At 72.3% G+C, this 56,370-nt stretch carries 50 protein-coding genes and 2 pseudogenes; 28 read left to right on the top strand and 24 right to left on the bottom strand.

Going from position 1 to position 56,370, the window contains the following annotated elements; genetic code table 11:
• The first annotated feature begins 400 nt into the window (after positions 1-400).
• Entirely contained in the window at positions 401-862 is a 462-nt protein-coding gene (locus tag Dsi01nite_RS01445; protein ID WP_203844139.1) for a hypothetical protein, read from the top strand.
• A 299-nt stretch (positions 863-1,161) separates the two neighbouring features.
• Here Dsi01nite_RS01445 and Dsi01nite_RS01450 read toward each other — a convergent pair whose 3' ends face one another.
• The 3 genes from Dsi01nite_RS01450 to Dsi01nite_RS01460 all read right to left on the bottom strand — a co-directional run bounded on the left by Dsi01nite_RS01450 (position 1,162) and on the right by Dsi01nite_RS01460 (position 4,135).
• Entirely contained in the window at positions 1,162-1,464 is a 303-nt protein-coding gene (locus Dsi01nite_RS01450; protein WP_203844140.1) for a hypothetical protein, read from the bottom strand.
• A gap of 260 nt (positions 1,465-1,724) precedes the next feature.
• Entirely contained in the window at positions 1,725-2,345 is a 621-nt protein-coding gene (locus tag Dsi01nite_RS01455) for a hypothetical protein (protein WP_203844141.1), read from the bottom strand.
• Positions 2,346-2,416: 71 nt separating this feature from the next.
• On the bottom strand, positions 2,417-4,135 hold the full coding sequence (locus Dsi01nite_RS01460) for a dihydroxy-acid dehydratase (RefSeq protein WP_203844142.1): 1,719 nt from the start codon (positions 4,133-4,135) through the stop codon (positions 2,417-2,419).
• Between the two features lie 28 nt (positions 4,136-4,163).
• Between Dsi01nite_RS01460 and Dsi01nite_RS01465 the strand changes: the two genes are divergently transcribed.
• A complete protein-coding gene (locus Dsi01nite_RS01465; RefSeq protein ID WP_203844143.1) occupies positions 4,164-5,180 on the top strand; it encodes a zinc-dependent alcohol dehydrogenase in 1,017 nt (338 codons plus the stop codon).
• Positions 5,181-5,239: 59 nt separating this feature from the next.
• On the opposite strand, the pseudogene Dsi01nite_RS01470 reads toward Dsi01nite_RS01465, so the two are convergent.
• Positions 5,240-6,169 (bottom strand): annotated as a pseudogene (locus tag Dsi01nite_RS01470) (MmyB family transcriptional regulator); the annotation flags it as partial.
• Between Dsi01nite_RS01470 and Dsi01nite_RS01475 the strand changes: the two are divergent.
• Entirely contained in the window at positions 6,155-7,186 is a 1,032-nt protein-coding gene (locus tag Dsi01nite_RS01475; protein ID WP_203844144.1) for an FAD-dependent oxidoreductase, read from the top strand. The pseudogene Dsi01nite_RS01470 and the gene Dsi01nite_RS01475 sit on opposite strands and share 15 nt — an antisense overlap.
• 84 nt (positions 7,187-7,270) lie before the next feature.
• On the top strand, positions 7,271-7,936 hold the full coding sequence (locus tag Dsi01nite_RS01480) for a DUF4097 family beta strand repeat-containing protein (RefSeq protein ID WP_203844145.1): 666 nt from the start codon (positions 7,271-7,273) through the stop codon (positions 7,934-7,936).
• Between the two features lie 27 nt (positions 7,937-7,963).
• On the opposite strand, the gene Dsi01nite_RS01485 is transcribed toward Dsi01nite_RS01480, so the two are convergent.
• From Dsi01nite_RS01485 to Dsi01nite_RS01495, 3 genes are read right to left on the bottom strand one after another with little or no spacing between them, the layout of a single operon-like run.
• Positions 7,964-8,710: a succinate dehydrogenase/fumarate reductase iron-sulfur subunit gene (locus tag Dsi01nite_RS01485; RefSeq protein WP_203844146.1), complete on the bottom strand. Its 747-nt coding sequence runs from the start codon at positions 8,708-8,710 to the stop codon at positions 7,964-7,966.
• Entirely contained in the window at positions 8,710-10,647 is a 1,938-nt protein-coding gene (locus Dsi01nite_RS01490; protein WP_203844147.1) for a fumarate reductase/succinate dehydrogenase flavoprotein subunit, read from the bottom strand. The genes Dsi01nite_RS01485 and Dsi01nite_RS01490 overlap by 1 nt, the downstream gene beginning before the upstream one ends.
• 8 nt (positions 10,648-10,655) lie before the next feature.
• Complete coding sequence (locus Dsi01nite_RS01495) at positions 10,656-11,342, bottom strand: succinate dehydrogenase cytochrome b subunit (RefSeq protein ID WP_275423322.1); 687 nt, start codon at positions 11,340-11,342, stop codon at positions 10,656-10,658.
• A 102-nt stretch (positions 11,343-11,444) separates the two neighbouring features.
• Here Dsi01nite_RS01495 and Dsi01nite_RS01500 point away from each other — a divergent pair, with 102 nt between their 5' ends.
• From Dsi01nite_RS01500 to Dsi01nite_RS01510, 3 genes are read left to right on the top strand one after another with little or no spacing between them, the layout of a single operon-like run.
• Positions 11,445-12,389, top strand: coding sequence for a LysR substrate-binding domain-containing protein (locus tag Dsi01nite_RS01500; RefSeq protein ID WP_203844149.1), 945 nt, complete (start codon positions 11,445-11,447; stop codon positions 12,387-12,389).
• Complete coding sequence (locus Dsi01nite_RS01505; protein WP_203844150.1) at positions 12,386-13,477, top strand: type VII secretion target; 1,092 nt, start codon at positions 12,386-12,388, stop codon at positions 13,475-13,477. Before Dsi01nite_RS01500 ends, Dsi01nite_RS01505 begins: the two co-directional genes overlap by 4 nt.
• Positions 13,474-13,701, top strand: a complete 228-nt coding sequence (locus tag Dsi01nite_RS01510) for a hypothetical protein (protein ID WP_203844151.1) — start codon at positions 13,474-13,476, stop codon at positions 13,699-13,701. The genes Dsi01nite_RS01505 and Dsi01nite_RS01510 overlap by 4 nt, the downstream gene beginning before the upstream one ends.
• 124 nt (positions 13,702-13,825) lie before the next feature.
• Here Dsi01nite_RS01510 and Dsi01nite_RS01515 read toward each other — a convergent pair whose 3' ends face one another.
• Positions 13,826-15,376: a GGDEF domain-containing protein gene (locus Dsi01nite_RS01515; protein WP_203844152.1), complete on the bottom strand. Its 1,551-nt coding sequence runs from the start codon at positions 15,374-15,376 to the stop codon at positions 13,826-13,828.
• Between the two features lie 167 nt (positions 15,377-15,543).
• On the opposite strand from Dsi01nite_RS01515, the gene Dsi01nite_RS01520 reads away from it, so the two are divergent.
• Genes Dsi01nite_RS01520 through Dsi01nite_RS01530 form a run of 3 tightly spaced genes read left to right on the top strand, consistent with a single transcriptional unit; the run spans position 15,544 to position 18,597 of the window.
• Complete coding sequence (locus tag Dsi01nite_RS01520) at positions 15,544-16,380, top strand: undecaprenyl-diphosphate phosphatase (RefSeq protein ID WP_203844153.1); 837 nt, start codon at positions 15,544-15,546, stop codon at positions 16,378-16,380.
• Positions 16,381-16,431: 51 nt separating this feature from the next.
• Entirely contained in the window at positions 16,432-17,367 is a 936-nt protein-coding gene (locus Dsi01nite_RS01525; RefSeq protein ID WP_203844154.1) for an RNA ligase family protein, read from the top strand.
• An 18-nt stretch (positions 17,368-17,385) separates the two neighbouring features.
• Positions 17,386-18,597 carry a cysteine desulfurase-like protein gene (locus Dsi01nite_RS01530; protein WP_203844155.1) on the top strand — a complete coding sequence of 404 codons (1,212 nt, stop codon included), beginning with the start codon at positions 17,386-17,388 and terminating at the stop codon, positions 18,595-18,597.
• Positions 18,598-18,697: 100 nt separating this feature from the next.
• Here the strand turns inward: Dsi01nite_RS01530 and Dsi01nite_RS01535 are convergent, their stop codons facing one another.
• The gene (locus Dsi01nite_RS01535; protein ID WP_203844156.1) at positions 18,698-19,876 is read right to left on the bottom strand and encodes a HAMP domain-containing sensor histidine kinase; all 1,179 of its coding nucleotides are present in this window, start codon (positions 19,874-19,876) and stop codon (positions 18,698-18,700) included.
• The gene (locus tag Dsi01nite_RS01540) at positions 19,873-20,517 is read right to left on the bottom strand and encodes a response regulator transcription factor (RefSeq protein WP_203844157.1); all 645 of its coding nucleotides are present in this window, start codon (positions 20,515-20,517) and stop codon (positions 19,873-19,875) included. The genes Dsi01nite_RS01535 and Dsi01nite_RS01540 overlap by 4 nt, the downstream gene beginning before the upstream one ends.
• A gap of 86 nt (positions 20,518-20,603) precedes the next feature.
• On the opposite strand from Dsi01nite_RS01540, the gene Dsi01nite_RS01545 reads away from it, so the two are divergent.
• From Dsi01nite_RS01545 to Dsi01nite_RS01575, 7 genes are all read left to right on the top strand, one after another.
• Positions 20,604-21,173 carry a hypothetical protein gene (locus tag Dsi01nite_RS01545; RefSeq protein ID WP_203844158.1) on the top strand — a complete coding sequence of 190 codons (570 nt, stop codon included), beginning with the start codon at positions 20,604-20,606 and terminating at the stop codon, positions 21,171-21,173.
• The gene (locus tag Dsi01nite_RS01550) at positions 21,166-22,227 is read left to right on the top strand and encodes a peptidoglycan-binding protein (protein WP_203844159.1); all 1,062 of its coding nucleotides are present in this window, start codon (positions 21,166-21,168) and stop codon (positions 22,225-22,227) included. Before Dsi01nite_RS01545 ends, Dsi01nite_RS01550 begins: the two co-directional genes overlap by 8 nt.
• Complete coding sequence (locus Dsi01nite_RS01555; RefSeq protein ID WP_203844160.1) at positions 22,224-22,904, top strand: ABC transporter ATP-binding protein; 681 nt, start codon at positions 22,224-22,226, stop codon at positions 22,902-22,904. The genes Dsi01nite_RS01550 and Dsi01nite_RS01555 overlap by 4 nt, the downstream gene beginning before the upstream one ends.
• Entirely contained in the window at positions 22,901-24,085 is a 1,185-nt protein-coding gene (locus Dsi01nite_RS01560; protein WP_203844161.1) for an ABC transporter permease, read from the top strand. The genes Dsi01nite_RS01555 and Dsi01nite_RS01560 overlap by 4 nt, the downstream gene beginning before the upstream one ends.
• A 41-nt stretch (positions 24,086-24,126) precedes the next feature.
• On the top strand, positions 24,127-24,738 hold the full coding sequence (locus tag Dsi01nite_RS01565) for a TetR/AcrR family transcriptional regulator (RefSeq protein ID WP_203844162.1): 612 nt from the start codon (positions 24,127-24,129) through the stop codon (positions 24,736-24,738).
• Positions 24,735-25,493, top strand: coding sequence for a maleylpyruvate isomerase family mycothiol-dependent enzyme (locus tag Dsi01nite_RS01570; protein WP_203844163.1), 759 nt, complete (start codon positions 24,735-24,737; stop codon positions 25,491-25,493). The genes Dsi01nite_RS01565 and Dsi01nite_RS01570 overlap by 4 nt, the downstream gene beginning before the upstream one ends.
• Before the next feature lie 74 nt (positions 25,494-25,567).
• The gene (locus tag Dsi01nite_RS01575; RefSeq protein ID WP_203844164.1) at positions 25,568-26,092 is read left to right on the top strand and encodes a hypothetical protein; all 525 of its coding nucleotides are present in this window, start codon (positions 25,568-25,570) and stop codon (positions 26,090-26,092) included.
• 108 nt (positions 26,093-26,200) lie between these two features.
• Here Dsi01nite_RS01575 and Dsi01nite_RS01580 read toward each other — a convergent pair whose 3' ends face one another.
• The 3 genes from Dsi01nite_RS01580 to Dsi01nite_RS58815 form a co-directional block, all read right to left on the bottom strand.
• Positions 26,201-26,632, bottom strand: coding sequence for a hypothetical protein (locus Dsi01nite_RS01580; protein WP_203844165.1), 432 nt, complete (start codon positions 26,630-26,632; stop codon positions 26,201-26,203).
• 100 nt (positions 26,633-26,732) lie between these two features.
• Positions 26,733-27,257 (bottom strand): DUF6886 family protein, encoded by a 525-nt coding sequence (locus tag Dsi01nite_RS01585; RefSeq protein ID WP_203844166.1) that lies wholly within the window; start codon positions 27,255-27,257, stop codon positions 26,733-26,735.
• Positions 27,257-28,246, bottom strand: coding sequence for a CGNR zinc finger domain-containing protein (locus tag Dsi01nite_RS58815; RefSeq protein WP_203844167.1), 990 nt, complete (start codon positions 28,244-28,246; stop codon positions 27,257-27,259). The genes Dsi01nite_RS01585 and Dsi01nite_RS58815 overlap by 1 nt, the downstream gene beginning before the upstream one ends.
• Before the next feature lie 86 nt (positions 28,247-28,332).
• On the opposite strand from Dsi01nite_RS58815, the gene Dsi01nite_RS01595 reads away from it, so the two are divergent.
• The 4 genes from Dsi01nite_RS01595 (at position 28,333) to Dsi01nite_RS01610 (ending at position 30,594) form a co-directional block, all read left to right on the top strand.
• Positions 28,333-29,232, top strand: a complete 900-nt coding sequence (locus Dsi01nite_RS01595) for a pyridoxamine 5'-phosphate oxidase family protein (RefSeq protein WP_203844168.1) — start codon at positions 28,333-28,335, stop codon at positions 29,230-29,232.
• A 220-nt stretch (positions 29,233-29,452) separates the two neighbouring features.
• Complete coding sequence (locus Dsi01nite_RS01600) at positions 29,453-29,599, top strand: hypothetical protein (RefSeq protein ID WP_203844169.1); 147 nt, start codon at positions 29,453-29,455, stop codon at positions 29,597-29,599.
• 140 nt (positions 29,600-29,739) lie between these two features.
• On the top strand, positions 29,740-30,171 hold the full coding sequence (locus tag Dsi01nite_RS01605; RefSeq protein ID WP_203844165.1) for a hypothetical protein: 432 nt from the start codon (positions 29,740-29,742) through the stop codon (positions 30,169-30,171).
• 108 nt (positions 30,172-30,279) lie between these two features.
• Positions 30,280-30,594 carry a DUF3817 domain-containing protein gene (locus Dsi01nite_RS01610; RefSeq protein WP_203844170.1) on the top strand — a complete coding sequence of 105 codons (315 nt, stop codon included), beginning with the start codon at positions 30,280-30,282 and terminating at the stop codon, positions 30,592-30,594.
• A gap of 9 nt (positions 30,595-30,603) precedes the next feature.
• On the opposite strand, the gene Dsi01nite_RS01615 is transcribed toward Dsi01nite_RS01610, so the two are convergent.
• From Dsi01nite_RS01615 to Dsi01nite_RS01640, 6 genes are all read right to left on the bottom strand, one after another.
• Positions 30,604-32,550 (bottom strand): ricin-type beta-trefoil lectin domain protein, encoded by a 1,947-nt coding sequence (locus Dsi01nite_RS01615; RefSeq protein WP_203844171.1) that lies wholly within the window; start codon positions 32,548-32,550, stop codon positions 30,604-30,606.
• 94 nt (positions 32,551-32,644) lie between these two features.
• Positions 32,645-33,607, bottom strand: a complete 963-nt coding sequence (locus Dsi01nite_RS01620; RefSeq protein ID WP_203844172.1) for a hypothetical protein — start codon at positions 33,605-33,607, stop codon at positions 32,645-32,647.
• Between the two features lie 103 nt (positions 33,608-33,710).
• Positions 33,711-35,426 (bottom strand): alpha-amylase family glycosyl hydrolase, encoded by a 1,716-nt coding sequence (locus Dsi01nite_RS01625; RefSeq protein WP_203844173.1) that lies wholly within the window; start codon positions 35,424-35,426, stop codon positions 33,711-33,713.
• Positions 35,423-36,301 carry a sugar ABC transporter permease gene (locus Dsi01nite_RS01630; RefSeq protein ID WP_239135606.1) on the bottom strand — a complete coding sequence of 293 codons (879 nt, stop codon included), beginning with the start codon at positions 36,299-36,301 and terminating at the stop codon, positions 35,423-35,425. Before Dsi01nite_RS01630 ends, Dsi01nite_RS01625 begins: the two co-directional genes overlap by 4 nt.
• Positions 36,298-37,830 (bottom strand): ABC transporter permease subunit, encoded by a 1,533-nt coding sequence (locus Dsi01nite_RS01635; RefSeq protein ID WP_203844174.1) that lies wholly within the window; start codon positions 37,828-37,830, stop codon positions 36,298-36,300. Before Dsi01nite_RS01635 ends, Dsi01nite_RS01630 begins: the two co-directional genes overlap by 4 nt.
• Positions 37,831-37,832: 2 nt before the next feature.
• Positions 37,833-39,080: a sugar ABC transporter substrate-binding protein gene (locus Dsi01nite_RS01640; protein WP_203844175.1), complete on the bottom strand. Its 1,248-nt coding sequence runs from the start codon at positions 39,078-39,080 to the stop codon at positions 37,833-37,835.
• A 274-nt stretch (positions 39,081-39,354) separates the two neighbouring features.
• Here Dsi01nite_RS01640 and Dsi01nite_RS01645 point away from each other — a divergent pair, with 274 nt between their 5' ends.
• From Dsi01nite_RS01645 to Dsi01nite_RS01670, 6 genes are all read left to right on the top strand, one after another.
• Positions 39,355-40,386: a LacI family DNA-binding transcriptional regulator gene (locus tag Dsi01nite_RS01645; RefSeq protein ID WP_373318710.1), complete on the top strand. Its 1,032-nt coding sequence runs from the start codon at positions 39,355-39,357 to the stop codon at positions 40,384-40,386.
• A gap of 38 nt (positions 40,387-40,424) precedes the next feature.
• On the top strand, positions 40,425-41,939 hold the full coding sequence (locus Dsi01nite_RS01650) for a glycoside hydrolase family 13 protein (RefSeq protein ID WP_203844177.1): 1,515 nt from the start codon (positions 40,425-40,427) through the stop codon (positions 41,937-41,939).
• A gap of 66 nt (positions 41,940-42,005) precedes the next feature.
• Positions 42,006-42,947 carry a hypothetical protein gene (locus Dsi01nite_RS01655; RefSeq protein WP_203844178.1) on the top strand — a complete coding sequence of 314 codons (942 nt, stop codon included), beginning with the start codon at positions 42,006-42,008 and terminating at the stop codon, positions 42,945-42,947.
• A 3-nt stretch (positions 42,948-42,950) separates the two neighbouring features.
• On the top strand, positions 42,951-44,792 hold the full coding sequence (locus tag Dsi01nite_RS01660; RefSeq protein WP_203844179.1) for a M16 family metallopeptidase: 1,842 nt from the start codon (positions 42,951-42,953) through the stop codon (positions 44,790-44,792).
• Between the two features lie 70 nt (positions 44,793-44,862).
• Positions 44,863-45,804, top strand: coding sequence for a hypothetical protein (locus Dsi01nite_RS01665; RefSeq protein WP_203844180.1), 942 nt, complete (start codon positions 44,863-44,865; stop codon positions 45,802-45,804).
• A gap of 4 nt (positions 45,805-45,808) precedes the next feature.
• A complete protein-coding gene (locus Dsi01nite_RS01670; protein WP_203844181.1) occupies positions 45,809-47,401 on the top strand; it encodes a M16 family metallopeptidase in 1,593 nt (530 codons plus the stop codon).
• Positions 47,402-47,448: 47 nt separating this feature from the next.
• Here Dsi01nite_RS01670 and Dsi01nite_RS01675 read toward each other — a convergent pair whose 3' ends face one another.
• Both Dsi01nite_RS01675 and Dsi01nite_RS01680 read right to left on the bottom strand, forming a co-directional pair.
• Positions 47,449-49,545, bottom strand: a complete 2,097-nt coding sequence (locus tag Dsi01nite_RS01675) for a carbohydrate-binding module family 20 domain-containing protein (protein ID WP_203844182.1) — start codon at positions 49,543-49,545, stop codon at positions 47,449-47,451.
• Between the two features lie 32 nt (positions 49,546-49,577).
• Positions 49,578-52,499: a carbohydrate binding domain-containing protein gene (locus tag Dsi01nite_RS01680; RefSeq protein WP_239135607.1), complete on the bottom strand. Its 2,922-nt coding sequence runs from the start codon at positions 52,497-52,499 to the stop codon at positions 49,578-49,580.
• Between the two features lie 286 nt (positions 52,500-52,785).
• Between Dsi01nite_RS01680 and Dsi01nite_RS01685 the strand changes: the two genes are divergently transcribed.
• Positions 52,786-54,834 carry a carbohydrate-binding module family 20 domain-containing protein gene (locus Dsi01nite_RS01685; RefSeq protein ID WP_203844184.1) on the top strand — a complete coding sequence of 683 codons (2,049 nt, stop codon included), beginning with the start codon at positions 52,786-52,788 and terminating at the stop codon, positions 54,832-54,834.
• Between the two features lie 37 nt (positions 54,835-54,871).
• On the opposite strand, the gene Dsi01nite_RS01690 is transcribed toward Dsi01nite_RS01685, so the two are convergent.
• From Dsi01nite_RS01690 to Dsi01nite_RS58820, 3 genes and pseudogenes are all read right to left on the bottom strand, one after another.
• Positions 54,872-55,333: a MarR family winged helix-turn-helix transcriptional regulator gene (locus Dsi01nite_RS01690; protein WP_203844185.1), complete on the bottom strand. Its 462-nt coding sequence runs from the start codon at positions 55,331-55,333 to the stop codon at positions 54,872-54,874.
• A 43-nt stretch (positions 55,334-55,376) separates the two neighbouring features.
• Positions 55,377-55,844, bottom strand: coding sequence for an MBL fold metallo-hydrolase (locus Dsi01nite_RS01695; protein WP_203844186.1), 468 nt, complete (start codon positions 55,842-55,844; stop codon positions 55,377-55,379).
• A gap of 79 nt (positions 55,845-55,923) precedes the next feature.
• Positions 55,924-56,259 (bottom strand): annotated as a pseudogene (locus Dsi01nite_RS58820) (MBL fold metallo-hydrolase); the annotation flags it as partial.
• Positions 56,260-56,370: the final 111 nt, after the last annotated feature.

A 56,370-nucleotide genomic window follows, 5' to 3' on the forward strand; every position in this document is an offset into this window, starting at 1 on the left:
AGCCCGCCATCCGACGACGCCGCACATCCGCCTCCGCTACCCCCACAACCGTCAGCCCGCCATCCGACGGCGCCGCACATCCGCCTCCGCGCCACTCTCACAACCGTCAGCCCGCTACTCGACGGCACCGCACATCCGCCTCCGCCACCCCGCAACCGTCAGCCCGCCATCCGTCGCCACTCCCACAACCGTCAGCCTGCTGCTCGACGGCGCCGCACATCCGCCTCTGCCACCCCCGCAACCGGCAGCCCGCTATTCGACGGCGCCGCACATCTGGCTCCGGTTGCCAGGTTTGCCGATCCGGGCTGGTCTGATCGCGGCGGGCTTCCGGCTTCCCCTCCATCGACCCGAACTCAACGGCTGACACCTCCCGCCACACCGCGGCGCTACCGTGCCGGGCATGACCATCCCCGACCGCGTGCCGATCGCGCGGGTCCGCGGCTACCGCACCAGCCACATCGGCCGCTACGCCGACGGCCAGTTCTTCGGCTCGGTCACCGCCACCCTGGAGTCAGGCGCCGGCGCCGAGCCCGACTGGCGCCCGCACAAGCGCTGGTATGCGGTCCTGCACCGCTTCAACCCCACCGGCGACCACACCGGCTCGGAGATCTGGTTCGCCGGCACCAGCGAGCGCGAGCGCGCCGCCATCAAGGTCGCCAAGGCCCACCTCAAGGCGTCGATCGCCGCCCTGCCGGGTCACACGTTCGGCAACATCGCCATCGGCCTCTTCCACGTCGAGGTCGACGGCCACGTGTTCGGCCTGGTCGACGGCTCCGACTCGTTCGAGGGCGTCGACCACGCCGAGTTCCTGCCCGACAGCCTCGGCTTCGACCCACCCTGGAACGGCGGCTACGACACCTGACCGCCCCGCCGGACCACCCCGGGCAGGCTGCCGCACACGCCCGTCGTCCGCCCGTGCAGGCGCATGTCGCAGACCCAGCCCCTGAGTCGGGTGTGCAGCGCAATGCGTCGTGGATCAGCGAAGTCGGGCGGGCCCACGGGGTCGCGTTCTCCCCCGAGAGCCTGTGGTTCGCGGTCGTGTCCGCTGTCGTGGTGTTCGACTGGCCGGGTGGCACATTGGATCACGAACGATCCGTCGCATCGCCGCCGCGTCCCGGTCAGAGCGCGAAGAGCGGGAGGCGTCCGCACGCCCCTTTCACGCTATCCGGCGAACATCCGCGCGACGTCCCGGCCCAGGCCCTCGGCCAATGCCGGCACGGTGACCGCTCGCGATGTCCGTCGCCCAGACCATCGCCCAGACCCTCGCGTGCCGCACGGGGTCGAACGGTCGAGCCGGCGGGCGGGCAGACCGAGGTCGTGCACGGGCGGTGCGGACAGCCAACCCGCGACCTCGATCGCCAGGAAGATCCGTCCCCGGCCGAGGAGCAAGCAGGCGAACACGCTGATCCGGAGCCTCGGCAGCGCCGGATCGGGGTGCCCGGCGTCGCTGCCGGACTTCTCCACAACCGGAAGGATCCCCGGGCCCCCGACCCCGGACATCGTTCCGCTTGTCGCGTCACCGCCCACTGGACAAGGCCCCGCACCGCACGACGGTGCGGACCGGCCATCCCGACGGGCCACGAGACGACATCGATCCAGCCATGAGCAGGTGCCACGACCACGCGCGCGGGCCACAGCACCAAACGGCGGTGTGCCCGTACACCACCTCCGTGGACGCGACCGTCAGGGGCGGTCTGAGGTATTGACCACTGCCTGGTGAAGGGTCAGCGAGCAGGACGTTGGGTGCCGGTGGGCCGGCCGGCGCCGCCGGTGGGGCGCAGTTTCGCGTCGGTGACGGACGTGGCGGCCGCCATGGAGCCAGAGCCAGAGCCAGAGCCCGAGACGAGGCCGACGACCGTGACCGCGTCGCCGGTCTTCACGTCGGTGATCTTCGAGCTGCCGCCGTTGACCTTCGTGGAAGCGTCGACGGTGAAGGTGGTCTCGTGGCCGTCCTCGCTCTTCGCGGTGATCGAGGTGGCGCTGACGGCGGTGACGGTGCCGGACTGGAGGCGTTCGGTGACGTACTTGCCGCTGCTGTCCTTCACCACGTAGTCGCCGTGCAGGGCCTGCGACAGGTCGCCGCGGGCGCCGCCGCCACCCGGGAAACCGGCCGGGCCGCCGCCGGCACCACGGCCGCCGCCGTAGCCGGATGGGCCGCCGTAGCCGCCGGGGCCTGGTTGTCTGGTTGAGGACGTGGCGGCGTTGGCCACTGCCACGCCGCCGCCGACGACGATCACGGCTGACACCGCGGCGACGACGCCGAGCTTCCACCGCGACTGCCGGACGGCGGGTGCGGGCGGACCGGCCGATGCGGCCCACGGAGGGATGGGGGTTGGTTCGGTCATCGGCCGAGCGTGGCGGGCACACCTGTGCGCAGCGTCCCACGAACATTCGGGTTGCCTGGGAGTCGGGGACCTCAGTGCGACTCGCGGCTGACCCGGGGGCCCGACGAGCCGAGCAGAAACGAGCAGTCCGCGCCGGTGTCGGCGCCGAGGACGGTGTCGACGTAGAGGCGTTCCCAGCCGCGGTGGGGGCGGGCCAGGCCGTCGAGCAGGGCCTGCGACGGCGGGCGGGCGTCGAACTCGTCCGGTGGCACGTCGACGGTGAGCGAACGGCCCGGCACGTCCAGGACCACCATGTCGCCGGTGCGGATGCGGTCGAGGGGGCCGCCGGCCGCCGCCTCCGGGGCCACGTGCAGCACGACCGTTCCGTAGGCCGTGCCGCTCATGCGGCCGTCGCAGATGCGGACCATGTCGCGCACGCCCGCGCGGAGGAGCTTCTCCGGCAGCGGCATGTTGGACACCTCGGGCATGCCGGGGTACCCCTTGGGGCCGCAGCCCCGCAGCACCAGGACCGTGTCCGGGGTGACGTCGAGGTCGGGGTCGTCGATGCGGGCGTGGAAGTCCTCGATGGAGTCGAAGACCAGGGCGGGGCCCCGGTGCTGGAGCAGGGCCGGCGTCGCCGCGGCCGGTTTGATGATCGCACCGGCCGGGGCCAGGTTGCCGCGGAGCACGGCGATGCCGGCGTTTGGCCGTACCGGCGCAGAACGAGGATAAATGACCGAATTATCCCAGACAGCGGCCGACGAAAGCGGAGCGACGAACGGCGTGCCGGCGACCGTGACCGCGGACGGGTCGAGCAGGTCCGAAACCTCGCGGAGCACGGCGAAAAGGCCGCCGGCGCGGTGCAGGTCCTCCATGAGGAACCGGCCGGCCGGCTGCAGGTCGACCAGCAGCGGCACCTCCGCGCCGATCCGGTCGAAGTCGTCCAGGGTGAGCGGCAGGCCGAGCCGCCCGGCGATCGCGAGCAGGTGCACGACCGCGTTCGTCGAGCCACCGGTCGCGGCGAGGGTGACGATCGCGTTGTGCATCGAGGCGGCGGTCATCACGGTGCTGGGGCGGCGGTCGGTGCGGACCATGTCGACGGCGAGCAGCCCGGTCGCGTGGGCGCGGGCGAGGAGCCGGCTGTCCGCGGCGGGGATGCCGGCGGTGCCGGGCAGCGTCATGCCGAGTGCCTCGGCGAGCAGCCCCATCGTCGAGGCGGTGCCCATCGTGTTGCAGTGCCCGCGGCTGCGGATCATCGAGGACTCCGAGTCCAGGAAGGCCTGCTCGGTGAGGGTGCCCGCGCGCACCTCCTCGGACAGCCGCCACACGTCGGTGCCGCAGCCGAGCGGCACGCCCCGGAAGGTGCCGGTGAGCATCGGGCCGCCGGGCACTACCACGGCCGGCAGGTCGACGGACGCGGCGGCCATGAGCAGCGCCGGGATGGTCTTGTCGCAGCCGCCGAGCAGGACGACGCCGTCGATCGGGTTGGCGCGCAGCATCTCCTCGATCGCCATCGCGGCCATGTTGCGCCACAGCATCGCGGTCGGGCGGACCTGCGTCTCGCCCAGGGACACGACCGGCAGGTTGTGCGGGACCCCGCCGGCCTCCCAGACGCCGCGTTTGACGTGCTCGGCGACCTCGTCGAGGTGGCTGTTGCAGGGCGTCAGGTCCGAGGCGGTGTTGGCGATGGCGATCTGCGGGCGGCTGCCGTCGAGCGCGTCGTCGGGCAGGCCACGGCGCATCCAGGCGCGATGGATGTAGGCGTTGCGGTCGTCGCCCGCGTACCACTCGGCACTGCGCAGTCGTGACATCGGTCCTGCTTCCCGGAAGATGGAGCCCGTGCGAGCATTCGTCATCATCGGCCCCCGGCGGGCTGAGGTCCAGGACGTCGCCGAGCCCGTCGCGGGTCCGGGTCAGGTCGTCGTCGACGTGGAGCGGGCCGGCGTGTGCGGCACCGACGTCGAGTTCTTCACCGGCGAGATGTCCTACCTGCACGACGGCCAGGCAGAGTACCCGATCCGTATCGGCCACGAGTGGTCCGGCGTGGTGCGCGACGCCGGCCCCGGAGTGGACCCGGGGTGGGTCGGCCGGCGGGTCACCGGCGACACCATGCTCGGTTGTGGCGGCTGCGGCAGGTGCACGTCCGGCCGCCAGCACCTGTGTGCCGCCAGGCACGAGATCGGCATCCGGCACGGGTGGCCCGGTGCCCTCGCCGAGCGGCTCCTGGTGCCGGTGGGCGCGTTGCACGCCCTCCCGCCGTCGGTCGACCCGACCCTCGGCGCGCTGGTCGAGCCCGGCGGCAACGCCCTCCGCGCGGTCCGGGGCGCGGCGCTGCGCCCCGGTGAGCGGCTGCTCGTCCTCGGCCCGGGCACCATCGGGCTGCTCGTCGCGCAGATCGCGGCCGCGCAGGGGGCCGAGGTGCACCTGCTCGGGGTCACGCCGGCGTCGCTCGGGTTCGCCCGCGGGCTGGGCTGCGGTGCGGTGTGGACCGCGGAGACGCTGCCGTCGCTGCGGTGGGACGCGGTCGTCGACGCCTCGAACGCCGCGACGTCCCCGGCGGCGGCCCTGGAGCTCGTCGAGCCGGGGCGGCGCGTGGTGTACATCGGGCTGTCCGGCACGCCGAGCCTGCTCGACTCGCGGACCCTGGCGCTCAAGGACGTGACCGCGGTCGGCGTGCTCAGCGCGTCGGGTGGGCTCGCCGGCACCGTCGAGCTCTACGCCTCCGGCGCCGTCGACCCGCGACCCCTGGTGGCGGCGACGATCGGGCTGTCCGAGGCGGCGGCCGCGCTGTCGGGTGACCGGCCGGCCGGGTGGGGCGCCGCCCCGAAGGTGCACATCGACCCGTCGATCGCCTGACGCTGTCTACGCGGGGACGGCACGCAGTGCGCCGGGCGGCGGCCGTGCAGATGGTCCAGGGCCGCCGTCGCGGCGGCGTCGGCGGGCAGGTGCACCACCAGCCGCTGATCGTCGTCGGCCGGGAGTTCGAGCGTCTCGTATGCCAGGCGCAGCTCCCCCACCACCGGGTGCACCAGCCGCAGCACCCCGTGCACGAGCGGCAGCCCGGGCAGCGTCGCCACCCGGCGGGTGAACGGCTCGCCCGCCGTCACGGTCAGCTCGTCGGCGAGCGCGGCCATCGCGCCGTCGGCCCGGAACGGTCCCTGCTTCAGCGCGGCGACCTGCTCGTCGGCGACGTGCTCCCAGTCCGGGAACACCGTGCGGGCCCGCGGATCGGTGAACACGAACCGCGGCAGGCTCGGCGGATCCACCGCCCCATCGCCGTCGAGCAGCCCGGTCGGCCCGGCGAGCGACTCGTATGCCGGCGTGTGCGCCAGGATCTCGCCCAGTCGGTTGAGCAGCACGACCGGCGACGGTGACAGCCGCTCCAGCAGCGCCCGCGCCCCGGCCCGGACCGTCCTGGCCGCCTCGGCCGCGCCGCGGCACCGGAACGCGCCCTCGGCCGCCTTGGTCAGGATCAGCAGGTGCCTGCGCTCGGCCGGGGTGAGCCGCAACGCGTCCGCGAGCGCGGCGAGGACCTGCGGCGACGGCCGCCGGTCCCGGCCCTGCTCGAGCCGGATCACGTATTCGACGCTGACCCCGGCGAGCGCGGCGACCTCCGACCGGCGCAGCCCCGGCGTGCGCCGCCGCGGACCCGCCGGCAGCCCCACCACCGCCGGGTCGAGGGCCTCGCGGCGGGACCGCAGCAGCACCCCCAGCTCGTTGTCGCTCACGATCCGACGGTACCCCCGCCGCGCCGGACGGATCGTGTCCCCGCCACTACCAGCCTTGCCTCGGACTCCCTCCGCCGCGCGTCGCGGGCGACGGTGATCGGCATGACCACACACCACACCGCGTCCGTGCTCGTCGTCGGCGGCGGGTACGGCGGCATCGCCGTCGCCAAGGCCCTCGACGACATCGCCGACGTCACCGTCATCGAACCCCGCGACACGTTCGTGCACCACGTGGCGGCCCTGCGCGCGGTCGTCGACCCCGACTGGGTCGAGCGGATCTTCCTGCCGTTCGACCGGCTCCTGACCCGCGGCAGGTTCGTCCGGGACCGGATGGTGCGGGTCGACGGGACCCGGGTGGAGCTCGCCTCCGGCGGCTCGCTGACCGGCGACCATGTCGTCGTCGCGACGGGGACCGGCTATCCGTACCCGGCGAAGCTCGACCTCCCGGACAGCGCGACGGCGAAGGCGAGGCTGCGCGCGACCCACGCCGAGCTCGCCGGCGCCGACCGGGTGCTGCTGCTGGGCGCCGGGCCGGTGGGCCTGGAGTTCGCCGGTGAGATCGCCGCCGCCTGGCCCACCAAGCGGGTCACCGTCGCCGACCCGTCGCCGGTGCTGCTGCCGGGCGGGTATCCGGACGAGTTCCGTGCCGAGGTGCACCGGCAGCTGGACGAGCTCGGCGTGCGGCTGCTGCTGGGCACCACCGTCCCGCAACCACCGACGCCTCCGGGGCAGGCCGGCGGGTTCAGCGCCGGCGGCATCGAGGCCGACATCTGGTTCCGCTGCCACGGCGCGCAGCCACGCCCGTCACTCGCGGTCGACCCGCACCTGCGGGTCCACGGCCAGCCCGGGCAGTGGGCCGTCGGCGACGTCACGGACGTGCCGGAGTCGAAGATGGCCCGCCTCGCCCAGGCGCACGGCGAGGTCGTCGCCGCCAACATCCGCGCGGTGCTGACCGGCGGCGACCTGACCGTGCACGAGCCCGCCCCGGACATGCTGATGCTCCCGCTCGGCCCGAAGGCCGGCGCCGGCTACGGCCCGGACTTCGGCGTCCTCGGCGCCGCGACCACCGCCGACATCAAGAGCGGCGACCTGTTCGTCGGGTACTACCGCGCGGTGCTGAACCTCAACCCCTAGGGGCCCGGTTCAGTGGTGTTCCCGCATGTGCGGCGCACGGATCCGGGGGAGGCTTACATCCTCGTCGTCGTTGAGAGGACTCCGATGCGCGCTGTGCCCGCCGCGATCGCGGTGCTGCTGCTGGGTTCCCTCGCGGGCTGTGGTCTCCGCCCACGGGAGACGGTGTCGCAGCAGTACCGCGTCGAGGAGCCGGTGACCGTGCTCGCCATCACCGGCGACACGATGGACGTCACCGTGAAGCCCGGGGACGGCCCGGTCACCGTCGTGGAGCGCCGCCGGTGGCCGTCCGGCGGCACCCCACCCGCCACGACGCACCACACGGCGGCGGGCCGGCTCGAGCTGACCGCCGCCGGCTGCCACCGCTGCGACGTGACCCTGACCATCACGGTGCCCGCCGCGACCCGCACCGACATCCGCGTCGACACCGGCAAGCTGACCCTGCGCGACCTGTCCGGCGACGCGACCGCGTCCGTCGACACCGGCGAGATCACCGGCTCGGGCCTGCGCGGCGGCACGTATCACGTGGCCGTGGACAGCGGCCGCGTCGAGCTGACCCACGCGGTCTCCCCCACCGACGTCGTCGCCACGGTCGACACCGGCGAGGTTTTCGTGCGGGTGCCCGGAGGCGCGTCGTACGCGGTCCGCAGCGACCGTGGCCTGTCCGATGTGGACGTTGCCCGGGATCCTTCGTCCCCGCATGCCATCACGGTCAACGTCGACACCGGCCACGCCACTGTTCACCAGACCTGACCCGGGTGCTGGGGTTCGCGACGGACCTCAGCCCCGCTTGGTCACCGCCTTGCGGTAGTCGGAGTTCAGGCGGCCGATCAGCGTCAGCGGGATGCCCTTCGGGCACACCGTCGTGCACTCACCGGCGTTGGTGCAGCCGCCGAACCCGGCCTCGTCGTGCGCCTCGAGCATGCCCACGACCCGGGTGTCCCGCTCCGGCTGCCCCTGGGGCAGCAGGCCGAGGTGGCCGACCTTCGCGGCGGTGAAGAGCATCGCCGAGCCGTTGGGGCAGGCCGCCACGCAGGCGCCGCAGCCGATGCAGGTGGCGGCCTCGAAGGCGGCGTCCGCGTCGACCTTCGGCACCGGGGTCGCGTGGGCGTCCGGGGCGGCGCCGGTCGGGGCGCTGATGTAGCCGCCCGCCTGGATGATGCTGTCGAAGGCGCCGCGGTCCACGACGAGGTCCTTGACGACCGGGAACGCGGCGGCCCGCCACGGCTCGACGTCGATGGTCTCGCCGTCCTTGAAGTGCCGCATATGCAGCTGGCAGGTGGTGGTGGCGCGGGACGGGCCGTGGGCCACCCCGTTGATCATCATGCCGCACATGCCGCAGATGCCTTCGCGGCAGTCGTGGTCGAAGGCGATGGGCTCGTCGCCGGCGAGGATGAGCCGCTCGTTGAGGACGTCGAGCATCTCCAGGAACGAGGCGTCGGGCGAGATGTCCTCGACAAGATACGTGACCATGCGGCCGCGGGAAGACGGGTCGGTCTGGCGCCAGACGCGCAGCTTGAGGTTCATTATTTGTAGCTCCGCTGGCTCGGGTGGACGTATTCGAACTCCAGGGCTTCCTTGCGCAGCACGGGTGGCTCGCCGGTGCCGGTGAACTGCCAGGCGGCGACGTAGGAGAACTCGTCGTCGTGGCGCAGCGCCTCGCCGTCGGGGGTCTGGCTCTCGGCGCGGAAGTGGCCGCCGCAGGACTCGGCGCGGTGCAGGGCGTCGACGCACATGAGCTCGGCGAGCTCGAAGAAGTCGGCGACCCGGCCGGCGCGCTCCAGGTTCTGGTTCAGGGTCTCGCCGGTGCCGGGGACCTTGACCCGGGTCCAGAACTCCTCGCGCAGCGACCGGATCAGGCTGATCGCCTTGGTGAGGCCCTCCTCGGTGCGCTCCATGCCGCAGTACTCCCACATGATGTGGCCGAGTTCGCGGTGGAACGAGTCGACGGTGCGGTCCCCGTCGATCGACAGGAGTTTGTCGATGCGCTCCTCAACGAGAGCACGCGCCGCGACGACCTCTTCGTCGGATTCGGTCAGCGGCCGGAACGGCCCCGCGGCGAGGTAGTCGTTGATGGTGTTCGGCAGCACGAAGTAGCCGTCGGCGAGGCCCTGCATGAGCGCGGACGCGCCGAGCCGGTTGGCGCCGTGGTCGGAGAAGTTGGCCTCCCCCACCACGAACAGCCCGGGGATCGTCGACTGCAGGTCGTAGTCGACCCACAGACCACCCATGGTGTAGTGCACGGCCGGATAGATCCGCATCGGCGTGGTGTACGGGTCGTCGCCGGTGATCCGCTCGTACATCTCGAAGAGGTTGCCGTACTTGGCTTCCACGGCGTCGCGGCCGAGGCGGGCGATCGCGTCCGCGAAGTCGAGGTAGACGCCGAGCCCGCCGGGACCGACGCCGCGGCCCTCGTCGCAGACGTTCTTCGCGGCGCGGGAGGCGATGTCGCGCGGGACGAGGTTGCCGAAGGACGGGTAGATCCGCTCGAGGTAGTAGTCGCGCTCAGCCTCGGGGATGTCAGCGGCCAGCCGGTCGTCGCCGGCGCGGACCGGCACCCACACCCGGCCGTCGTTGCGCAGCGACTCGCTCATCAGCGTGAGCTTGCTCTGGTGCGTGCCGGACTCGGGGATGCAGGTCGGGTGGATCTGCGTGTAGCAGGGGTTGGCGAACAGGGCGCCCTTGCGGTGTGCCCGCCACGACGCGGTGACGTTGCAGCCCTTGGCGTTGGTGGACAGGAAGAACACGTTGCCGTAGCCGCCGGAGGCGAGCACGACCGCGTCGGCGAATTCCGTTGAGATCGCGCCCGTGACGAGGTCGCGGACCACGATGCCGCGGGCCTTGCCGTCCACGACGACGAGTTCGAGCATCTCGTGCCGGGCGTGCATCTCGACGTTGCCGAGCGCGATCTGCCGTTCGAGGGCCTGGTACGCGCCGAGCAGCAGCTGCTGGCCGGTCTGGCCGCGGGCGTAGAAGGTCCGGGACACCTGGGTGCCGCCGAAGGAGCGGTTGTCCAGGAGGCCGCCGTACTCGCGGGCGAAGGGCACGCCCTGCGCGACGCACTGGTCGATGATGTTCACCGACACCTGGGCCAGTCTGTACACATTGGACTCGCGGGCGCGGAAGTCGCCGCCCTTCACGGTGTCGTAGAACAGGCGGTACACCGAGTCGCCATCGTTGCGGTAGTTCTTCGCGGCGTTGATGCCGCCCTGCGCGGCGATCGAGTGGGCCCGGCGCGGGCTGTCCTGGTAGCAGTAGGAGCGCACCTTGTAGCCGGCCTCGGCGAGGGTCGCGGCCGCGGAGCCGCCGGCGAGGCCGGTGCCGACGACGATGACGGTCAGCTTGCGGCGGTTGGCCGGGTTGACCAGCTTGGCGCCGAACTGGCGGCGCTCCCAGCGGGTCTCGATCGGTCCGTCCGGGGCGGCCTGGTCGGCGATCGGCTCGCCTTCGGTCCAGAAGGTCATGGGATCACTCACTTGATCGCTCCGATCGTGACGGCGAACGGCACCGACAGGTAGCCGACGACCAGGACGAGGGACAGCACCAGGGCGATCGCGCGGGCCCGGCGTTCCCCGCGCGGCGTCTGCTGGCCGAGGGTGCGCAGCGCGCTGAAGATGCCGTGCCGCAGGTGGAACCCGACGGAGACGATCGCGAGGGTGTAGAAGAGCGTCACGTACCAGCGCGACGGCGCGAAGTCCGCGACGACGTTGGCGTAGGGGTGCTGGGCGTCGCCGACCGGGTTCACGGTGCCCGTGGTCAGGTCGAGGATGTGGAAGATGACGAACAGCAGGATGATGACGCCGCCCCAGCGCATGGTGCGGGCCGCGTAGCTGCCCTGCACCTTCGGGCGGTGGGCGTAGCGGACCGGCCGGGCCAGCCTGGCCCGCCGGGCGAGGATCACCGCGGCGGCGATGTGGCCCACGACGGCGACGGTGAGCCCGCCGCGCTGGATCCACAGGTACCAGGTGTGCGGCAGCAGCGGCGTACCGATGTCGCGCAGCCAGTGCGCGTAGTGGTCGAACGCGTCCGCGCCCACGAAGATCTTCAGGTTGCCGGCCATGTGCGCGAACAGGAACAGCACGAGCAGCAGGCCGGTGCCCGCCATGAGGAGCTTGAGGCCGACCGACGACCTGCGTTTCCTGGGTGCGCGCGGCGTCACCGCGGGCCTGGGTGCTGCATCAACCGCCACGCAATCGACGCTAGGGACCGGTCCTTTCATTCGTCCAATGCATCATGTACGCAGTGTCGATAGCCGTAGGCTATGAGCGTGCAGCTCCAACAGCTTCGATACTTCGTGTCCGTGGCCGAATCAGGACATTTCACGCGATCGGCCGAGGCGCTCGGAGTGAGCCAACCGACACTCAGTAAACAAATTCACACCCTCGAGGCGACGCTCGGCGCGCCCCTGTTCGACCGGTCCCGCGGCGGCGTCATGCTCACCACCGCCGGGGAGACCCTGCTGCCGCTCGCCCGCCGGATGGTCGCCGACGCCGACGCCGCCCGCGACGCCGTGCAGGAGGTCGTCGGGCTGCGCCGCGGCCGGGTCCGCCTCGGTGCCACGCCCAGCCTGTGCACGTCGCTGGTCCCGGTGGTGCTGCGCCGCTTCCACGCCGCCCACCCCGACATCGCCCTGCACGTCGACGAGGGCGGCTCGCAGGACCTCGTCGCCGGCCTCGTCGCGCACCAGCTCGACCTGGCGCTCATCGTCGCCTCCGCGCACGGCACCGACGCGGCGCTGGAGGTCGTGCCGATCCTCCGCGAGGACCTCGTGGTCGCCTCCGTGCACCCGCTGCCGGAGTCGTTGACCCTCACCGACCTCCGCGACACCCCGATGGTCATGTTCCGCACCGGGTACGACCTGCGCGACGTCACCATCGAGGCCTGCCTGCGGGCCGGGTTCACCCCGCGGTACGCGGTCGAGGGCGGCGAGCTCGACGCCGTGCTCGCCTTCGTCGAGGCCGGACTGGGCGTCGCGCTGGTGCCGAGCATGGCCCTGGTCAACCGGCCGCTGCTGCGCGCCACTCCCCTCGCCGCGCCCGGCGTCCACCGCACGATCGCCCTGGCCAATCCTCGCGGCGCCGTGCTGTCCCACGCCGCCCGGGCACTGCGCGCGATGCTGCTGGAACAGACCGTGCAGACCCCCGGAGTGCGCCGCGTGCAAGCGCTAGAGTCCCCGGCAACCGAGGTCAGGGGGAGGCCGGGGTGAACGATTTCTTCGTCGATCCGAGCGGGTTGCGGGCGCTCAGCGGGCAGCTCGCGCGGGCGGGCGGCGACGCCCGCGACACGTTGGACTACACACGGCGGCACTGCGTGCTCAGCTGGGACCGGCGGGGGCTGCTGATGCTCGTCGCCGACCCGCACGGCAAGGCGTATGGCCGGGTCACGGCGGCGCTGGACCGACTGCGGGAGCTCAGCGACGGCGCCGCGGCACAGGTCGACCGGGCCGCCGGGCAGTATGCGGCCGGCGACCTGGCCGCCGCCGCGAGGCTGGACGCCGCGTATCCCGGCGCCACCGACCCGGCCGCGCTGCGCGGCACGCTGCACCAGTCGCGGCCCGACCTGCTGCCGGTGCGGGCCCCGTTCGCGGACATCGCCACGGTCACGCTGCCCCCGCCGGTTGCCGGCGAGCGGGCCGACGCGTTCACGCTCAACCCGATCACCGACCTGCTCAGCCCGGTCGCGTGGATCCGGCAGGTCGCGGTCTGGCTGTTCGGCGTCGACCCGTTCGAGCCGTGGCTGGTGGCGTACAGCGGCGACTGGCGCGCCTACGAGCACTGCATGGCCGCGTGGCCGCACATCGGCGCCGCCGCCACCGCGTTCGGCGGCAACCTCATCACCGGCGCCGCCGACGTCGGGGTCGCGTGGCGCGGCCACGCCGCGGAGGCCGAGCAGGAGTTCCAGCTGGCGCTCGGCAGCGCCGCGACCGCTCTCGGCCCCGCCTGCGCCGAATACGCGCGGCTGTATCCCCTCGCGGTCGACGCGTGCCGGCAGCTGTACGAGGCGACCGGCAGCCTCATCGGGCAGCTCATCGACACGCTCATCATCGTCAACGTCGCCGGCGTCATCGGCACCACCACGATCGAGACCGGCATCGGCGCCGTCGCCGGCTACACGGTGGCCGCCTACTACACCTGGCAGGCCTACAAGCTCTATCAGGAGATCTCCCGGCTCTACTCGGCGGCCGACATCACGTTCCGGCTCCTCGCCGCGCAGATCGAGGCGGTGCAGGCGGGCGCCGAGGTGACCCGCCTGCCGTCCGTCGAGCCGTATCACCACCCGGCGGTCCCCCGGTGACCGACGACCCCGTGGTGGCGGCGTTGCTGCGCCGGCTGGTCGAGCTGCGACCGGCCTCGGATCCACTGCACGGGTTCGCCACGACCGTGCTGTCCGGCGAGGCGACGTTGCGGGTCGCCGCCGGCCACCCAGCCTTCGCGGAAGCGTTCACGGACGCCGCCACGGAAGCAGCCACGGAAGCAGCGGCACTGCGGCGCCGGGCCGCGGATCAGGAGGCCGGCTGAGTCAGGAGGCGGCCGAGCCAGAAGGCCGGGAGACGGCTGAGTCAGGAGGCGGCTGAGTCAGGAGGCGGCTGAGTCAGGAGGCGGCTGGGTCAGAAGGCCGGCTGGGTCAGGAAGCCCGGCTGCGTCAGGAGGGGTCGGCGAGGACCCGGTTGCGGCCGCTGCGCTTCGCGGCGTAGAGGTTGCGGTCGGCCTGGCTGAGCAGCGCCGCCGAGGTGATCCGGCCATCGGCGGCGCTGGACACCCCGATGCTCACCGTCACCGGCAGGTCGCCGGTCAGCTCGGACCAGGGATGTGACTGGATCGCGGCACGGATCCGTTCGCAGCGGGCGATCGCCTCCTGCGCGCCGGCGCCCGGCAGCACGACCACGAACTCCTCGCCCCCGAGCCTGGCCACCGTGGCGGGCTCGTCGACGGCGCCCGCCATGACGGTCGCGACCCGCTGCAGGACCAGGTCACCCACCTCGTGCGACAGGGTGTCGTTGATCCGCTTGAAGAAGTCGATGTCGACCAGCGCCGCGGACACCGCCTCGCCACGCTGCTCCGCGCGGCTCAGCAGCGCCGGCAGCTGCGCGTCGACGAACCGCCGGTTGTAGAGGCCGGTCAACGCGTCCCGCAGCGCCATCTCCCGGAACCGGACCGTCTCGCGCTGCCCTTCCCGGCTCTCGAACACCAGCTGGGCCAGCCTCGCCTGCTCCTCCCGCTCCGCCGACCGCAGCGCCTGGGACTCCTCGTCGTAGCGGCACTGCTCCTCGTACGCCTCCCGGAAACGATGCCTCGCCGCGTGCAGGCGGGCCAGCTCGCGCCGGGCCCTCGCCCCGACGTCCACCATGCCGCGCTGCGCACTGACCGTCCGGCACCGCTCGACGGTCGCCTCGGCGCGGTCCAGCGCGCCGCCGAGCCGCTGCGCCTCGGCGAGAGTCAGCAGCACCTCGGGCAGCATGTTGCCCTCGACGTCGCGCCGGGACACCCCCGGCTCGACGAGGGGCAGGAGGGTGCGCTCGGCCTCGTCGAACCGCCCCTGCAGCAACTGCACCCGGGCGATCGTGTCGAGGTCAGGGGGCCGCAGCTCGACGCCGGTCCGGTCCACCAGGCGGCGCATCCGCTCGACGAACTCACCGGCGGCGGCCGCGTCGCCGTCCTGATACGCGGCGTACGCCATGTTGTTCAGCACCGAACGGCTCAGCTCGTGGTCACCGGCGGCCGCGGCGATGTCGAGCGCCTCGGCGTGGTACGGCGCGGCGTCGGCCCGGGACACCACGTCGACGGACAGGGCCAGGATCACCAGGTGCGCCCCGCGGATGAGCGGCGGCACGTGGTCCGGCAGGTGGTCCACCGACATCAGCGCGTGCCGCCGCGCCTGGGCGTTGTCGCCGAGGCAGGTGTGCAGGATCGACAGCAGGAAGTGGGTGCGGGCCAGCACGTACTGGTCGTTCTCGAGCACCGCCCACCGGTGCACCTCGTGCAGCAGCGGCGCCGACGCCGCGAGCTCCCCGCCGCGGGCCAGGGCGTCGGCGACGACGAGCCGGGCCCTGGCCGCCAGGTCGGCGCGGCCGAGCTCGACCGCGGCCCGCTCGGCGGCCTCGGCCTGCTCCCGGTCGGCGGTGCGCCGGTCGACCTCCATGCCCAGCACCACCGCCGCGACCCGGTCCGCGCTGATCACCGCTGTGCCACTCATGACCCGAACCATCGGCACGCGGCGCCGGGACCTGAGCGCAACCCGCGCCGGGACCCTGAGCGCATCCCGCGCCGGACCTGAGCGTGACCCGCGCCGGGACCTGAGCGCACTGCCGCGGGGCAGCCGCCTAGGATCGGGCGGACGTCGCAGGCACGAGAGGGGATCCCGTGGAGATCTGGCAAGCGGTCGTGCTCGGCGTCGTGGAGGGGGTGACCGAGTTCCTGCCGGTCTCCTCGACCGGTCACCTGACCATCACCGAGAAGCTGATGGGCATCCCGATCGACGACAAGGGCGTCACCGCGTTCACGGCGGTCATCCAGGTCGGCGCGATCATCGCCGCGATCATCTACTTCCGCAACGACATCGGGCGGTTCATCGCCGGGTTCGTGAAAGGTCTTCGCAGCGCCGAGGCGCGCAAGGAGACCGGCTGGAAGATGGCGATCAACGTCATCGTCGGGTCGCTGCCGATCGCGGTGATCGGGCTGCTGTTCAAGGACCTCATCGAGGGTGAGCTGCGCAGTCTCTGGTTCGTCGCCGGGGCCCTCGTGGTGTGGAGCCTCGTCATGGTCATCTCCGAGCACCTGGCCACCCAGGATCGGGGCGAGGCGGACCTCACGTGGAAGGACGCGCTGATCATCGGCCTGGCGCAGTGCATCGCGCTGATCCCCGGCGTGTCCCGGTCCGGCGCGACGATCAGCGTCGGCCTGCTGCGGCACCTCGACCGGGTGACCGCCACCCGCCTGTCGTTCTTCCTCGGCATCCCCGCCCTTGCCGCCGCCGGCATCCTGGAGGGCGTGCAGCGGGCCGGCGAGGTCAGCGAGACCGTCGGCTGGGGGCCCGCCGCGGTCGGCACCGTCGTCAGCTTCGTGGTCGCGTACGCGTCGATCGCCTGGCTGCTCAAGTTCGTCGCCAGCAACTCCATCGCCACGTTCGTGTACTACCGCGCCGCGGTCGGTGGCATCATCGTGGCCCTGCTGTGGGGCGGCGTCATCAGCGCCACGTAGGTGGCGTAAACCGCGCGACGCCGCACCGGACCTGTAGGGATACTGCCGGTCATGCGGCACCTGGCGTACCCGAAGATCCCGACGGCGAGGCAACTCGGCAGCGGCCGGTCCGGCGGCGGCACCTGGGTCGCCACCGAGAAGGTGCACGGGGCGCAGCTGGTGATCGCGTCCGACGGCGGCGCGACCCGAGTCGGCAAGCGCAAGGCGTGGCTGGACGGCGACGAGCCGTTCTTCGGCTGGCAGCTGCTGCGCGGCGCGTTCGAGCAGGCCGCGCGGGTCGCGCTGGCAGACGGCGCGGCGGCGGTACGGCTGTACGGCGAGCTGCACGGCGGCCACTACCCGCACCCGGACGTGGCGCCGACGCCGGGAGCGGCCGCGGTGCAGACCGGCGTCTGGTACGCACCGGACGTCCGGTTCGCCCTGTTCGACGTCCTCGACCACGAGCGTCCCGACGACGACGGCGTGTACCGGACCTACGCGCGGGTCGCGGAGGTCGCCGCCGGCGCGGGGCTCGACGTCGTGCCGCTGCTCGGGCGCGGCACCCGCACCGCCGTGGACGCCGTGCCGGTCCGGTTCCCGACGCGGGTGCCGCAGACGCACGGCCTGCCACCGCTGGACGGCAACCTCGCCGAGGGTGTCGTGCTGCGTCCCGACGCCGCGCTGCCGCCGCCGGACCGCACGGTCGTCAAGGTGAAGATCGACGAGTTCGACGAGCAACGGTTCGGGGAAAGCCGCGCCTGGGACCCGTACACCCGGATCCCCTTCGACGACCTGCGCCGGCTGGCGGTGGGGCTGGTCAACGCGCCCCGGATCGCCGGCGCCCGTTCGAAGGTCGGCGACGGGGCACCGGCGGAGCTGCTCGACGAGGTCGTCCTGGACGTCATGGTCGACCTGTCCGAGGCGTACCCGGCGGCCGTCGCGGCCCTCGACGCCGCCGGGCAGGCCACGGTCGAGGACGCGGTCCGGCGGGCGGCCGGCGCCGCCTGAAACGACTATCGTCGCGGTATGCCGTTCGACGTCGCACGGGCCCGGCGGGCGTATCCCGCACTGGCCGAAGGGTTCGTCCACTTCGACGGTGCCGCCGGCACCCTGGTCGCGGAGCCGGTGGCGCGGGCCGTCGCCGGGGTCCTCGGCGGTGCCGTGAGCAACCGGAGCACCGCGTTCGAGCCGGGCCGGCGGGCGCTGCGCATCGTCGAGCGGGCCCGCGCCGCCGTCGGTGACCTGCTCGGCGCCGACCCGGCCGGAGTGGTGTTCGGTCCGAGCGCGACCGCGCTGACATACACCGTCGCCCGGGGGCTCGCGGAGCGCTGGAGTCCCGGCGACAACGTCGTGGTGACCCGGCTCGACCACGACGCGAACGTGCGGCCGTGGGTGCAGCTGGCGCAGCGGGCCGGGGTGGAGGTGCGGTGGGCGGCGTTCGACCCGGGCACCGGGGTGCTGCCCACGGACGCGTTCCGGACGCTCGTCGACGGGCGGACCCGGGTGGTGGCGGTGACCGCCGCGAGCAACGCCATCGGGACCCGGCCCGACGTGGCCGCGATCGCCGGGATCGCGCACGAGGCCGGCGCCGTCGTCTACGTCGACGGGGTGCACGCCACCGCGCACCTGCCGGTCGACGTGGCCGCGCTCGGCGCCGACTTCTACGTCACCAGCGCCTACAAGTGGTCCGGGCCGCACCTGTCGGCGTGCGTCGCGGCGCCGTCGCGGTGGGAGGAGACCGCGATGCTGAAGCTGCTGCCGTCCCCGGACGCGGTGCCGGAGCGGTTCGAGCTGGGCACGCCGAGCTTCGAGCTGCTCGCCGGGGTGGAGGCGGCGGTGGAGTTCCTGGCGTCGCTCGACGGCGACGCTGCGGGGTCTCAGGGGTCGCGCCGCGAGCGGATCCTGCGGTCGATGGCCGCCGTCCACGCGTATGAGCTGGAGCTGTTCGAACGGCTCCTCGACGGGCTGAAGCCGGTGCGGGTGCTGCCGGCGCCGGCCGGTGGCTGCCCGACGGTGTCGTTCCGGGTCGACGGGCAGCACCCGCAGCGGACCGCCGAGCTCCTGGGCGACCAGGGGATCTGTGTCTTCTCCGGCGACTACTACGCCGCGGAGTACTTCATCGCGACGGGGCTGCGGGAGTCCGGCGGCGCGGTCCGGGCCGGGATCTACCACTACACGACCGCCGACGACGTGGACCGGCTCGTCGACGCCGTCGGCGCCATAGCTCAGGCGCGGTAGCCGTTCGGCGTCGTCGGCGTGCCGCCCGTCGATCCGAAGTGGGCGGTCGGTGAGGATCGCCGACGACGACCTCGGCCACGAGTCGTCTCCTGCGCGGCGGTCAGCACGCGTCGCCGGTGCCGGCGGGCGGTAGGCGCACGGTGACCCGCAGGCCGCCGCCGGGGTTGGGCACGAGACTCGCGTGTCCACCGTGGACGGTCGCGATCGACGCGACGATGGCGAGGCCGAGCCCGAAGCCGTCGGCACCGGTGCGGGTGTGCCGGTGGAACGGCCGGAACAGCCCCTCGGCGTCCGCCGGGTCGATGACCGGGCCGGTGTTGGCGACGGTGAGCGACGCGCCCGCCGCCGTGGTGATCCAGATGTCGCCGCCGGCGACGTTGTGCCGGACGGCGTTGTCGACGAGGTTCGCGGCGAGCCGCTCCAGCAGGACCGGATCGCCGGCCGTCACGGCGGGTTCGAGGGACAGGTGCAGCCGCCGGTCGCCGACGTCGGTGCCGTCCAGGACGTCCTCGACGCAGGTGGCGAGGTCGACCGTCTCCCGCGCGGCCAGGCCGGCGTCGGTGCGGGCGAGGGTCAGCAGGGCCTCCATGAGCGCCTCGGCCTGCCTGGCCGCGGCACGGATGTCGTCGGCCATCCGCAGCAGTTCCTCCCGCGACGGCGCCGGTTTGGCCAGGACCACGTCGACGGTGGCCCGCATGACGGTCAGCGGGGTCCGCAGCTCGTGGCTGGCGTTGGCGATGAACCGGCGCTGCCCGGTGAACGCGGCCTCCAGGCGGTCCAGCATCGCGTCGAACGTGTCGGCGAGCTGCCGCAGCTCGTCGCGGGGGCCACCGAGCGCCACCCGCGACGCGAGGTTGTCCTCCGTGGCGGCCCGGGCGGCGGCGGTGATCCGGTGCAGCGGCCGCAGCACCCGGCCGGCGACCAGCCACCCGGCCGCCGCGGACAGCACGGTGACGACGGCGAGCGTGGTCACCGAGTACTGCACCAGGTTGTCCAACGTCTCCTGGCGCTGGGTCTGCACCCCGGCCAGGACGCCCTCGTCGAAGGCATTCTGGCACTTGTTGCGCATGCCGGGCTCCTGCTCCGGGGCGCCCTGCAGCACCGCCTTGCAGGCCTCCGCGAACTTCGCCGGTGCCTGCGCCCCTTCCTTGCGGGCCGGGGGGTCGTCGGTCAGGCTGGCGGCGACGAGGCCGTAGATGATCGCGACGACGATCGCGCCGCCGGTCGCGAACAGCACCGTGTAGAGCAGGGTCAGGCGGACCCGGACGGTGAGCCTCACATCCGGTACCCCTTGCCGACGACGGTCTCGATGAGCCCCGGCGGGCCGAGTTTGCGCCGCAGCCGGGTCAGCGTCACCGACACGATGTTGCTGAACGGGTCGGCGTTGGCGTCCCAGACGTGTTCCAGGAGCTCCTCGGCGCTGACCACGGCACCGTCGGCGGCGATGAGCATCTCCAGGACGCCGAACTCCTTGCGGGTCAGCTGCAGCGGCCGGTCGGCGCGGCTGGCACGGTGCCGGGCCCGGTCGACGGTCAGGTCGCCGCGGCGCACGACCGGCGGCGCCGACGGTGCCCGGCGGGCCAGCGCCCGCACCCGCGCGACGAGTTCGTGGAAGGCGAACGGCTTGCCGAGGTAGTCGTCGGCGCCCAGCTCCAGGCCGTCGACCCGGTCGTCCACCGCCGACGCGGCGGTCAGCATGAGGATACGGGCCGCACCGCCGGCCAGGGACCGGCACACCTGGTCGCCGTGGACGACCGGCAGGTCGCGGTCGAGCACGACGACGTCGTAATCGGTTTCGCCGGCCCGGGTCAGCGCGGCGGCGCCGTCGGTGACGACGTCGACCGCCATCCCCGCGTCCCGCAGCCCCTCACCGATCCGGGCGGCGAGGGTCGCGTGGTCCTCGACCACCAGCACCCGCATGGCGCCCATTGTGCCGCGCCGGTCATGACATCCGTCCGACATGCGCGGTAGCGCCCGTGTCACCCCTGTCCCCGTACACCTGCTGCATGAGAATCGTCATCGCCTGCCTCGCGGTGCTCGTGCTCGCCGGGTGCAGCGGCCCGGCCTCACCGGGCGTCCCCCGGCTGTCCGGCGGCGCGGCCGGAGGCGGCACCGGGCCGCAGCGCCAAGCCGCGTTGCACGCCGCAGCCGAATGCATCCGGCAGCACGGCATCACCGGCTACCAGGATCCCGTGCTGACCGCCGACGGCCACGTCTACACCGACTCCCGCAGCTACCGCGACGCCGAGGACGCCACCATCCAGGCCGTCGAGACGGCCTGCAAGGCGCTGCTGGACGCGGCGCAGTTCCAGCCGACCGAACAGGCCCCGGCCCCGCCGGCGCTGGTGCAGGCCGGGGTCCGGGCGCACCAGTGCCTGCGCGAGCACGGCCTGGTCAACGTCAAGGACCCGACCGCAGCGACGGAGTTCACCCCCGGGCACGGCTTCGGCGTCGACCCCGCGGAGATGCCGGGCGACAAGACCGATCCGGTCGTGCGGCGGGCGCTCGAGGCGTGCCGGGCGATCCTGGACGAGGAGGCCCGCGTGTCGAGCCTCGGAAACCTCGGCGATGCGTAGGCGGGCCGTGGTCGCCGGGGCGGCGGCCGTCGTCGCGGCGGGCGCCACCGGCGGCTGGTGGGTCCGGGACCGGCCGGCGCCCGCGGCGGCCACGAGCCAGGCGGCCACCGGCACCGTGGCCGTCGTGCGGACCGACCTGTCCACGACCACGCACGTGACCGGGGCGCTCGGCTTCCGGGACACCTACACGGTCTTCGCTCAGGGACCCGGCGGGACGATCACCGCGCTGCCCCGGCCCGGCCAGGTCGTCAGCCGCGGCGAGCCGGTGTACGACCTGGACGGCCGGCCCGTGCGGCTGCTCTACGGCAACCACCCGGCGTGGCGGCCGTTCGGCGCCGGCATGACCCGCGGCGCGGACGTGCGCGCGCTGAAGGAGAACCTGGTGGCGCTCGGCCACGGACGGTCGCTGACCGTCGACGACACGTTCACGGCGGCGGCGACGGCAGCGGTCCGCCGCTGGCAGCAGGCGACCGGTCAGCCGGTGACGGGCCGGGTGGAGCTCGGCGCGGTCACGTTCCAGCCGGGCCCGGTGCGGGTCACCGAGCTCACCGCGAAGCTCGGCGCCACCAATCGCGGCGAGGATCCGGTGCTGACGGGCACGTCGACGGCGGCGGCGGTCACCATCTCCGTCCCGGCGGGGCGCACCTACCTCGTGCACGCCGGCGACAAGGTCACCGTCACCATGCCCGACGACACCAAGGCGGACGGCACGGTGGCGTACCTGTCCCCGGTCGCGGAAGCGGCGCCGGCCATGGACGGGCGCCCGCCCCAGCCGATGGTCACCGGGCTCGTCACCCTCGACAAGCCGTCGACCGCCGGCGACCTCGACCGCGCGCCGGTCCAGGTGAACATCACCGGCAAGTCCGTCAGCGGCGTGCTCGCGGTGCCGGTCACCGCGCTCGTCGCGCTCGCCGGCGGCGGCTACGCCGTGTGGCTCGGCGCGGGCGCGCAACGCCGGCTGGTCGCGGTCACCACCGGGCTGTTCGCCGAGACGCTCGTCGAGGTGCGCGGCGACCTGCACGAGGGCGACCTGGTGGAGGTGCCGGTCGGATGACCACGGCGCTGGAGCTCCACCTCGTCAACAAGATCTACCCACCGCCGACCACGGTGACCGCGCTGCGCGACGTGTCGCTGGTGGTGCGCACCGGCGAGACCGTCGCGATCACCGGCCCGTCCGGCGCCGGGAAGACGACCCTGCTCAGCATCCTGGGCACCCTGGAGCGGCCGACCTCCGGGGCGGTCCGCATCGCCGGCACCGACACCACCGATCTGTCGGATCCCGATCTGGCCGGGGTACGGGCCTGGCACCTCGGATTCGTCTTCCAGCAGTTCTTCCTGCTCGATCACCTTTCGGTGCTGGACAACGTGGCGACCGGCCTGCTGTATCGGGGGGTGCCCGCCGCGACGCGCCGGGCGCGGGCCGGCGAGGTGCTCGAACGCGTCGGGCTGTCCGGCCGGCTCCGGCACCGCCCGGCGCAGCTGTCCGGGGGCGAGCGGCAGCGGGTCGCGATCGCCCGGGCGCTGGTCGGGCAGCCGGCGGTGCTCCTCGCCGACGAACCGACCGGCAACCTCGACTCGGCCACCGGCCAGGAGATCGCGGCGCTGCTGGCCGGCCTCGGCGGCTCGACGACGGTCGTGCTCATCACCCACAACATGGAGGTGGCCGCGACCATGGCCCGCCAGGTGCAGCTTCGGGACGGCCGGATCCTCGACACCGCGGACGCCCCGTGAAGGCGGCCACGCGGCTGCGGGCCGGCGACGCGGTCGCGGTGTCGACGGCCGGCCTGCGGGCCCGGCGGTTGCGCGCGGCCCTGTCGGCGCTCGGCGTCGCGATCGCCATCGCCGCGCTCGTCGCCGTCCTGGGCGTCGCGGAGTCCTCCAAGGCCGAGCTGCTCGACCAACTCGGCCGGCAGGGAAACCTGCTCACCGTCGCGACCGGCAAGACGTTCGGCGGCGACCCGGCCCCGCTGCCGGCGACCGCACCGGCGATGATCCGGCGCATTCCGCCGGTCCGGTCGGTGACGGCGGTCGGCAACGTCGAAGGCGTCACGGTCCGCCGGTCCGCCGCCGTGCCGTCGCAGCAGACCGGCGGCATCACGGTCCTCGCCGCCCAGCCGTCCCTCGTGGACGTGCTCGCCGTGCCGCTCGCACGGGGCGCGTTCCTGCCCCACCCCGCTTTCCCGGAGGTGGTGCTCGGCGACGCCACCGCGCGGATCCTCGGCATCGGCGCCATCGACGCGCAGACCCAGGTGTACCTCGGTGGCACCTACTTCACCGTCGTCGGGATCCTCGCCCCGACGCCGGTCGCCCCCGAGATCGACACCGCCGCACTGATCAGCTACGACGTGGCCGACGAGCTGTTCCAGCTGCAGGGCCGGTCCAGCCGGGTGTACCTGCGCGTCGACCCCGACCAGGTCGCCGACGTGGCGGCGGTCCTCGCGTTCACCGCCGCGCCCCAGGACCCGCGTTCCGTGGAGGTCGGCCGGCCGTCCGACCTGCTCCTCGCCCGGATCGCGGCGAAGGGTGCCTTCGTCGGGCTGTTCCTCGGCCTCGGCAGCATCGCCCTGCTCGTCGCCGGCGTCGGCATCGCCAACATCATGGTGATCTCGGTGCTGGAACGCCGGGCCGAGATCGGCCTGCGCCGCGCGCTGGGTGCCCGCCGCCGGGACGTCGCCGTGCAGTTCCTGCTCGAGTCGGCGCTGCTCACCACCGCCGGCGGGGTCCTCGGGGTCGCGCTGGGCTGCCTCGCCACCGCCGTCGCCGCGCACCTGGCCGGCAACCCGGTCGCGATCCCGGTGGTCGCGCCCATCGCCGGGCTCGCCGCGGCGCTCGCCGTCGGTGCCCTCGCCGGCTGCTACCCGGCGCTGCGGGCCGCCCGCCTCCCACCGGCGGACGCCCTTCGGACGCCGTGACCCGCTTGACGGGGCCAGGTCACAGGACAATACTCCTAATCGTGTTAGGTGAACCTAGACGCGATAGGAAAACCGAACGTCGTGCGGCAATCCGGCGAGAGATCGTCGACGCCGCTTGGCAGATCGCCCGCGACAAGGGGCTGGCGCAGGTGACCCTGCGCGACGTCGCCGACCTGGTGGGGATGCGGCCACCGTCGCTCTACACGCACTTCGAGTCCAAGAACGCCATCTACGACGCGATGTTCGGCGACGCCTGGACGCAGTACGCAGAGCACTCCAAGACGGCCGAGGCCGACGAGCCGCGCACGAGCCGGGCGGCGATGCGCTTCTACGCCCGCGTCTTCTTCGACTTCGCGGTCGCGTTCCCGGCCCGGCATCAACTGATGAACCTCCGCACGATCCCGGACTTCACCCCGAGCGCCGACGCCTACGCACCGTCCATGGCGGTCATGGAGCACTTCGTCGCCCGGATGGCCCGCCACGGCGTGCACGGGCGGGACGACATCGACCTGTTCGTCGCCATCGTCTCCGGGATGATCGACGCGCAGCTCGCCAACGACCCCGGCGGGACGCGCTGGTCCGGACTGCTGGACCGGGCCGTCGACATGTTCGCCGACAACATCGGCATCACCGACGAGAGGAGCCGACCGTGACCACGCCAGTGCTGGCCCCCCGACGCCCGTGTTTCGAACGGGACCTGGCGAAGCGCCTCGCCACCGACGAGTACGCACGGTGCTCCGAACTCCTGACCCGCCTGGATCCCCACCACTGGTCCGCCCCGACCGTCAACACCGGATGGGACGTCCGCGACACCGCCGGCCACATGCTCGGCATGGTGCAGATGATGAGCAGCCTGCCGCAGCTGCTCAACCAGATGTCGACGTCGACGCGTCAGGCCAAGAAGGCCAAGGCCCCGGTCTCGATCGACTTCCTCACCGCGCTGCAGGTGCGGCGCAACGCCGGACTCACCCCGGCCGAGCTGATCGGGGCGTGGCAGCGGCTCGCCCCGAAGGCGGTGCGCGGCCGCGGCCGCATGCCGGGCTTCCTGCGCGGCCGCGCCATGCCCGAGGCCCAGCTGGTCGGCGGGCAGCTGGAGCGATGGACCTTCGCGTACCTGATGGACGTGATCCTGACCCGCGACCCGTTCATGCACCGCCTGGACATCTGCGCCGCCACCGGCCTGGACCCGCGGCCCACCGCGGAGCACGACGGCCGCATCGTCGACGACGCCGTCCAGGAGTGGGCCGGGCGGCACGGTCAGCCCTACTCCCTGGAGCTCACCGGCCCGGCCGGCGGTGTCTGGGGCGCCGGCACCGACCGGATCACGATGGACGCGCTGGACTTCTGCCGCATCATCTCCGGACGGGGCGAGGCAGCCGGCCTCCTCACCACGTCGGTGCCGTTCTGACCCGCCCCCCACCGGCCGACGCCTGCTGACCGTGTGGCCGATTGCCGAGCGTCGATCCGGGGAACGGGTACGGCATGCGATACGAACTCGTGCGCCGGCCCGTGTGGGTGCGAAGCATCCTGAGCGCGCTGGTGTTCGCCGCGGTGACGACGGTGTTCAGGCTGCTCACCACGCCGACCGGACCGCTGCCGGCGCTGACCGCCGGTGTCGGCGGCGGCGCGCTGTTCGGCGTGGTGTTCGGCCTGTTCCTGTACCGGCAGGACCGCCAGCTCTGGGGTGACCAGCGGCTCAGCGGCGATGAGCGGGTCGCCGCGGTCCGCGCCGTCGACCGGGGGGACCCACCGTCCGAGCCCGACGTCCGAACGGCGGCGACCCGCGTCGCCCGGCTGCGCACCGCCCCGTCGAACCATCCCGCCGCGGTCGTGGCCATGTTCGGGCTCCTGCTGGTGGTGGCCCTGGTCGAAGCCGCTGTTCTCGGCAACCGCTTCTGGTGGCTGATCGCGGGGTTCGTCGTGGTGTTCGCGCCGTGGGTGACGATCCGGACGGTCCGCCAGCGATCCACCGCCCGCCGGTTCCTCGCCGCGGTCGGAAACTCCTGACACGCAGGGTTTTCGGGACTCCGGACAGGGCTGAGGCCGGTCACCGTGTTGGTGACCGGCCTCACGCCAGGGGGTCCTGCTCTTGGTTTGTCAGTTGCTCTTGGTTGGTTAGTTGGAGGCGACGCCGAGTTCGGCTGCGCCGCCGCCGGTGTGGATTTCGGTGCCGGAGGCGAAGGCGCTGTCCAGGCGGGCCTGGAGGGCGTCGAGCTGGGAGTATTCGGCGTTGTGCGAGGACTCGCTGCCTTCGGCGGCGAAGACGTGGTCGGTTTCGGCGGCGGAGTGGTCGTAGGAGGTGTAGTCCGACTCCTCGTAGTGCGCGCCGTTGGGGTTGCTGTACTCGACGTGGTGGCCCTGGTCGAAGCTGGTGTTCTCGGCTGCGGCGTGGTCCTGCTCGTAGACGTTGAACTGGTTGTTGTAGTCGGCCTCGCTGGCGTTGACCTGGTGCAGCTGGTCCAGGGACTCGTGCTCCTGGCCGGTCTCGACGTGACCGTAGTCCGCGCCGCCGTCGTAGCCGGTGTCGCCGCCGTCGTAGTCGCTCATCGCTATCTCCCCTGAGGTGTGTGTCTGTCTCGCTGTTGGAACAAACGTTAGGCGTGGGGGAAGCGGTTCAAATCCCGGAAACGTGCCACCCGGCCAGGGGTCAGCGGGGGCGTGCGTTGTGCAGGCGGATGCCGCTGAAACGCAGGCTGCTGGCCGTGACCGCGTCCCAGAACGACCACAGGTTCGGCAGCACCCGCAGCTGGATGCCGGCGCCGGCGTGCAGCTCGAAGAGGTCCCCGACCGGCTCCGGCGGGCCGAGCGGCTCGACCGGCTCGACGGCGACGTGGGCGTGGCTGCCGAACGGTGCGAACGGCGCCGCCGGGAACCGGTACGCGAACAGCCGGGCGGTCCGGATCGCCTCCAGCCAGCCGTATTCGACGGCGTGGACGCGCTCGCCGCAGCCGGCGCCGACGATCCGGTCGCGGTCCTCGGCGGTGGTGCCGGGGACGGTCCAGGCCATCGCCCGCGGGCACTGGCGCGGGAACCAGTAGTCCGGTGAGCGCCCGTGGTCCACGGCCCAGACGTACGCCTCCGGCTGCTGCGCGGTCGCCGCGACGTGCGGCACGAACCTGGTGATCGTCGGGTCCTCGGAGAAGTGCAGCACCTGCCCCGGCTCCGGTCGCATCAGTCGCCCTCCCTGCCGCTGCCGTGGTGGCGCTGGTAGTGCCGGGCGACCCTGGCCCGGTTGCCACAGCCGTCGGAGCACCACTCACGGCGTGGATGGTTGCGCAGGAAGTACAGCACGCAGCCGGGCGCTCGGCAGGCCCGCAGCAGCAGCCGGTCCGGGCCGGCGAACAGGGCGACGGCCTCCTCGGCGATGGCCGCGACGGCCGCGAGCCCCGGCGAGTGCGAGGTGCGCACCACCCGCATGTGACCGCCCGCCTGCCCGGCGCCGGCCGCCTGCGCAGCGCTGGCCGCTTGCGCCGCGCTGGCCGCTTGCGCCGCGCTGGCTTCCGGCAAGCCGATCTCGCCGTCGGCCGCGATCCCGTGGTCCGGGCGGCGCTCCTGGGACCAGTGCAGCTCGGACCACGACGGCGCTCGTGCGCAGGCCCGGTTGAGGACACCGACGGCGGCTTCCAGATCTGCGGCCGACACGACGGTCGGGTGGTCGCCGGCCTCGGTGGCGGCCGGCCAGGTGTGGTCGGGCGAGAGGGGGATCGGCCGAGTGTGGCCGGGTGTGACGGGGGCCGATCGGGCGTGGTCAGGCGTGACGGCGGCCGACCGGGCGTGGTCAGACGACGTGACGGGGGCCGGCCGGGCGTGGTCGGACGCGACGGGGGCCGGCCAGGTGTGATCGGACGTGACGGCGGCCGGCCGGGCGTGGTCGGACGCGACGGGGGCCGGCCAGGTGTGATCGGACGTGACGGGGGCCGGCCAGGTGTGATCGGGCGTGACGGCGGCCGGCCGATCGTCGCCGGTCTCGGCGGCGGCCAGCAGGCGCAGCGCGTCGCGGAGGTCGCGCAGCTCGGCGACGGCCTCCCAACCGGCGATCCCGACCTCGGGCCGGGCCTCCCGCAACCAGCGCGCGGCGGCGGCCGGGTCGGCGATCGTGTCCTGCACGCCGTCGCGGCCCGCCACCACCGTGTTCATCAGTTCAACCGGCAACGACTCCACGGTCCTAATGGTAAGGCATTGCGAAAACCATTTGGTCGTGTACTAATGGAAGCAACGCACTTCATCCGTTAGGAAGGGAGACTGCGGTGTTCCATGAGGGAGAGCTGGCGGTGCAGGAGCGGGCCGGCGTGCGGCTCGAGGCGGCCCGGCTGACCGGCATGCTGGCGCCCGGCGGCCTGAGCCGCGGCGCCGGCGGCTGGCTGGCCGAGCGGACCCTGGCCGTGCTCACCGGCCGCGACCGGGCCGGACGGCTGTGGGCATCGGCGCTGACCGGCCCGCCCGGCTTCCTCGACGGTGCCGGGCAGCGGCTGCGGGTGGACGCGGCGTTCGCCCCCGGCGACCCGCTGCACGACCTGCCGGGTGGCCAGCGGGTCGGCCTGATCGCGATCGACTTCGCGACCCGCCGCCGGATGCGGGTCAACGGCACGCTGTTCACCGAGGAAGCCGGCCGGGACGGGCGGGACGAGCTCACCGTCGAGGTGGCGGAGGCGTTCGGCAACTGCCCGCAGTACATCCAGCCGCGCCGGCTCGCCCCGGCCAGGGCGGCGGGCGCCGGGCCGATGTTCACGTCGCTGCCGGTGCTCACACCGGCCGCCGCGGCGACGGTCGCCGGTGCCGACACGTTCTTCCTCGGCACCGCCCACCCGGGCCGCGGCGCCGACGCCTCACACCGCGGCGGCCCGCGCGGGTTCCTGCGCGTCGACGGCGACGACCTGTGGTGGCCCGACTATCCGGGCAACAACATGTTCAACAGCCTCGGCAACCTCGCCACCGACCCGTCCGCGGCGCTGCTCGTGCCCGACTTCGCCACCGGCCGCACCCTGCACCTGTCGGGCACCGCGACGGTGGAGTGGACCGAGCCGGGCACCGGCGCCCCCGACGAGGTGACGGGCCGCCGGGTCCGCTTCCACCCGACCGCCGTCGTCGCCGGCGAGCACCCCGCCCTCGTCGCCGTCCACACCGGACCACCCGGCGGCGGCCCGTGAACCCGCCGTCCACACCGGACCACCCGGCGGCGGCCCGTGAACCCGCCGTCCACACCGGACCACCCGGTGCCGGCTCGTGAACCGCCGCCCACACCGGACCGACCCCTTGAACCGCCGCCCACACCGGATCACCCGCCGCCGGCCCGTGACCGGCCCGTGTTTCGCCCGGAGCGCCGCCGGGAATCCGTGTGCTCAACCGGTCCCCCCACGGAGGTTTCCCATGTCGGCACAGGCCGTCCTGTACATCATCGCCATCATCCTGCTCGCCGTCGCGGCGCTGCCGGTGCCGTCCCGCGGCTTCAACCTGGCGATCCTCGGCGCCGCCGTCGCCCTCCTCGCCTACGCCTGGCCGATCGTCAGCGCCTGACCGAGGCACCCGCGACCACGGCCGGTCACCCTTCCCCCGGGGTGGCCGGCCGTGGCACGTTTCCGGGATTTGAACCGCTGCCCCCACGCCTAACGTTTGTTCCAACAGCGAGACAGACACACACCTCAGGGGAGATAGCGATGAGCGACTACGACGGCGGCGACACCGGCTACGACGGCGGCGCGGACTACGGTCACGTCGAGACCGGCCAGGAGCACGAGTCCCTGGACCAGCTGCACCAGGTCAACGCCAGCGAGGCCGACTACAACAACCAGTTCAACGTCTACGAGCAGGACCACGCCGCAGCCGAGAACACCAGCTTCGACCAGGGCCACCACGTCGAGTACAGCAACCCCAACGGCGCGCACTACGAGGAGTCGGACTACACCTCCTACGACCACTCCGCCGCCGAAACCGACCACGTCTTCGCCGCCGAAGGCAGCGAGTCCTCGCACAACGCCGAATACTCCCAGCTCGACGCCCTCCAGGCCCGCCTGGACAGCGCCTTCGCCTCCGGCACCGAAATCCACACCGGCGGCGGCGCAGCCGAACTCGGCGTCGCCTCCAACTAACCAACCAAGAGCAACTGACAAACCAAGAGCAGGACCCCCTGGCGTGAGGCCGGTCACCAACACGGTGACCGGCCTCAGCCCTGTCCGGGGCGGCGGGACAGTAGGTGCATGAGCAACAGCCCCGCACGGGTGTTCCGGATCGCCGCGATCGGGGAGGCGTGCTCCTGGCTCGGCCTGCTGGTCGGGATGTTCTTCAAGTACGTCGTGGTCGAGAACGAGATCGGCGTGAAGGTCTTCGGGCCGATCCACGGTGCGATGTTCGTGATCTACCTGGTCGCGCTGGTGTGGGTGGCCAGGGCGGAGCGGTGGAGCCTCGCGCGGTTCGCCGTCGGGGCGGTGGCGTCGATCCCGCCGTTCACGACGCTGCTGTTCGAGCTGTGGGTGGAGCGGGTCAGGCGCGCCCCGGTGCCGGAACGCGCCTGACCACAGGCATCAGGCCGGCAGGGTCCAGCGCTGGTTCTGGCCCGTGCCGCAGGCCCAGATCTGCAACTGGGTGCCGTCGGCGGAGCTGGGCCCGGTGGCGTCGAGGCACTTGCCGAGGGCGCGCAGCGTGCCGTCGCCCGGTGCGGTCCAGGTCTGCGCGGTGCTGCCGTTGCAGTCGTAGAGCTGGACCTTCGTGCCGTTCGCGGAGTTGGCCGCGGCGACGTCGAGGCACTTGCCGAGCGCGCGCAGCGTGCCGTCCGTGCCGACGGTCCAGGTCTGGGCGGTGGTGCCGTTGCAGGTCCACAGCTGGATCTTCGTGCCGTTGGCCGGGCTGGCGCCGGCGACGTCGACGCACTTGGCGCCGTAGCCGGTGATCGGGCCGACCCGGGTGGACGGGGTGCCGCTGCTGGCGCCCGCCCACAGGTAGGTGCCGACCGTCTTCGCCGGCAGGGTGCTGCTCACCTGCTGGGTGCCGACCCGCAACGTGAACGACTGCGATGCGGAGGTCTGGTTGACCACCACGGTGACCAGCGTGCCGTCGGGGTTGAGGAACGCGACGTTGGTGACCGTGCCGGTGCTGCCGTAGCCGGTGGCGACGCGGCGGGCGCCAGCCTTCACGAACTTCGAGAACTGGGCCACCATGTTGTAGTCCGGCAGCGCCCAGAAGGTGTCGCGGTTGCTGGTGCTCTGCACGAGCATCGTCGGGTCGGGCGAGCCGGACCAGCGTTCCGGGGCGCGGTTCTGGTCGAGCATGCTGACCCAGCCCTCATACAGGGTGGCCTGGTTGCGGAAGTACTGCACGATCCGGTCCGCGCCCGAGGTGCCCCACACGGAGCGCTCGGTCATCAGCACGTCCTTGTCCGGGTAGGACGCCTTCACCGTGCTCATCGCCGACGGGTCGCCGGCGTAGTCGTGGAAGGCCACACCGTCCACCGAGCCGTAGGCGTCCGAGTGCGACGAGGAGCTGCCCAGCACCCCGGCCGCATAGGAGACCGACTCGGAGAAGTTGTGGTCGAAGGCCCAGATGCGGGTGCCGAGACCGTTGGCCGACAGCTCGGTCCGCAGCGCCTTGGCGAGCTGCCGCTCCTGGTCCGCGGAGACGAGCATGCCGGGGTAGTCCGCCGGGGAGAACAGCGGCTCGTTCTGCAGCGTGAGGGCGTGGATCGGGATGCCCTGGGCGGTGTAGGCCTGCACGGCCCGCCGATAGTACGCCGCGAGGGTCGGGATCTGGCTGGTGACGAGGCTGCCGCCGATGATGGCGTTGTTCGTCTTCATCCAGCCCGGTGCCGACCACGCGCTCGCGAACACCTTGATGTCGGGGTTGATGGCGAGGGCCTGGCGGACGGTGGCGATGATCCCGTAATCGATGTCGCGCTGGATGGAGAACCGGGACAGCGTCGGGTCGGCCGCGCCGTCGTCGTAGGTGTAGAAGTCGTGCGACGTGAAGTCGCTGGTGCCGAACGTGATCCGGATGACGTTGAAGCCGGCGCCGGTGGCCGGGTCGACGAGCGCGCGCAGGGCCCGGTCGCGGGCGGTGGCGCTCATCCGGGACAGGTTGTAGACCGTGGACTCCTCCAGGGACGAGCCCACACCGAGGATCGTCTGGAAGCGGGAGTTCGTGTCGGCGGTGATGGTGGGGGCACCGGTGGCCGCGACCACCGGCACGTCGGCCTGGCGGGACAGCTGGTAGGGCGTGCCGGCGAGGCCGGTGGCCGGGTTGGTGTACCAGTTGCCGTTCTTCGGCTCGTAGCCAGCGGTGCGGGACTCGGAGCTCCAGTAGACCTGCACGCTGGTGGCGGCGGCCTGAGCGCTGGGCACGCTCAGGCCGACGACGGAAGCGCCGAGGACGCATGCGGCGAGGCCGATGCGGGAGAGGCCGGTGCGGGAGAGGACGGTGCGGAAGAGGACGGTGCGGAAGGGGACGGTGCGGGCGAGCAGCGGTCGGGTTGGGACCATGAGGGTGCTCCTGGCGGGGACGCGGGGAGTGCACGGAAACTTCAGGACTCGAAATAAGTCCTGACCGAACTCTCCGCAATAGGCAGCCAACCTGTCAATAGGTGGCCACGTTGAGCTTGCCCTTCGGATCGAAGTAGCCGATGGTGTCGTGGAAGCCGTCGGTGGCCGTGCCGACCCCGGACGCCGCTCGCAACTCGTAGTCGTAGACGTAGAAGCAGGTCGGCCGGCAGCCCTGGGAGTAACCGCGGCGCACGGTGCCGTCCGGCGCGTGGAACCAGATGTAGAGGTCCGAGGGGTGTGAGGTGAGCGAGAACCCGCCCGACGAGCTCGCCACGACCGGCTGCGTGACGGTGCTGCGGTTGGTGAGCGTCGCCGAGCCCGTCGTGGCGGTGGCCAGGTTGATCGCGCCGCCGGCGGTCCAGCCGAGGATGAGGCCGTTGTCCGCACCGGAGTCGTCGAAGCCGAGCGTCGGCCCCTCGGCGGTGGTCTCGGCGAACGCCACCCGGTCGCGCAGCACCATGCCGCCGGGCGCGCCGGCGCCGGTGCAGCCGCTGCTGTCGAGCCGGGCGAGGTTGATCCGGTTGTCGGTGCCGGTCCACGCGATCCAGCGGGTGCCGAAGGTGTCGTGCGCGAGCGCGGGCGACCGGGTCGTGCGCACGCCGGTGAACGCGGTGCGGCACTTGAGACCGTTGCCAATGGTGTAGCCGACGGTCAGGGTGTTGGCGTTGTTGGCCGCGGACCAGGCGAGGTAGACCCCGACGGCGTAGCCGAACGAGCCGTCGGCGTCCAGCGCCGGGCCCTCACCCTCGGGCACGCGCTCGACGACCGTGTTGTCCTTGGTGAAGTGCTGCCCGCCGTCGACCGACCAGCCGATGATCAGCTGCTTGCCGGACGTGCCGGAGGTGGAGCCGGTCCAGGCGGCGTAGAGCCGGTTGCTCGCGAAGGCGAGCGCGGGCCGGCCGGAGCCGGTGTGGACGGTGGTGTACGCCGCCGCCACGCCCGGGAACAGTCCCAGCAGGAGCGTGGCGGCGGCGACGGACAGGATGAAGCGGCGCACAGGTGTCTCCACTCGACGGCGGCGGGCGTTTCGAGAGAGCGCTCTCCGCGCCAGTCTGGAGACGGCATTACCGTCGGTCAATCCTTGTTGCCATCAGTTGCCATCAGTTGCCATCCACGGCCCACACCTGGAACGTCGGGCCGTCCGTGGGCACCTCCGCCGCTCCCCCGTAAACGTTGACGGAGGACTCGAGGCCGGCGATGCGCAGCGGCGCACCGGCCGCCCGCCGGGCCACCACCAGCAGCCGCTCGTCCGCGGTCTCCCGCCAGAACGCGATGGTGTCGGCGTCGGCGTGTGCGAGGCGCAGCCCGCCGTGCCGCAGCGCCGGGTGGGCGCGGCGCAGCCGCAGCAGCGCCCGGTACCGGGCCAGCGTCGGCCGGTGCCAGCTGGGCTCGTCGTGCCACGGCATGGCGCGCCGGGCCTCCTCGCCCCGCGCGCCGGTGAGGCCGAGCTCGTCACCGGCGAACACCAGCGGCACGCCGGGCAGGGTCGCGAGCAGCCCCGCGGCCACCTCGACCCGGTCCGGGTCGCCCACGACGGTGCGGATCCGGGCCGTGTCGTGGGTGCCCAGCGCCGTCCACGAGTGCGTCCACGACCGCCACGACATGCCCGCCGCGGCGGAGCGCATCGAGCGCACCACGGCGTCGCCACCGCGGGCCGGCACGCCGCCCGGGACGCCGAGGAAGTCCGGCAGCGCCAGATCGGCCGCGCGCAGCCAGGTCCACAGTGGACGGGTGAACCCGGCGTAGTTCATCGTGCCCTGCCAGCCGTCGACGTCCAGGTCGCTGCCGGCGCTGTGGGAGTGCTCGGCGACGAGCATCGCGTCGGGGCGCACGTCGCGGACGGCCCGGGCGACGAGCCGGGACACCTCGTGGGTGAGGTCGTCGGTGCCGTGCCGGCCGGTCATGTTGGCCACGTCGACGCGCCATCCGTCGAGGTGCTCGAGCCACCGCTGCAGCGGGTCGACGAACGCCTTGCGCAGCCCGGTGGAGTTCCAGTTGAGCTTCGGCAGGCTCGGCACCCCGAGCCAGGCGGCGTACCCGCCGTCCGGCGAGCGGTAGTAACGGTCCTGCGCGGCCGGATCCAGGAACCACTCGTGCCCGTCGCCGGTGTGGTTCGTGGTGATGTCGCCGATGAGCCGCATGCCGCGGTCGTGCAGGGCGTCGGCGAGCCGGGCGAGGGCCGCGTCGCCGCCCAGCAGCGGATCGACGGCGTCGAAGGTGGACGCGTCGTAGCGGTGGTTGGAGCCGGCCGGGAAGAACGGCGTCAGGTAGACGGTGTCGGCGCCGAGGGATTGGATGTGGTCCAGCCGGCCGATGATGCCGTCGAGGTCACCGCCGTACACTTGCCGGCCGGTGAGCTCGCCGCGGCCGGCGACGGGGGCGTCCCAGCCGCACGGGACCGCCCAGGAGGGCAGCGCCCGCTCGGCGTAGGCGGGCGACCGGGCGAACCGGTCGGGGAAGATCTGGTAGACGCACGCGTCCCGGATCCAGGCGGGCGGCGCGGGGTGCGCCACCAGCCGGAAGTCCGTGGCGTCGGAGATCTCGTGGTCGGCGGGGCCGGCCGCGCTGTACCAGCGGTCCCCGACCAGGAAGCGGTACGGAGTGACCGGGTTGCGCACGGGAACGGCCGCCCGCCACCACAGCTCGTCGCCGCGGCGCTCGGGCACCGCCTCGCTGAACCGCGGCTCACCGTCCACAAGGGACCTGACGTGCACCCGTGAGACGCCCGGCGACGTCCGCAGCACCACGTCGACGTCGGTGCCCAGGACGGGCGCCTGGTCAGGCACGTGCAGGGCGGACCCGTCATGGTGGATCATCCCTTCACCGCCCCGGCGGTCAGCCCCGACACGATGTACCGCTGCAGCGACTGGAACACCAGCACCGTCGGGATCGCGGTCAGCAGCGACCCGGCGCAGAACATCCCGAAGTTCGCGTTGCGCTGGCCGGCGATGAGGCCGTAGAGGCCGACAGCGAGGGTTTTCGAGTCGTCGGAGCGCAGGAACACGTTGGCGAGCAGGACCTCGTTGATGGTGCCGATGAAGCCGAGCAGCGCGGTGACCGCGAGGATCGGGGCGATCAGCGGCAGCGTGATCCGGAAGAACGTCTGCGCGTGGGTCGCGCCGTCCATGACCGCGGACTCGTCCAGCTCGCGCGGGACGGTGTCGAGGAAGCCCTTCATCAGCCAGGTGCCGACGCCGAGGGCACCGCCGAGGTACAGCAGCATCAGCCCCCACGGGCTGTCCAGCCCGAACGACGGGTAGAAGTCGCCGATCCCGGCGAACAGCAGGTAGATCGTGACGACGGCGAGGAACTGCGGGAACATCTGGATGAGCAGCAGCGCCATCAGCCCGACCCGGCGGCCGGCGAAGCGCATCCGGGAGAAGGCGTAGGCGGCGAGCACCGACAGGAACACCCCCACGGCCGAGGCGGTCAGCGCGATGACGACGGAGTTGACGTACCAGCGGCTGAACGCCGTCCTGGTGAACAGGTCGATGAAGTTGGCGGTGCTGGCGCCGGTCGGGTAGAGCTCGGTCGAGCTGAGCGAGCCGACCGGGTTGAACGCCGCGGACACCACGAACACGATCGGGAAGAGCGAGAACACCACGGCCGCGATCCCGGCCAGGTGACGCCAGCCCATCTGACGCATCCACTTCCCCACACCGGCTCGTTCGCTGCGCTTCGGAACGCTCATGAGTACACCTCCTCCTGCTTGCGACTGCGGCGGAACCCGATCACGGACACGAGCGCGACGATGGCGAAGATGTAGACCGAGATCGCCGCGGCGAACCCGAACTGGGCGCCGGAGCCGCCGAACGCCAGCCGGTAGGTGTAGGTGATGAGCAGGTCCGTGGCGCCGACGCTGGAGTCGTCGGGCGGGAACGGGCCGCCCTCGGTGGTCAGGTAGATCGCGTTGAAGTTGTTGAAGTTGAACGCGAACGAGGCGATGAGCAGCGGGGTCAGCGCGACCAGCAGCAGCGGCAGGGTGACCTGTTTGAAGCGCTGCCACATCGAGGCGCCGTCGATCGTGGCGGCCTCCGTCATCTCCTTCGGGATGGCCTGTAGCGCGCCCGTGGCGACCAGGAACATGTAGGGGTAGCCCATCCACAGCTGCACGAGGATGACCGCGAGCCGGGCCGTCGCCGGCTGGCCGAACCAGTCGACGTCGAGGCCGAAGAGCCGGTTGATCAGCCCGAACTGCTGGTTGAACAGGTCCCGCCAGACGAGCAGCATCGCGAAGCCCGGCATCGCGTAGGGCAGGACCAGCAGCACCCGGTAGACGCTGCGGCCCCGCAACCGGTCGGCGTTGAGCGCGATCGCGCAGCCGAGCCCGAGGCCGAACGTGACGAGCACCGAGCCGATCGCGAACGCGAAGTTCCACAGCAGGGTCTGCAGGAAGTGCCCGGAGATGCGGGAATCGGTCAGGACCCGGGTGAAGTTGCTGAAGCCGACGGACACCTTCCAGCCCTGCGGGAGCCGCTCGCCGTCGGCGGCGACGAAGCCGCCGGCGTCGTTGTCGGCCGTCCACTGCTTGCCGGTGCCGCGGTCGGTGACGCAGTCGCAGCCGCCGTCGTAGAACTGGGTGGCCTGGCCGTTGTACGCGCGGGTGAGGCCGGACGCGCGGACCGCGCCCTCGCCGGTCGGCACGCTGAACGCGAGGATGTCGTCGTTGCGCAGGTTGGCCTCGCCGAGGCTCAGCAGGGTGTAGCCGTCGGCCTCGACGACCTTGCCACCGGCGACGGTGAACTGCGCCGGGTGCAGGCCGTCGCCGTCGCCGACGAACGTGGCGCCGGTCTTGTCGACCAGCAGGAAGACGATGGCGCCCTCCCGGGTGGCGACGGCGAGGTCGTACTCCATGGAACCCGGGACCTGCTTCACCGACGCACCCTGCACGGCGATGATCGCCTCGGCCTTGCTGCCGCGGTGCCCGTCGCCGTAGTTGGTGAAGGCGGTGCTGGCCGTGTAGAGCACCGGCACGACCTGGAACGCGAGCAGGAAGATGGTGCCGGGCACGAGGTACTTGGCCGCGATGTGCCGCGGGGTCAGGTAGATGTAGAAGAGCAGTGCGGTGGTCGCGGCGAGCACCGCGAGCCAGCCCCAGGCGTGGGCGCCGACCAGCGGGAGGGCGGCCGCGATCGCCAGCGCCAGCCCGGCGCCGAGCAGGGCGATCTTGATGGTGGGGCCGGCGAGCGAGCCGCCTTCCCGCTGAGTCGTCGTCTTCATGGTTACTTGTTGATCGCTTCGGTGATCGCCTTGCCGGCGGCCGCGAGGGTCGTCTGCACATCGGCGCCGCCGATGATCGCCGCCTCGGCCTTGCCGAACGGGTCCCAGACCGCGGCCATGGCCGGGATCGCGGGGAGCACGGCGCCGCCCTTGCCGGCGTCCAGCCACTTCTGGATGTCCGCGTCGCTGCCCTTGACCTGGTCGAGCGCGGCGACGAGCGCCGGCGGCCGCGGGTTGGCCTGGTACAGCGCCACCTGCAGGTCGGGCTTGGTCAGGTAGTTGGTGATGAACTCGTTCGCGAGGGCCTTGCTCTTGCCCTTGGAAGCGACGTAGAACGCCTGCACACCGACGAACGGCTGGGCGGGCTTGCCGCCGGCGAACGCCGGGATCGGGGTGATGTCGTACTTGACGCCGGCCTTCTTGATGTCGGCGACGGCCCAGGGGCCGGAGATGAGGAACGCGGTCTTGCCGCCGGTGAAGGTGGGGATGGCGTTGTCGCCGGTGATGGAGCGGGTCAGCGCGCCGCTGCCCTTCTCACCGAGCGCGGCGATCTTCTTGAACGCCTCGACCGAGGCGGGCTTGTCCACGCCCAGGTCGGCGGGGTCGTAGTCGCCGTTGGCCTTCTGGCCGAAGAGGTAGCCGCCGGCCGAGGCGTACAGCGGGTACGCGTGGTACGCGTCGCCGGTGGTGCCGACCTGCAGCGACATGATGTTGGTGACCTTGCCGGCCGTTTTCAGCGTCTGCCCGGCCTTGACCAGGTCCTCGATCGACGCGGGCGCGGTGGGCGCCAGATCCGTGTTGCGGATCAGGGCGAGGTTCTCGATCGCGTAGGGGACGCCGTAGAGCTGGCCGTTGAAGGTGACGGCCTTGACCGCGACCTCGGCGAACGCGGACTTCTGCGCGTCCGGCAGCTGCACCGGGTCGATCGCGCCGTTCTGGACCAGGTTGCCGATCCAGTCGTGCGCGCCGACGACGATGTCCGGGCCCTTGCCGGACTGCGACGCGGTGACGAAGTTCGTCTGCAGGTCCTTGGAGATCGCCTGGACCTCGACGGTGACGCCGTTGTCCTTGCCGAACTTCTCGGCGAACGGCTTCAGCGCCGCGGAGCGCTGGTCGTCGGCCCAGATGGTGAGGGTGCCGCCGGCGGCCTTCGACGCGGTGGACGACGCGGGCGTGGCGTCGGAACCGCAGGCGGTGAGTGCCAACGACAGAGCCGCAAGGGTGACGACACCCGTGATGCGGATGCGCATGGGGGTTCTCCTGTTCGGGGCAGGGGTGTGCCTCAACCGCCCGCTGAGGGGCGGAAGGCGAAAAAGGGTGTGGGGTGGTGCGCGGCGTCCTTGCGCAACCACTGACGTGGTCTTGCGGAGCCACGGAAATGCCGGAACTGAGCGAAAAGCGGGGTGTGAGGCGGACGGGTGCCGGGTCGCGATTCCTACGACACCCGTGCGCCGTGGCCGAACGCTAGCAAGACCTTGCTGTTAATGAAAGACCTTGCATCGACCTTTCACAAACGGCGGTTCGATGCTTTACAGTCGGCCTATGTCCACCGAGCCACCCCGTGCCCGGCTCGCTGACATCGCCCGGCAGGCGGAGGTCAGCGAGGCGACGGTGTCCCGCGTGCTCAACAACCGCGCCGGCGTCAGCGCGGACACGCGGCAGGCCGTCCTCACCGCGCTCGACGTGCTCGGCTACGAGCGCCCCGAGCGGCTGCGCAAGCGCAGCGCGGGCCTCGTCGGACTGGTCACGCCCGAGCTGGAGAACCCCATCTTCCCGCTCTTCGCCCAGATCATCGAGTCGTCGCTGGCCCAGCACGGCTTCACGCCGGTGCTGTGCACGCAGACCCCGGGCGGCGTGACCGAGGACGAGTATGTCGAGATGCTGCTGGACCGGTCCGTCGCCGGGATCATCTTCATCTCGGGCCTGCACGCCGACACCACGGCGGACCACGACCGCTACCGCAAGCTGATCGACCGGCCCCTGCCGATCGTGATGATCACCGGCTACGTCGCGGGTCTCGACGCCCCCTGCATCTCCTGCGACGACCGACTCGCCAGCCAGACCGCGGTGGACCACCTCGCCTCGCTCGGCCACACCCGCATCGGCCTCATCTCGGGCCCCGACCGTTTCCTGCCGGTGCAGCGCAAGCTCACCGGCTACCGCGCGGCGATGCAGCGCCACGGGCTCGACGAGATGGTCGAGCTGTCCCTCTTCGGCGTCGAGGGCGGCGCCGCGGCCGCGGACCGGCTCATCGCGCGCGGCGCGACCGGCCTCGTCTGCGGCTCGGACCTCATGGCGCTCGGCGCGGTCCGGGCCGCCCGCGCCCGCGGTCTCTCGGTGCCGAGGGACGTCTCCGTCGTCGGCTACGACGACTCGCTGCTCATCGCCTTCACCGACCCGCCGCTGACCACGCTGCGGCAGCCGGTCCGGGCGATGTCCAACGCCGCGGTGCGCGCCCTCGTCGACACCATCAACGGGCAGCCGACCCCCCATTCGGAGTACCTGTTCAATCCGGAGCTCGTGGTCCGCGGCTCCACGGGCATCGTCGCCCGCTGAACTTCCCCCACTTTTTTCGCGTAAGGGATTCCTTCACCGTGCCTTCTTCCAACTGGTGGCGCACCGCGGCCATCTACGAGATCTACGTGCGCAGCTTCGCCGACGGCAACGGCGACGGTGAGGGCGACCTCATCGGGCTGCGGGAACGCCTGCCATACCTCAAGGACCTCGGCGTCGACGCGATCTGGCTGACGCCGTTCTTCCGCTCCCCCATGATCGACGGCGGCTACGACGTCGCCGACTACCGCGACGTGGACCCGATGTTCGGCACCCTGGCCGACTTCGACGCGATGCTCGCCGCGGCGCACGCCCTGGACATCCGGGTCATCGTCGACATCGTGCCCAACCACACGTCGTCGCAGCACGCCTGGTTCGCCGAGGCGCTGGCCGCACCGCCCGGGTCCCTGGCCCGCGACCGGTACATCTTCCGGCCCGCCACCGAGGAACCGCCGAACGACTGGGAGTCCATCTTCGGCGGCCGGGCCTGGACCCGCACCCCCGACGGCGAGTGGTACCTGCACCTGTTCGACCCGGCCCAGCCCGACCTCAACTGGGACAACGCCGACGTGCGCGCCGAGTTCGAGTCGGTGCTGCGGTTCTGGCTGGACCGCGGCGTCGACGGCTTCCGCGTCGACGTCGCCCACGGCATGGTGAAGGAGGCCGGCCTGCCGTCCGTCGGGCACCCGCAGCAGATCGGGCTGCTCGGCCGCGAGCCGCTGCCGTACTTCGACCAGGACGGCGTCCACGAGATCTACCGTGCGTGGCGCAAGATCCTCGACTCCTACCCCGGTGACCGGATGGCGGTCGCGGAGGCGTGGGCGTCGACCCCGCGGCGGCTGGCCCGCTACGTCGCCCCCGACGAGCTGCACCAGGCGTTCAACTTCGACTTCCTCGCCGCACCGTGGTCCGCGGCCGAGCTGCGCGCGACGGTCGACGCGTGCATCGAGGCCGCCGACAGCGTCGGCGCGCCGACCACGTGGGTGCTGTCCAACCACGACAAGGCCCGCCACGTCACCCGCTTCGGCTCGTCGTCGGTGGCCCGCGCCGCCGCGCTGCTCATGCTGGCACTGCCCGGCGCGGTCTACCTGTACCAGGGCGAGGAGCTCGGCCTGCCCGAGGTGCTGGACCTGCCCGACGACGCCCGCCAGGACCCGGTGTGGCACCGCTCCGGCGGCACCGATCCCGGCCGGGACGGGTGCCGGGTGCCGCTGCCGTGGATCGCGGACGCGCCCGCCTACGGCTTCTCCGCCACCGGCCGCTCGTGGCTGCCGCAGCCGGACTGGTCGGGCCTGGCCGTGTCCGCGCAGCTCGGTGTGCCGACGTCGGTCCTGGAGTTGTACCGGGAAGCCCTGCGGCTGCGCCGCACCTTCAACGGCCCGCTGGCGTGGCACCCCTCCCCCGCCGACGTGCTGGACTTCCAGCGCGGCGACCTGCGGTGCGTGGTCAACCTGTCCAGTGTTCCCGTCCCGGTCCCGGCGGGCGAGGTGCTGCTGTCCAGCGCGGACCTGGCCGGTGGCCTCCTGCCGCCGGACGCGGCGGTCTGGGTGCGGTGACGGTGCGACCCGGATGCCCGCCGGTCGGAGGGCATCCGGGGGCACGGTTCGCATATGCTCCCCGCCGTGCCATTCCACGTCCCCGTCCCGGCGAGCGAGCCGGTCGAGCTCTTCCCCAGCCTGCGCGGCCTGGTGGCGGACGGCGAGCGGGGCGACTGGGCGGCCGTCATGGCGCACCTCGGCGGGCTGCCCGGCCTCGATGACTTCGTCGTCGCGTGCAGCCAGGTGGAGGGGCGCATCGCCGACCACGTGCTCGCGCGGGTGCCGGTCGGTGACCCGTCGTGGGGTGTGGCGCAGGCGATGCGGGCCGCGCGCATCACCGAGGAGGGCTGGAAGATCCGCGGCGACGGCTGGGCGCGCACCGTGACCCCGCCGCAGTGGGCCGCGTTCCGCGAGCACCTCAACCGGGCCGAGCAGCTCCTCATCGACGTCACCGCCCGCGAGCCCCGGCTGGGGTACGCGTGGCTGGAGCGGATGACCACCTGCCAGGGCCTCTCGCTCGGCGCCGCCGAGGCCCGCCGGCGCTACGACCGGCTCAGTGCGCACGCCCCGCACACGTACATCGCCGGCTTCCGGCTCATGCAGCAGCTCCTGCCCAAATGGAGCGGATCGTGGGAGCAGGTGTCCGCGTTCGCCGCGGAACTGCTGCGGGTGACCCCGGCCGGGTCGATCGGGCTGCTGCCGGTGCTCGTCGCGCACCTGGAGCGGCACAGCGCCGCCGAGACCGACGCCGAGGCCGCCGCATACCTGCGCGACCCGGCCGTGGTCGCGGAGATCCACCTGGTCGCGGACCGCACGGTGCGGCACCCCGCGTTCCAGCCCGGCTACCGCGTCTACACCGCGCACGACTACTTCGCCATGCTGTTCTCCCTCATGGGCGACCACGCCGCCGCCGCGCCGCACTTCCGGGCGCTGCACGGGCGGCGCACCCCGTTCTGGGAGTGGTACTTCGGCGACGCCGGGGCCGCGTACGCCGGGCACCGGGACCGCGCGCTGGCAAGAGGCTGAACCGTGCTGCGACACACCGAGGTCGACGGCGTCCCCACCCTGCTCGCGCCGGGCTCGGGCCCGATGGTCGCCGGCCTGACGTTCCGCGTCGGCCGGGTCGACGAGGGGCTGGCCCGCACCGGCATCACGCACCTCGTCGAGCACCTGGCCCTGCACCGGCACGGTGTCGCCGACCACCACAACGGCGTCACCGGCGGCATCGTCACCCACTTCCACCTGCGGGGCGCCGAGGCCGACATCGTCCGCTCCCTCGAGCTGGTCTGTGACTCGCTGTCCGACCTGCCGGTCGAGCGCCTCGAGACGGAGAAGGCGATCCTGCGCGCCGAGGCGGCCGGCCGCGCCGACGGCGTCACCGCGCTGCTGCCGCTGTGGCGGTACGGCGCGCAGCACTTCGGCCTGGTCAGCTACCCGGAGTGGGGCGTGGACCAGCTCAGCGCCGACGACGTGCGGGCGTGGGCGCACACCTGGTTCACCCGGGAGAACGCGGTGCTGTGGATCTCCGGCGACCGGGTGCCGGCCGGGCTGCGCCTACGGCTGCCCGGTGGCGGCCGGCGCCGGCCGGTGCCGCCCGCGGCCACGGTGCTGCCGTCGACCCCGGCGTACTTCGCCGGACCCAACGGCGGTGTCGTCTTCGACGGCCTCATGCGCCGGCACACCGCGGGCACACTGTTCGGCGGGATGCTGGAGCGCGAGCTGCTCCGGGCGCTGCGCCAGGAGGGCGGCCTGTCCACCACGGCGAGCGCGTCCTACGACCCGCGCGGCGACGGGTTCGCGGTCGTCACGGCGTTCGCCGACGCGCCGCCCGAACGGCAGGACGCCGTGCTCGGCGGCTTCGTGGACGTCCTGGCCGGGTTCCGGGTCGGCCGCATCGAACAGGCCGACCTCGACGCGGTCCGGGCGAAGCGCGAGGAGGCGCTGGCCCACCCGGACGTCCACGCGGGCCGGCTGTCGGGCCTCGCCACGGACCTGCTCACCGGCGAGCCCGTCCTCAGCGTGGACGAGCTGCATGCCGAGCTGCGCGCGGTCACGCTCGACGGCATCCACGACGCCGCCCTGCAGGTCACCGGCTCCGGGCTGCTGCAGGTCCCGCCGGGGCACCGCGCCGACTGGGCCGGCTTCACCGCCGCGCCGGCGACGTCGAGCGAGACGATCCCCGGCTACACGTTCCGGTCCGTGGACGGCTCCGGCGCCGCGCTCGTCCTCGGCGCCGAGGGCGTCAGCCTGGTCGAGGGCGAGCGCCGGGTCACGGTCCGGTTCCGCACCTGCGCCGCCGTCCACGCGTGGCCCGACGGCGCCCGCCAGCTGATCGGCCTGGACGGCATCACGGTGCGGATCGAGCCGACCCTGTTCGCCGCCCCGCCGGACACCGCGGCCCGCATCGACGCCGCCGTCGACCCGGCGCTGGTGGTGCGGATGCCGGCCCGCACACCCGATGCCATCCCCCGGCCGTACACCCCGGCCCAGCCGCCGCCCACGCGGCTCTTCCCCGCCGCGTCGCCGGACCCGAACCTGGTGCTGGTCCCGGGCGCGCAGCAGGGCCTGCCGCAGCCACTGATCCAGCCGCAGGACCCGGCCGCGTTCCCGGCGGGCCGGTTCGCCGCCCGGCCCGGGCGGACCCGGCCCGGCACCGCGCAGCTGATCATCATGATCGCGATGTTCGCCGCCGGCCTGGTGTTCCTGTCCTGTGCCGGCGTCCTCACCATCGCCTCGGTCGAGGGGATCGAACCCGGCGAGGAGGAGTTCCGCGACGTCGCCTGGTACGTGATCGTGACCATCGCCTGGACGGGCACCCTGACCCTGCTCGGCTGGGCTGGCTACCTGCTGGTCCGTCGCCTCCGCAGCTGATGTGCGCCGTCCCGGTGCCGGCCCTGCCGGGGGACATCGGGACGGCATGCGCTCGCATATGCTCCGCGCCGTGCCGTTTCAGCTGCCGGTGCCGGAGAGCCAGCCGGCCGACCTGTTCGCCGAGCTGCGCCGTCTCGCCGCCGACGCCGGCCGGGGTGACTGGGCCGCCGTGGCGGCGTTCCTCGGCGGGCTGCGGTCGCTCGACGACCTCGCGGTGGCGTGCGGCCAGATCGAGGACAAGCTCGACGACCAGGTCCTCCAGCGGGTGCCGTACGGCGACCCGGCCTGGGCGCTGGCATACACGATGCTCGGGGTCCGCACCGTGCTGCGCGGGTGGAAGATCCGCGGGACCGGCTGGGCCCGCGACGTCACGCGGCAGCAGTGGGCGGGCTTCCACGAGCACCTCAACCGGGCCGAGCAGATCCTCATCGACGTCACCGCCCGCGAGCCGCAGCAGGGCTACGCGTGGCTGGAGCGGATGATCATCTGCCGGGGCATCTCGCTCGGCCACGACGAGGCCCGGCGGCGGTACGACCGGCTGAGCGCGCACCACCCGTTCGCGTACATCGCCGGATATCACCTCGTGCAGCAGCTGCAGCCGAAGTGGGGCGGGTCGTGGGAGAAGGTGGCCGAGTTCGGCGCCGAGCTGCTGCGCACCGCGCCCGCGGGGTCGGTCGGGCTGCTCGCCGTCCTCGCCGGGCACATGGAGCGCTTCCAGGCGTCGGACTCCGACGTCGAAGGCACGGCGCTGCTGCGCGCCCCGGCGACCGTGGCGCAGATCCACCAGGTCGCCGACCGGACCGTCCGGCACCCCGCGTTCCAGCCCGGCTACCGGTTCTACACCGCGCACGACTACTTCGCGATGCTGTTCTCCCTCGTCGGCGACCACGCCGCCGCGGCGCCGCACTTCCGGGCACTGGCCGGGCGGCGCACCCCGCTCTGGACGTCGTACTTCGACAACCCCGGCGTCGCGTACGCGAACCTCCGGGACCGCGCGCTGGCGAGAGGTTGATCCCGTGCTCCACCGCACCGACGTCGACGGCGTCCCGACGCTGCTCGCGCCGAGCTCCGGCCCGATGACCGCCGGGCTGACCTTCCGGGTCGGCCTGGCCGACGAGGGCGCCGCCCGCATCGGCATCACGCACCTCGTCGAGCATCTCGCGCTGCACCGGCACGGCGTCGCCGACTACCACTACAACGGCGCCACCGGCAGCGTCGTCACGCATTTCCACATGGAGGGCAGCGAGCGCGACATCGTCACGTACCTGGAGATGGTCTGCGACTCCCTCGCCGACCTGCCGGTGCAGCGGCTGGAGACCGAGAAGGCGATCCTGCGCACCGAGGCGGCCGGGCGCGGCGGCGGCGTCAACCGGATGCTGCCGATGTGGCGGCACGGCGCCCAGCACTACGGCCTGGTCGGCTACCCCGAGTGGGGCATCGACCGACTCGGCCCCGACGACGTGCGGGCCTGGGCGAACGCCTGGTTCACCCGCGCGAACGCGGTGCTGTGGATCTCCGGCGACCGGGTCCCGCCGGGCCTGCGGCTGCGCCTGCCGGCCGGGACGCTCCGCCCGGTGCCGGTCGCCTCGACGGTGCTGCCGGCGACACCGGCCTACTTCACCGGCGCCGGCGGCGGCGTGGTCTTCGACGGCGTCATGCGCCGGCACGTGGCCGGTTCGGTGTTCGCCCTGATGCTGGAGCGGGAGCTGTTCCGGTCGCTGCGGCAGGAGAGCGGCCTGTCCTACGCGGCGAGCGCCTCCTACGACCCGCGTGGCGACGGCATGGCGGTCGTCACCGCGTTCGCCGACGCGCTGCCGGAGAAGCAGCGCGCGGTCGTCGGCGGTTTCGTCGACGTCCTCGCCGGGTTCCGGGTCGGCCGGATCTCCCAGACCGAGCTCGACGCGGTCCGCGCGAAACGCGACGAGGCGCTGCGCCATCCCGACGCGCCCGCGGGCCGGCTGCCGGGCCTGGCCACCGACCTGCTCACCGGCGCACGGCTGCGCACCCTCGACGAGCTGCGCGCCCAGCTCTACGCCGTCGCCCTCGCCGACGTGCACGGCGCCGCCCTGCAGGTCCTCGACTCGGGACTGCTGCAGGTGCCGCCGGGCAGCCGGGCCGACTGGGCCGGGTTCGCGGCGGCGCCGACGACGTCGACGGACGCGATCCCCGGGCACACGTACCGGGCGGTCGACGGCTCCGGGGCTTCGCTCGTCCTCGGCGCGGACGGGGTCAGCATCGTCGAGGGCGAGTGCCGGGCGACGGTCCGCTACCGCTCCTGCGCGGTGATGCACGCGTGGCCGGACGGCGCGCGGCAGCTGGTCGGCCTGGACGGGATCGCGGTGATGATCGAGCCGGCGCTGTTCGCCGCGCCCGCGGACACCGCCGCCCGCATCGACCGGTCCGTGGATCCGTCGATCGTCCTGCCGATGCCGGCCCGCAACCCGAACGACATCCCCCGCCCGTCGACGGCACCTGCCACCGGCACGTTCCCGCCGTCAACCGCGACGGTTCCGGCCCCCACCGGAGGGTTCCCGCCGGCGACCGGCGGGATCCCGCGGACCATCACGGTGCTCCCGCCCGATGGTTCGTTCCCGCCCGCCGGCCGCTGATCGACGAACGGCCCGAGCCCGTAGCGGCGGGCCCGGGCCCGGTGCGGCTACTTCCAGGTGGCGTTGACGGTCTGGTTGGCGGTGCCGGTGCTCAGGGTGCGGTTGGCGCCGCTCTCCCAGGTCACGTTGCCCGAGCCGTCCTTCTTGATGAACTTGTACTCCACGGCGGTGTTGGACGGCAGCGTGACCGTGCCGGACCAGACGGGGTAGTTCGCCGAGGACAAGGCGATCGCGTTCGCCGTGTTCCAGGAGCCCAGTGCCGGGATCGAGCCGATCACGTACACGTTCTGGCCGAGGACCGTGGTGACGGTGGCGTTGAAGGTCACCGCCGGGTTCATCGTCGAGGAGCCGTTCCAGGTGGTGTTGATGGTCCCGGTGCCGTTGGCCGGGACCGTGTAGGTGTGGTTGCTGCCCGGCTCCCAGGTGACGTTGCCGGCGCCGTCCTTGGCGATGAACTTGTACTCCACCGCGGTGCTCGCCGGCAGGGTGACCGTCTTCGTCCAGTTCGAGCCGGCGGCGGTCATCGGGATGGCGTTCGCGGTGTTCCACGAGCCCAGCGCCGCCACGGAGCCGACCAGGTAGATCGGGTTGCCGGTGGGCGCGCCGCTGACGGTGAAGGCGACCCCGGCCGGGTTCGGCGACGAGGTGGACGGCGTCGGGGACGGGGTGCCGCCGGTGACGCGGGCGTTGACGTGGATCGCGACGGCGTCCTTGGCGTTCGCGCCGACGATCACCTGGCCGGAGCCGTTGACGGTGACGGTCGGGCCGCTGCACGTGGACGTGCCGGCCGTGTAGTCGCCGTGGATGACGTCGCAGTACACGCCCGCCGGCAGGCCGGTGCTGAAGGTGCGGGACGCGACCGAGCCGCCGCCGTTGTTGATGAGGGTCCAGCCGTTGGCGCCGCGGGAGAACGCGATCGCGTTGGCGCCGTCGCTCCACCAGTTGCCGACGGTCGTGTTGGCCTTGGTGGCGTTGTGGAAGCCGACCATGTTGCGGATCGAGCGCTGCCGGTGCTGGCACTCCCAGCCGCTGCCGCAGCTGACGGCGCTGACGTAACCGTTACCGTCGGCCGGCGGGGAGGCGTCGGTGTTGGAGAAGGTGAAGGAGCTCATGACGTTGGGGGTGCCGTAGTTCCAGGCCAGCATGAAGACGGTGGCGAGGGTGTCGGTGCTGCCGTTCTTGTAGCTGAGCGTGGAGCCGTTGCGCTCGGTGTCGTGGTTGGACACGAACGCGGTCGCCTTGTCCGTGGGCCGCAGGCCCCAGCTGGTGCCGAACGTCTGCAGGTTGGCGATGTTGCCCTGGAACTGGCTCTTGAGGTTGGTCGCGTAGTTGAACTCCAGGACGCCGCCGATGCCCTCGTAGGCGGCCATGGACAGGTTGCCGGTGCCGCCGGGCATGACCTCCTGCGTCCAGTACACGTTCTGGTTCGTCAGCTTGCCCTTGATGGCGGCCAGGTCGGCCTGGGCCATGTGCTTGGCCGCGTCGATGCGGAAGCCGTCGACGCCGACGCTGATCAGGTTGTTCAGGTACCCGGCGATCTTCGTTCGCACGTAATCGGTTTCGGTGGCCAGGTCGGACAGGCCGACCAGCTGGCAGTTCCACACCTCGGTCTGGTTGTTCCAGTCGTGGATCTGGTTGTCCGACTGGGGGCAGGCGCCGCCGTTGTGGTGGAAGTCGTTGTACCCGTAGCCCGCGCTCGGGTAGCTGTAGTTGTTCGTGAACGACGCCGGGCCGTACGCGGTCGTCGACGTCTGGTTGGCGCCGGTCATGTGGTTGATGACGGCGTCGACGTACACCTTCACACCGGCCGCATGGCAGGTGCTGACCATCGAGGCGAACTGGGCCGCGGTGCCCATGCGGCTGTTCAGGTCGTAGGCGGCCGGCTGATAGATGTCCCACCACGGGTGACCGGCGACGCTGATCGAGTCCTCCGGCGGGGCGACCTGCACGGCACCGTAACCGGCCGGTCCGAGCACGTTGGTGCACTCGGAGGCGATGGAGTTCCACGGCCACGACCACAGGTTGGCGATGACGTCGTCGGACGCGACGGACGCGTCGGCGGAGCGGTCGGCGGACAGCAACGGGTAGGCGAGCGCGCCGGACAGGGCGAGCGCGACCGCGCCGATACTCAGAGCACGTTTCACGGGGTGTCTCCTCAGAATCAAACGGAGGCAGGTCAGCGGAGGTAGGGGCCGGCGGTGCCGACCTTGCCCGGCGCGGGGTTGCCGGGCAGCGACAGCACGTAGACGCGCATGGCGCCCTTGGCGGTCACGGTGGCGGTGAGGGTGCCGTTGGCGACGGTCTGCACGTCACCGGTGACGGCGTCGGTGTACGTGCCGTTGGGGATACCGGTGAACGTGGCGGTGCTGGAGACGGCGACGAGGACGAAGCTGTCCACGCTGCCGGCGGTGTAGCGGCGCTTGTAGGCGATGCCGCCGGAGACGCCCGCGGTGGAGTACTGCCCCATCTGCAGTGCCGGCACCGCGCGGCGGATCTGGTTGAGCCGTTGGACGTGCTGCACGAGCGGTTTCTGCAGCGTGGTGGCGACCGCGCCGCTGGCGCTGCTGACGGTGCCGTAGCCGGACGCGACGACGGAACCCTCCACATAGGAGCCGAAGTAGGCGCGGCCGGTGTTGGCCAGGGGGCAGGTCGGGCCGCAGTCGATCTGCTTGCCGGCCTGGAACTCGACCTCCGAGCCGTAGTAGAGGACGGGGACGCCGCGGAACGTCCACATCAGATCCAGGTTCTCGGCCCACGCGTCCGTGCCGCCGGCGTAGCGGGTCGAGGACTTGTTGGGGCCGTAGTCGTGCGAGTCCACGTACACGGCGTTGTACGTGGCGTCGTTGACGCTGTCGTCGGAGTCCTTGCCGTTGTTGAAGGCGTTGGCGGCGTCACCGAAGTTCATGTGCATCCGCATGTCGATGATGTTCATGCCGGAGAACTGGCTGTGGTCCGGCGCGTGGTAGTCGTTGCCCTGCAGGAACGCGTTGGTGGAGGTGGGCTGGTTCCCGGTGCCCTGCAGGTTCTCGTAGTTGAACTGCTCCAGGGCCGCGGTGGTGTCGTCGGCGCTGTACGTGCGCCGTTCCTTCCAGGTGTAGAACTGCGCGGAGTGGTTGACGGAGCCGCGGTTCCACTTGTCGTTGACGAACGCGGCGACCTCGCCGAAGACGTAGAAGTCGTTCGCCTTCGCCGCGCCGTACTTCTGGGTCAGGTGCTGCTGCAGGGCCGGCAGGAACCGCCGGTTCCAGGTGACCCGCGGGATGTGCACGGCGGTGTCGATCCGGAACCCGTCGACGCCCATGTCGATGTAGGAGTTGTACGCGTCGATGAGGTACTGCTGCACCACCGGGTTCTCGGTGTTGAAGTCGGCGAGGTCGTCGTGCAGCCAGCAGGAGCGGGCGTCCTCACCCTCCCAGTTGCCGATCCAGCACTGGTGGTAGAGCGAGGCGGGGAACATCTTCGCCGTCGGGCTCGGCCACTGGCAGTGGTGGTTGGCGTATCCCTCGGGGCTGAACGTCCCGTTGGTCGCGCCGTAGTTGGGGCAGGTGTTGCCGGCCGGTGCGGTGCTCGACCACAGGTCGCCGTTGTAGGCGCGCCCGAGCGCGTTCTCGTTCAGCGGGTTGTAGGTCGCGCCGGCGACCTTCTCGCTGTACATCCAGTCCCACTGCCCGTCCCGGGCGCCCCACACGGTCGGCACGTACAGGCCGTTCGCTCCCCACCGGGAGCTGTGGTTGTAGACCACGTCCTGGTAGATCTTCAGGCCCTTGGCGTGCGCGGAATTGATCAGGTCCTGGTAGCTGGCACCCGGTGACTCGAGGCGCGGGTCGACGCGGAAGAAGTCCCAGCCGTGGTAGCCGTGGTAGTCGTAGTCGGACCGGTTGAGCACGACCGGCGTGATCCAGACGGCGGAGAAGCCCAGGCCCTTGATGTAGTCGAGCTTGTCGACGAGGCCCTTGAAGTCGCCGCGGAACATCGGGTCGTTGTTGGCGGCGTTGCCGGACTTCACGTGCTGGCTGCCGCCGCGGTCGTTGGCCGGGTCACCGTCGTAGAACCGGGCGGTGAGGACGAAGTAGATGCTCTCCTTGCGTGGGTCGCCGCCGAGCATCGACCCGCCGGCGGGCAGCGGCGGCGCGTCGCCGGTCGTGGCGGTGACGGTGTTCGACGGGCCGGAGACGTTGCCGGCGGCGTCGACGGCTTTCACGGTGTACGTGTAGGTGGTGCGCGGCGCGAGCCCGGCGTCGATGTAGCCGTTCGCCGCGCTCGTCAGCTGGACCGGTCCCGGGGTGCGGGCGATCTGGTAGCCGGTGACGCCGCGGTCGTCGGTCGAGGCGGTCCAGGCGAGGGTCACGGTGATGTGGTCGGCGGTCGCGGTGAGCCCGCCGGGGACGCTCGGCGGGGTGGTGTCGGGCGGGACCGCGGCGCACGGGTCGGTCGCGCCGCCGGTGACGACCCCGCCGGCGACCTTGGACGTGCCGGCGGTGAGGCGGTAGTTGGCGCCGTTGTTGTTGTCCCAGGTGCCGGATCCGTTGTTGAACACCGCCTGCAGGCCGGTGGCGGCGCCGAGCGCGACGGTCTTCTTCACCCAGCCGGCGCAGGCGGTCTCGTTCATCGCCACACCGGGCACGGCCGTCCACGCCTCGCCGGTCGGCGCGTAGTGGAGGTTCACCACCGGCCAGCTCTTCCCGGCGGTGGAGTAGAAGACGGTGGCGGTGTTGCCGGTGGGCGGCGGCGTGGTCGGCGTCGGCTGGCCACCGCAGGGGTTGCCGGTGCCCGCGACCCCACCGGAGACGGTGACGTCGCCGCTGCCGAGCGAGTAGTTGCGGCCCGAGTTGTTGTCCCACGTGCCGGAGCCGTTGTTGAACACCACCTGCAGGCCGGTCGCGGAGCCGAGGTCGATCGTCCTGCTGTACCAGCCGGCGCAGGCGGTCGACATCGCGACGCCCGGCACCGCGGTCCACGCGCCGCCGTTGGGCGCGTAGTGGATGTTCACGGTCGTCCAGGCGGCGGTGGGCTTGTAGTAGACGGTCACGGTGGTGCCCGCGGCGGCGAGGGCGGGGACGACGAGCAGGGACGCCAGCAGCGTCAGGACAGCGAGCAACAGAGTTCTGCTACGGGACACGGGGGTGCTCCTTGCGTGCATCGAAGACAGCCTGGCGGGGCGTGCAGCGCGTGGAGGAAGACTGATCTGGCCGATTGACACATGTCAAGCTTCTTGCAAAAGTCACCAGCTTCTCACCGACCTCATGGCCAGTGAGCTGCTGAAACGCCGAAGCCATCTTGCAAAGATCAACAGGTCTTTACCGGCGCGTTACGGGAAGCTAGCATCAGGGCGCTCTTGCAAGACTTTGCAACTTCTGCAAGTCACCTACAGTGGAGCGTATCCGTTGAAGCGTCCCCTCCTGCTCGCCGCAGTCCTAGCCCTGACCGCCGTCGGGCTCAGCGCCCCGCCCGCGACCGCCTCCGGGTCTCAGAAAGACGTCACCGCGCACCTGTTCCAGTGGCCCTGGCGCGACGTCGCCCAGGAGTGCCGCAGCACCCTCGGCCCGGCCGGCTACGCCGCCGTGCAGGTCACCCCGCCGCAGGAACACGTCGAGTTACCGGCCCAGGGCCATCCCTGGTGGCAGGCGTACCAGCCGGTCAGCTACCAGCTCGACAGCCGCTACGGCAACACCCGCGAGTTCGCCGGCATGGTCGAGGCCTGCCACCGCGCCGGGGTGAAGGTCTACGTCGACGCCGTCATCAACCACATGTCGGGGCAGGTCGGCGGCGGCACCGGCAGCGGCGGCACCCGCTTCGGCAAGTACGACTACCCCGGCCTGTACGACAGCACCGACTTCCACCACTGCGATGGTGACGGCTGGATCCACGACTGGAACAACGCGTGGGAGATCCAGCACTGCGAGCTGCTCGGCCTGTCCGACCTCGCCACCGAGCAGGAGGATGTCCGCAGCGACATCGCCGGCTATCTCAACGGCCTGCTCCGCCTCGGCGTCGACGGGTTCCGCATCGACGCCGCCAAGCACATCCCGGCCGCCGACCTGGCCGCCATCAAGGCCAAGCTCAAGCGCCCCGCGTACCTCTACCAGGAGGTGCTCGGCAACACGCCGATCCCGAAGGCCGACTACCTGCCCAACGGCGACGTCATCGAGGACGCCTACGGCCAGCAGATCAGCCGCGTCGTGAAGTCCGGCAAGCTCAGCTGGCTCGACCAGTTCGGTGAGGCGTGGGGCTTCTCCCCCACCGGCAGCGCCGTCGTCTACGTCGACAGCCACGACACCGAACGGGACCAGAGCGGCGCGACACTTACGTACAAGGACGGGCCGCTGTTCGCGATCGGCAACGTCTTCTCCCTGGCCTGGCCCTACGGGCACCCCCTCGTGCTGTCCAGCTACGGCTTCACGAGCACCGACGCCGGACCGCCGGGCGCTGCGCCGGACGGTGACCTGCGCTCGGTGCGCTGCGGCGGCGTCACCAGCGGCCCGGGCGGCTGGCTCTGCCAGCAGCAGGACACCGCGACCGTCGGCATGGTCGGCTTCCGCAACACCGCCGGCACCGCACCGGTGAGCCGGTGGTGGAGCGACGGCGACAACGCCATCGGTTTCGCCCGCGAGGGCCGCGGCTACGTCGTGCTCAACCGGGAGAGCACCGCCGTCACCCGCACGTTCGACACGGGCCTGCCGGCGGGCGTCTACTGCGACGTCACCCGCGGCACCGTGCGCGGCAACCGTTGCACCGGGCCGACCGTCACCGTCACGAAGACGGGCACGCTGACCACCACGGTCCCCGGCCTGAGCGCCCTCGCGATCGACGTCAGGCACCGCGTGTCGCGCCCCGTCGCGGCGGCGGCGCCGGCGGTCAGCTTCTCCGCCTACGCCACCGTCGCCGCCGGCGAGCGGCTCGTCCTCGTCGGCAACGACCCGGCCCTCGGCGCCTGGAACCCGGCGCTCGGCGTGCGGCTCTCCTCCGCCGGATACCCGCAGTGGACGGCGCGGGTGCGGGTGCCGGCCGGCACGGCGATCGAGTACAAGTACGTGAAGGTCGCCGCCGACGGCACCGTCACCTGGGAGAGCCGCCCGAACCGGACCGCCACGGTGCCCGCCGACGGCTGGCTGTCCACTTCGGACGGCTGGGAGGCCGGCGCCACCGTCCAGGCGAACGTGACGATGCACGTCGCCGAGGAGCCGGGTCAGCAGGTGTACCTGGTCGGCGCCGCACCGTCGATCGGATCGTGGGACCCGGCGAACGCGGTGCCGCTGGCGAAGACCGCCGACGCGACGTGGACCGGTTCGGTGACCCTGCCCGGGTCGGCGGTCGTGGAGTACAAGTACATCCGCAAGGACGCCGCTGGCACCGTGACCTGGGAGAGCGACCCGAACCGCACGGTCAGCACCCCGTCGGGCGGCACCATCACCCTCGACGAGACCTGGCGCTGATGTTCCGTGGCCCGCACCGCGCGAACCGCGGTGCGGGCTACGTGGCGGCGTCCTTCCGCCGGGCCAGGGCCTGGCCCGCGGGAAGGTCGGCGACGAAGGTCCGCAGGAAGCCGGTGAGCTGCGTCAGGTCGAGACCTTCGGCCGCGGCGTCGATGGACCGGTAGAGCGACTCCTCGATCTCGGCGATCCGCTGGGCCAGGTCGGCACCCATTGCGGTGAGGGTGAGCTGGACCTGCCGCCGGTCGTGCACGGCGACCACCCGGTCGACCAGGCCGGCGGCGGCGAGCCGGTCGACGAGCCGGCTGGGACTGCTGCCGCTCTCGCAGACCAGCAGGTCGCCGAGGCCGTTGAGGGTGAGGGGCTGGCGGTCCTGCAGGACGCGGAGCACCTCCGCCTGGGAGGCGGTGACGCCCAACGGCCGGAGGGCCTGGCCGAGCTGGCGGTTGCCTTCCCGCTGGGCGGCAAGGATCAGAAACCGCAGTTCCTCAGCGGGCCGCACGGGATCACCTCGTTCCGGTCGCGGATCGCGACGGGTGGAAACACTACACAGCGGGGGTCGCGGGCAGGCGCATGGCCTGCGCGAGACGGGCCGCCGCGCCCGGGTCGTGGGCCGGCAGGACGACGAGCCCGGGAAGCCGTCGCCGCAGTTCGTTCACCTGCTGGACCGCGGTGTGCAGCTGCCGCTTGTCGCCCACGCCGGGCAGCTTGCCCTCGGCGAGCAGCCGGTCATCGTAGGTGAGGTCGCCGACCATGAGCAGCGGCGGGTGCCCGGGCCGGCGGACCAGCAGCGACACCGATCCCGGCGTGTGCCCGGGTGTGGGCAGGAGCACCAGGCTGCCGTCGCCGAACAGGTCGTGCCCCGCGCCGAACGGCGCGATCGACGCATCGGCCAGGCCTTCCGGTGTCACGCGGTCCCATCGCAGGCCGGGCAGGTCGATGTGGGACCGCATCAGGCCCCGCGCCTCCGGCAGCGGTGCGTGCAGCGAGTCCCACTCCGGCCGGCTGACCATGATGCGGGCACCGCCGAGCACGGGCAGCCCCGCCGATGTGGTCCTGATGCAGGTGCGAGATCACGGCGGTGTGGACGTCGTCGACGCCGTGACCCAGCCGGCGCAGGCCGGCCGCGAGGGTCTGGTCCGGTTCGATGTCGAACGTCGCCAGCCTCGAATACACCTTGCCGGTCAGGCCGCCCGGGAAGTAGTCAGGGTCGGTCACCGAGGCGCGGTCCTGCCCGGTGTCGAACAGCACCAGGCCGTCGCGGTGCTCGATGACGTAGACGTTGATCGGGCGCGGGTCGGTCCAGCGCCGCGAGGTGAACAGCCAGACGTAGGTGTTCTTCCAGGTCGGTCCGACGTGCTCGGGGCGGATGGCCACGGCGCCGGTGCTCAGGACGGAGACCTTGGCGATCGGGTTGTGCGGGTGCATGACGGCTCCTTCGTCGCGGATTCAATGACACGACATTAGATGACACGACATTGATTTACAAGACGTGGGGCCGCGAGGCGCGTTCCATGGCGGCGCCTTGGACGCGGACGA

Origin of the sequence: Dactylosporangium siamense, from assembly GCF_016862795.1 — a bacterium.
Classification (GTDB): domain Bacteria; phylum Actinomycetota; class Actinomycetes; order Mycobacteriales; family Micromonosporaceae; genus Dactylosporangium; species Dactylosporangium siamense.

What these genes read in the sequence shown, in the direction of transcription:
- Dsi01nite_RS01600 (WP_203844169.1), top strand. Translation starts at nt 29,453, where the DNA reads ATGTCGGCACAGGCCGTCCTGTACATCATCGCCATCATCCTGCTCGCC.
- Dsi01nite_RS01530 (WP_203844155.1), top strand. Translation starts at nt 17,386, where the DNA reads ATGCCGTTCGACGTCGCACGGGCCCGGCGGGCGTATCCCGCACTGGCC.
- Dsi01nite_RS01455 (WP_203844141.1), bottom strand. Translation starts at nt 2,345, where the DNA reads ATGACCGAACCAACCCCCATCCCTCCGTGGGCCGCATCGGCCGGTCCG.
- Dsi01nite_RS01635 (WP_203844174.1), bottom strand. Translation starts at nt 37,830, where the DNA reads ATGAAGACGACGACTCAGCGGGAAGGCGGCTCGCTCGCCGGCCCCACC.
- Dsi01nite_RS01460 (WP_203844142.1), bottom strand. Translation starts at nt 4,135, where the DNA reads ATGTCACGACTGCGCAGTGCCGAGTGGTACGCGGGCGACGACCGCAAC.
- Dsi01nite_RS01555 (WP_203844160.1), top strand. Translation starts at nt 22,224, where the DNA reads ATGACCACGGCGCTGGAGCTCCACCTCGTCAACAAGATCTACCCACCG.
- Dsi01nite_RS01630 (WP_239135606.1), bottom strand. Translation starts at nt 36,301, where the DNA reads ATGAGCGTTCCGAAGCGCAGCGAACGAGCCGGTGTGGGGAAGTGGATG.
- Dsi01nite_RS01645 (WP_373318710.1), top strand. Translation starts at nt 39,355, where the DNA reads ATGCTTTACAGTCGGCCTATGTCCACCGAGCCACCCCGTGCCCGGCTC.
- Dsi01nite_RS01640 (WP_203844175.1), bottom strand. Translation starts at nt 39,080, where the DNA reads ATGCGCATCCGCATCACGGGTGTCGTCACCCTTGCGGCTCTGTCGTTG.
- Dsi01nite_RS01575 (WP_203844164.1), top strand. Translation starts at nt 25,568, where the DNA reads ATGCGATACGAACTCGTGCGCCGGCCCGTGTGGGTGCGAAGCATCCTG.
- Dsi01nite_RS01585 (WP_203844166.1), bottom strand. Translation starts at nt 27,257, where the DNA reads ATGCGACCGGAGCCGGGGCAGGTGCTGCACTTCTCCGAGGACCCGACG.
- Dsi01nite_RS01500 (WP_203844149.1), top strand. Translation starts at nt 11,445, where the DNA reads ATGAGCGTGCAGCTCCAACAGCTTCGATACTTCGTGTCCGTGGCCGAA.
- Dsi01nite_RS01490 (WP_203844147.1), bottom strand. Translation starts at nt 10,647, where the DNA reads ATGACCTTCTGGACCGAAGGCGAGCCGATCGCCGACCAGGCCGCCCCG.
- Dsi01nite_RS01445 (WP_203844139.1), top strand. Translation starts at nt 401, where the DNA reads ATGACCATCCCCGACCGCGTGCCGATCGCGCGGGTCCGCGGCTACCGC.
- Dsi01nite_RS01485 (WP_203844146.1), bottom strand. Translation starts at nt 8,710, where the DNA reads ATGAACCTCAAGCTGCGCGTCTGGCGCCAGACCGACCCGTCTTCCCGC.
- Dsi01nite_RS01695 (WP_203844186.1), bottom strand. Translation starts at nt 55,844, where the DNA reads ATGGTCAGCCGGCCGGAGTGGGACTCGCTGCACGCACCGCTGCCGGAG.
- Dsi01nite_RS01550 (WP_203844159.1), top strand. Translation starts at nt 21,166, where the DNA reads ATGCGTAGGCGGGCCGTGGTCGCCGGGGCGGCGGCCGTCGTCGCGGCG.
- Dsi01nite_RS01605 (WP_203844165.1), top strand. Translation starts at nt 29,740, where the DNA reads ATGAGCGACTACGACGGCGGCGACACCGGCTACGACGGCGGCGCGGAC.
- Dsi01nite_RS01475 (WP_203844144.1), top strand. Translation starts at nt 6,155, where the DNA reads ATGACCACACACCACACCGCGTCCGTGCTCGTCGTCGGCGGCGGGTAC.
- Dsi01nite_RS01625 (WP_203844173.1), bottom strand. Translation starts at nt 35,426, where the DNA reads ATGATCCACCATGACGGGTCCGCCCTGCACGTGCCTGACCAGGCGCCC.
- Dsi01nite_RS01580 (WP_203844165.1), bottom strand. Translation starts at nt 26,632, where the DNA reads ATGAGCGACTACGACGGCGGCGACACCGGCTACGACGGCGGCGCGGAC.
- Dsi01nite_RS01525 (WP_203844154.1), top strand. Translation starts at nt 16,432, where the DNA reads ATGCGGCACCTGGCGTACCCGAAGATCCCGACGGCGAGGCAACTCGGC.
- Dsi01nite_RS01515 (WP_203844152.1), bottom strand. Translation starts at nt 15,376, where the DNA reads ATGAGTGGCACAGCGGTGATCAGCGCGGACCGGGTCGCGGCGGTGGTG.
- Dsi01nite_RS01480 (WP_203844145.1), top strand. Translation starts at nt 7,271, where the DNA reads ATGCGCGCTGTGCCCGCCGCGATCGCGGTGCTGCTGCTGGGTTCCCTC.
- Dsi01nite_RS01545 (WP_203844158.1), top strand. Translation starts at nt 20,604, where the DNA reads ATGAGAATCGTCATCGCCTGCCTCGCGGTGCTCGTGCTCGCCGGGTGC.
- Dsi01nite_RS01540 (WP_203844157.1), bottom strand. Translation starts at nt 20,517, where the DNA reads ATGCGGGTGCTGGTGGTCGAGGACCACGCGACCCTCGCCGCCCGGATC.
- Dsi01nite_RS01610 (WP_203844170.1), top strand. Translation starts at nt 30,280, where the DNA reads ATGAGCAACAGCCCCGCACGGGTGTTCCGGATCGCCGCGATCGGGGAG.
- Dsi01nite_RS01615 (WP_203844171.1), bottom strand. Translation starts at nt 32,550, where the DNA reads ATGGTCCCAACCCGACCGCTGCTCGCCCGCACCGTCCCCTTCCGCACC.